This is a genomic window from Pseudonocardia sp. TRM90224, from assembly GCF_021245725.1.
Lineage (GTDB): Bacteria > Actinomycetota > Actinomycetes > Mycobacteriales > Pseudonocardiaceae > Pseudonocardia.
The window spans coordinates 1-41,328 of record NZ_JAJGSX010000057.1; the positions used below are offsets into that span (position 1 = coordinate 1).

At 72.0% G+C, this 41,328-nt stretch carries 43 protein-coding genes and 1 pseudogene; 20 read left to right on the plus strand and 24 right to left on the minus strand.

Annotation, left to right across the window (positions count from 1 at the left end; all coding sequences use genetic code 11):
• Positions 1–211: 211 nt before the first annotated feature.
• Positions 212–634 carry a VOC family protein gene (locus LL648_RS39625; protein ID WP_232668114.1) on the minus strand — a complete coding sequence of 141 codons (423 nt, stop codon included), beginning with the start codon at positions 632–634 and terminating at the stop codon, positions 212–214.
• A gap of 67 nt (positions 635–701) precedes the next feature.
• Between LL648_RS39625 and LL648_RS39630 the strand changes: the two genes are divergently transcribed.
• Positions 702–1,097: a PPOX class F420-dependent oxidoreductase gene (locus LL648_RS39630; RefSeq protein ID WP_232668115.1), complete on the plus strand. Its 396-nt coding sequence runs from the start codon at positions 702–704 to the stop codon at positions 1,095–1,097.
• Positions 1,098–1,106: 9 nt separating this feature from the next.
• Here the strand turns inward: LL648_RS39630 and LL648_RS39635 are convergent, their stop codons facing one another.
• Positions 1,107–2,219 carry an NAD(P)-dependent alcohol dehydrogenase gene (locus LL648_RS39635; protein ID WP_232668116.1) on the minus strand — a complete coding sequence of 371 codons (1,113 nt, stop codon included), beginning with the start codon at positions 2,217–2,219 and terminating at the stop codon, positions 1,107–1,109.
• A gap of 95 nt (positions 2,220–2,314) precedes the next feature.
• On the opposite strand from LL648_RS39635, the gene LL648_RS39640 reads away from it, so the two are divergent.
• From LL648_RS39640 to LL648_RS39660, 6 genes are read left to right on the plus strand one after another with little or no spacing between them, the layout of a single operon-like run.
• A complete protein-coding gene (locus tag LL648_RS39640) occupies positions 2,315–3,622 on the plus strand; it encodes an MFS transporter (protein ID WP_232668117.1) in 1,308 nt (435 codons plus the stop codon).
• Positions 3,623–3,648: 26 nt separating this feature from the next.
• Positions 3,649–4,596 (plus strand): MBL fold metallo-hydrolase, encoded by a 948-nt coding sequence (locus tag LL648_RS39645; RefSeq protein WP_232668118.1) that lies wholly within the window; start codon positions 3,649–3,651, stop codon positions 4,594–4,596.
• Positions 4,593–5,564 carry an amidohydrolase family protein gene (locus LL648_RS39650; RefSeq protein ID WP_232668119.1) on the plus strand — a complete coding sequence of 324 codons (972 nt, stop codon included), beginning with the start codon at positions 4,593–4,595 and terminating at the stop codon, positions 5,562–5,564. The genes LL648_RS39645 and LL648_RS39650 overlap by 4 nt, the downstream gene beginning before the upstream one ends.
• Positions 5,561–6,664: an iron-containing alcohol dehydrogenase family protein gene (locus LL648_RS39655; RefSeq protein WP_232668120.1), complete on the plus strand. Its 1,104-nt coding sequence runs from the start codon at positions 5,561–5,563 to the stop codon at positions 6,662–6,664. The genes LL648_RS39650 and LL648_RS39655 overlap by 4 nt, the downstream gene beginning before the upstream one ends.
• Complete coding sequence (locus LL648_RS44670; RefSeq protein WP_255687428.1) at positions 6,661–6,783, plus strand: hypothetical protein; 123 nt, start codon at positions 6,661–6,663, stop codon at positions 6,781–6,783. The genes LL648_RS39655 and LL648_RS44670 overlap by 4 nt, the downstream gene beginning before the upstream one ends.
• 14 nt (positions 6,784–6,797) lie before the next feature.
• A complete protein-coding gene (locus tag LL648_RS39660) occupies positions 6,798–7,607 on the plus strand; it encodes an IclR family transcriptional regulator (protein WP_232668121.1) in 810 nt (269 codons plus the stop codon).
• Between the two features lie 14 nt (positions 7,608–7,621).
• Here the strand turns inward: LL648_RS39660 and LL648_RS39665 are convergent, their stop codons facing one another.
• The 3 genes from LL648_RS39665 to LL648_RS39675 are packed head-to-tail and all read right to left on the minus strand — an operon-like array spanning position 7,622 to position 11,099.
• Complete coding sequence (locus LL648_RS39665) at positions 7,622–8,458, minus strand: fumarylacetoacetate hydrolase family protein (RefSeq protein ID WP_232668122.1); 837 nt, start codon at positions 8,456–8,458, stop codon at positions 7,622–7,624.
• A gap of 1 nt (position 8,459) precedes the next feature.
• Complete coding sequence (locus LL648_RS39670) at positions 8,460–9,425, minus strand: VOC family protein (protein ID WP_232668123.1); 966 nt, start codon at positions 9,423–9,425, stop codon at positions 8,460–8,462.
• Positions 9,426–9,440: 15 nt separating this feature from the next.
• A complete protein-coding gene (locus tag LL648_RS39675; protein ID WP_232668124.1) occupies positions 9,441–11,099 on the minus strand; it encodes an FAD-dependent monooxygenase in 1,659 nt (552 codons plus the stop codon).
• 127 nt (positions 11,100–11,226) lie between these two features.
• Between LL648_RS39675 and LL648_RS39680 the strand changes: the two genes are divergently transcribed.
• From LL648_RS39680 to LL648_RS39690, 3 genes are read left to right on the plus strand one after another with little or no spacing between them, the layout of a single operon-like run.
• Positions 11,227–12,465, plus strand: a complete 1,239-nt coding sequence (locus tag LL648_RS39680) for an MFS transporter (protein ID WP_232668125.1) — start codon at positions 11,227–11,229, stop codon at positions 12,463–12,465.
• Complete coding sequence (locus LL648_RS39685; protein ID WP_232668126.1) at positions 12,462–13,160, plus strand: class II aldolase/adducin family protein; 699 nt, start codon at positions 12,462–12,464, stop codon at positions 13,158–13,160. Before LL648_RS39680 ends, LL648_RS39685 begins: the two co-directional genes overlap by 4 nt.
• Positions 13,157–14,632, plus strand: coding sequence for an aldehyde dehydrogenase family protein (locus tag LL648_RS39690; RefSeq protein ID WP_232668127.1), 1,476 nt, complete (start codon positions 13,157–13,159; stop codon positions 14,630–14,632). Before LL648_RS39685 ends, LL648_RS39690 begins: the two co-directional genes overlap by 4 nt.
• Positions 14,633–14,636: 4 nt before the next feature.
• On the opposite strand, the gene LL648_RS39695 is transcribed toward LL648_RS39690, so the two are convergent.
• Positions 14,637–15,068: a hypothetical protein gene (locus LL648_RS39695; protein WP_232668128.1), complete on the minus strand. Its 432-nt coding sequence runs from the start codon at positions 15,066–15,068 to the stop codon at positions 14,637–14,639.
• Positions 15,069–15,445: 377 nt separating this feature from the next.
• Complete coding sequence (locus LL648_RS39700; protein ID WP_232668129.1) at positions 15,446–16,369, minus strand: AraC family transcriptional regulator; 924 nt, start codon at positions 16,367–16,369, stop codon at positions 15,446–15,448.
• Positions 16,370–16,474: 105 nt separating this feature from the next.
• Between LL648_RS39700 and LL648_RS39705 the strand changes: the two genes are divergently transcribed.
• Both LL648_RS39705 and LL648_RS39710 read left to right on the plus strand, forming a co-directional pair.
• A complete protein-coding gene (locus LL648_RS39705; protein WP_232668130.1) occupies positions 16,475–17,395 on the plus strand; it encodes an NADP-dependent oxidoreductase in 921 nt (306 codons plus the stop codon).
• Between the two features lie 79 nt (positions 17,396–17,474).
• Positions 17,475–17,906 carry a hypothetical protein gene (locus LL648_RS39710; protein ID WP_232668131.1) on the plus strand — a complete coding sequence of 144 codons (432 nt, stop codon included), beginning with the start codon at positions 17,475–17,477 and terminating at the stop codon, positions 17,904–17,906.
• Positions 17,907–17,914: 8 nt separating this feature from the next.
• Here LL648_RS39710 and LL648_RS39715 read toward each other — a convergent pair whose 3' ends face one another.
• Positions 17,915–18,493, minus strand: coding sequence for a TetR/AcrR family transcriptional regulator (locus tag LL648_RS39715; RefSeq protein ID WP_232668132.1), 579 nt, complete (start codon positions 18,491–18,493; stop codon positions 17,915–17,917).
• A 114-nt stretch (positions 18,494–18,607) separates the two neighbouring features.
• On the opposite strand from LL648_RS39715, the gene LL648_RS39720 reads away from it, so the two are divergent.
• Both LL648_RS39720 and LL648_RS39725 read left to right on the plus strand, forming a co-directional pair.
• Positions 18,608–19,162, plus strand: coding sequence for a hypothetical protein (locus LL648_RS39720; RefSeq protein ID WP_232668133.1), 555 nt, complete (start codon positions 18,608–18,610; stop codon positions 19,160–19,162).
• A gap of 82 nt (positions 19,163–19,244) precedes the next feature.
• Positions 19,245–19,466 (plus strand): hypothetical protein, encoded by a 222-nt coding sequence (locus LL648_RS39725; RefSeq protein WP_232668134.1) that lies wholly within the window; start codon positions 19,245–19,247, stop codon positions 19,464–19,466.
• Between the two features lie 20 nt (positions 19,467–19,486).
• Here LL648_RS39725 and LL648_RS39730 read toward each other — a convergent pair whose 3' ends face one another.
• From LL648_RS39730 to LL648_RS39765, 8 genes are read right to left on the minus strand one after another with little or no spacing between them, the layout of a single operon-like run.
• Complete coding sequence (locus LL648_RS39730; RefSeq protein ID WP_232668135.1) at positions 19,487–20,494, minus strand: aldose epimerase family protein; 1,008 nt, start codon at positions 20,492–20,494, stop codon at positions 19,487–19,489.
• 10 nt (positions 20,495–20,504) lie between these two features.
• Entirely contained in the window at positions 20,505–21,992 is a 1,488-nt protein-coding gene (gene araA / locus LL648_RS39735; RefSeq protein WP_232668136.1) for an L-arabinose isomerase, read from the minus strand.
• Positions 21,989–22,657, minus strand: coding sequence for an L-ribulose-5-phosphate 4-epimerase (locus LL648_RS39740; protein WP_232668137.1), 669 nt, complete (start codon positions 22,655–22,657; stop codon positions 21,989–21,991). Before LL648_RS39740 ends, araA begins: the two co-directional genes overlap by 4 nt.
• The gene (gene araB / locus LL648_RS39745) at positions 22,654–24,357 is read right to left on the minus strand and encodes a ribulokinase (protein WP_232668138.1); all 1,704 of its coding nucleotides are present in this window, start codon (positions 24,355–24,357) and stop codon (positions 22,654–22,656) included. Before araB ends, LL648_RS39740 begins: the two co-directional genes overlap by 4 nt.
• Complete coding sequence (gene yjfF, locus LL648_RS39750; RefSeq protein ID WP_232668139.1) at positions 24,354–25,376, minus strand: galactofuranose ABC transporter, permease protein YjfF; 1,023 nt, start codon at positions 25,374–25,376, stop codon at positions 24,354–24,356. Before yjfF ends, araB begins: the two co-directional genes overlap by 4 nt.
• Positions 25,373–26,407 (minus strand): ABC transporter permease, encoded by a 1,035-nt coding sequence (locus LL648_RS39755; RefSeq protein WP_232668140.1) that lies wholly within the window; start codon positions 26,405–26,407, stop codon positions 25,373–25,375. Before LL648_RS39755 ends, yjfF begins: the two co-directional genes overlap by 4 nt.
• Entirely contained in the window at positions 26,400–27,935 is a 1,536-nt protein-coding gene (locus LL648_RS39760) for a sugar ABC transporter ATP-binding protein (RefSeq protein ID WP_232668141.1), read from the minus strand. The genes LL648_RS39755 and LL648_RS39760 overlap by 8 nt, the downstream gene beginning before the upstream one ends.
• Positions 27,936–27,957: 22 nt before the next feature.
• The gene (locus LL648_RS39765; RefSeq protein ID WP_232668153.1) at positions 27,958–28,944 is read right to left on the minus strand and encodes an ABC transporter substrate-binding protein; all 987 of its coding nucleotides are present in this window, start codon (positions 28,942–28,944) and stop codon (positions 27,958–27,960) included.
• A gap of 235 nt (positions 28,945–29,179) precedes the next feature.
• Between LL648_RS39765 and LL648_RS39770 the strand changes: the two genes are divergently transcribed.
• Positions 29,180–30,208 carry a LacI family DNA-binding transcriptional regulator gene (locus tag LL648_RS39770; RefSeq protein ID WP_232668142.1) on the plus strand — a complete coding sequence of 343 codons (1,029 nt, stop codon included), beginning with the start codon at positions 29,180–29,182 and terminating at the stop codon, positions 30,206–30,208.
• A gap of 22 nt (positions 30,209–30,230) precedes the next feature.
• Here LL648_RS39770 and mmsB read toward each other — a convergent pair whose 3' ends face one another.
• The 6 genes from mmsB to LL648_RS39800 form a co-directional block, all read right to left on the minus strand.
• Complete coding sequence (mmsB, locus tag LL648_RS39775) at positions 30,231–31,472, minus strand: multiple monosaccharide ABC transporter permease (protein WP_232668143.1); 1,242 nt, start codon at positions 31,470–31,472, stop codon at positions 30,231–30,233.
• Positions 31,469–32,986 (minus strand): multiple monosaccharide ABC transporter ATP-binding protein, encoded by a 1,518-nt coding sequence (gene mmsA, locus LL648_RS39780; RefSeq protein WP_232668154.1) that lies wholly within the window; start codon positions 32,984–32,986, stop codon positions 31,469–31,471. The genes mmsB and mmsA overlap by 4 nt, the downstream gene beginning before the upstream one ends.
• Before the next feature lie 42 nt (positions 32,987–33,028).
• A complete protein-coding gene (gene chvE, locus LL648_RS39785; protein ID WP_232668144.1) occupies positions 33,029–34,171 on the minus strand; it encodes a multiple monosaccharide ABC transporter substrate-binding protein in 1,143 nt (380 codons plus the stop codon).
• Between the two features lie 417 nt (positions 34,172–34,588).
• Positions 34,589–35,218, minus strand: coding sequence for a zinc ribbon domain-containing protein (locus tag LL648_RS39790; RefSeq protein WP_232668145.1), 630 nt, complete (start codon positions 35,216–35,218; stop codon positions 34,589–34,591).
• A gap of 105 nt (positions 35,219–35,323) precedes the next feature.
• A complete protein-coding gene (locus tag LL648_RS39795; protein ID WP_232668146.1) occupies positions 35,324–35,704 on the minus strand; it encodes a hypothetical protein in 381 nt (126 codons plus the stop codon).
• Positions 35,705–35,736: 32 nt separating this feature from the next.
• Positions 35,737–36,192 carry a MarR family winged helix-turn-helix transcriptional regulator gene (locus tag LL648_RS39800; RefSeq protein WP_232668147.1) on the minus strand — a complete coding sequence of 152 codons (456 nt, stop codon included), beginning with the start codon at positions 36,190–36,192 and terminating at the stop codon, positions 35,737–35,739.
• A gap of 139 nt (positions 36,193–36,331) precedes the next feature.
• Here LL648_RS39800 and LL648_RS39805 point away from each other — a divergent pair, with 139 nt between their 5' ends.
• Positions 36,332–37,030, plus strand: a complete 699-nt coding sequence (locus LL648_RS39805) for a DJ-1/PfpI family protein (RefSeq protein WP_232668148.1) — start codon at positions 36,332–36,334, stop codon at positions 37,028–37,030.
• A gap of 47 nt (positions 37,031–37,077) precedes the next feature.
• Here the strand turns inward: LL648_RS39805 and LL648_RS39810 are convergent.
• Positions 37,078–37,346: pseudogene (locus tag LL648_RS39810) on the minus strand (response regulator transcription factor); the annotation flags it as partial.
• Between the two features lie 23 nt (positions 37,347–37,369).
• Here LL648_RS39810 and LL648_RS39815 point away from each other — a divergent pair.
• Entirely contained in the window at positions 37,370–37,822 is a 453-nt protein-coding gene (locus tag LL648_RS39815) for a helix-turn-helix domain-containing protein (protein ID WP_308190451.1), read from the plus strand.
• 9 nt (positions 37,823–37,831) lie between these two features.
• Here LL648_RS39815 and LL648_RS39820 read toward each other — a convergent pair whose 3' ends face one another.
• Positions 37,832–38,812 (minus strand): BtrH N-terminal domain-containing protein, encoded by a 981-nt coding sequence (locus tag LL648_RS39820; protein ID WP_232668149.1) that lies wholly within the window; start codon positions 38,810–38,812, stop codon positions 37,832–37,834.
• A gap of 68 nt (positions 38,813–38,880) precedes the next feature.
• On the opposite strand from LL648_RS39820, the gene LL648_RS45600 reads away from it, so the two are divergent.
• The 3 genes from LL648_RS45600 to LL648_RS39835 all read left to right on the plus strand — a co-directional run bounded on the left by LL648_RS45600 (position 38,881) and on the right by LL648_RS39835 (position 40,963).
• On the plus strand, positions 38,881–39,000 hold the full coding sequence (locus tag LL648_RS45600; protein ID WP_232668150.1) for a DUF2695 domain-containing protein: 120 nt from the start codon (positions 38,881–38,883) through the stop codon (positions 38,998–39,000).
• Positions 39,001–39,110: 110 nt separating this feature from the next.
• Positions 39,111–40,244, plus strand: a complete 1,134-nt coding sequence (locus LL648_RS39830; RefSeq protein ID WP_232668151.1) for an epoxide hydrolase family protein — start codon at positions 39,111–39,113, stop codon at positions 40,242–40,244.
• 56 nt (positions 40,245–40,300) lie between these two features.
• On the plus strand, positions 40,301–40,963 hold the full coding sequence (locus LL648_RS39835; protein WP_232668152.1) for a hypothetical protein: 663 nt from the start codon (positions 40,301–40,303) through the stop codon (positions 40,961–40,963).
• The last annotated feature ends 365 nt before the right edge of the window (positions 40,964–41,328 follow it).

Here is a 41,328-nt window from a genome sequence, read left to right on the forward strand (position 1 = left end):
GGAGGGCAGGAAAGCCACTTTCCTGCCCTCACAGGGCCTGAAAGTGGCTTTCCTGCCCTTGTGTGCGGAACGCACACCCCCAGCCCCCAGCACGGATTCTCATCCCTCACTGGCGGCCCGGAGGGCCATGGCGGACTTTCCTGGCAACGAGTGGGTCCCGTACCCATCCCGCGTTCGACCTCCGCGGAAGGTCGCACACATCCAGGAGATGTCAGCCCCAGTCCTGCGGCTCCCCCGGCCGGTGCGTGCCGAACGCCCACTCGTAGCCTTCGAGGTCGAGCACGCGGCAGCGGTAGTTGCCCCACTCGGTGTCGTGCGGTTCCAGGATCACGGTGGCGCCCTCCTCCCGCGCAGAGGCGAACACGGCGTCGATGTCGGCCTTGTCGGGCAACGCGATCCAGAACCCGTGGCCGACCGTCTCGCCGTGCCTGGCGAGTCGCTCGTAGTCGCCGCTGAACAGGGAGAACGCCGCGTCGCCTCGACGCATCTCGGCGTGCAGGATGCCGCCGTTCTCGTCGGGCCACCGCATGGTGGTCTCGAACCCGAACGCCCGCTCCAGCCACCCGAGGGCGGCCGGGGCGTCGCGGTAGCCGATGTAGACGTGAAGGGATGCGGGGCGCTGTGCGTCGGTCATGGGAGAAGCGTCTCGAAAGGAGAGGACAGCCACGGTCCTAACCGATCCGGTTCGTAGGCTGCGGGTCATGAGCATCGGGTTGAACGAGAAGGTGCGCGCGCTCGTGGACGGCAAGAACTACCCGGTCCTGACGACGATCGGGGCCGATGGCAGCCCGCAGTCGTCGGTGATGTGGATCGGCCGCGACGGCGACGAGCTGCTGTTCTGCACGGTCGCCGGCCGCCTGAAGGAGCGCAACCTGCGCCGCGATCCGCGGGTCAGCATCACGATCTTCGATCTCGCCGATCCGGAGAGCTACGCGGAGATCCGCGGCACGGCGACGATCACGACGGAGAACGCGCTGGCCCTCGACGACGAGCTGTCGTGGAAGTACGACGGCAAGCCGAAGGACCCCGACCCGGAGGGGTTCGTGCGGGTGGTGGTGCGGGTGACCCCGACGAAGGTGACGGGCTACGCCGCATGACACACCTGGTCAGAAGACCAGGACCGGCTTGATCGTCACCCCCGACGCCGCGTCCCGAGCCGCGTCGTTGATCTCCTCGAAGCGGTAGCGGCGCTGGATCCGGTCGATCGGCAGCACGCCGCGGCGGTAGGCGTCGACGAGGAACGGGAGGAAGGTCTCGGGCTCGCCGTCGCCGAGGGTCACGCCGCGGATCGTGCGGCCCGGCAGCAGCTTCGGCACGTCGAAGCTGCTGCGGCTGCCCGTGCGCGGGGCGCCGACCACGGCGCAGCAGCCGCCCACGGCGAGCGCGTCGATCACCTCGTCCAGCACCGGGACCGCGCCGGTCGTCTCGACGACGTGGTCGGCGCCCCGGCCGCGGGTGGCCGCCAGCACCCCGGCGGTGATCGACTGCGAGGTCGTGTCGACGACGTGCGTCGCGCCCAGCTCGAGCGCCACCGCCAGCCGGCTCGGCACCCGGTCGACGACCACGATCCGCGCGACGGCGGTCAGCCGCGCAGCCATCACCGCGGCGAGCCCGACCGCGCCGGCACCGGTGACGACCAGCGTCGACCCGGGTCGCGGCCGCAGGACGTTCAGCACCGCGCCGACACCGGTCTGGATGCCGCAGCCGAGCGGGGCGAGCACCGGCAGCTCGTCGTCGGGCAGGTCCGCGGGCAGCACGACGACGCCGCGCTCGTCGGCCAGCACCTCACGGGCGAAGGACGACTGCCCGAAGAAGTGCGCGTTGAGCTCGGTGTCGCCATGGCGGACGGTGGCAGTGCCGTCCGCCCGGCGCCCGCCGAGCAGGTTCAGCGAAAGATGATCGTCGCAGTAGGCAGGATGGCCGTCCCTGCATGACGGACACCGCCCGCACGACGTGAAGGTCAGCAGCACCCGGTCGCCCGGCCGGGTCCGGCCGACGCGCTCGCCGACCTCCAGCACCACGCCGACCCCCTCGTGCCCCAGCACCCCCGGCAGCGGGAACGGCGTGACGCCGTGCACGACGCTGAGGTCGGTGTGACACATACCCGCAGCTAACAGTCGCACCCGCACCTCGTCCGGCCACAGCGGCGCGAGCTCGACCTCGTCGAGGGTGAACGGGCCGCCCTGCTCCCAGACGACCGCGGCTGTCGTGGCGCTCATGAAGACCCCTTCGTCGACGGCAGGACCCGACATCGAGGAGCCTAACAACTGGATGTCTCGATAAACAGGCATTGACACCTGAAAAACAGGATGCCATGGTTCCCGGCACGTTCACCCCCATCCGCGTCACCCCGGAGGCCGACATGGCCGTACCCGCCCCCGCCACATCCCCTCGCCCGGCTGCACTCCACCGGCCCCGGCCCGTCGCCCGCGGCGGCCTCGCGATCCTGATCTGCACCGTCATCACGGTCATGGAGGGCTACAGCCTGATCGTGTACGGCTCCGTCGTGCCGCTGCTGCTCGCCGACGGCTCGCTCGGGCTGGCCGCGGCGTCCGCCGGGGTCGTCGGCGGCCTCGTCTACGTCGGGATGTTCTTCGGCGCGCTCGGCGGCGGGGTGCTCGGCGACCGGATCGGCCGCCAGCCCGTGCTGCTGGCCGCGATCACCGTGTTCGGGTTTGGCCTGTTGGGGGCAGGTCTGGCCGGTTCGGGTACGGCGCTCGGGGTCGCGCGGCTGGTGTCGGGATTGGGCGTCGGCGCCGCCGTCGTCACCGCGCTCGCGATCTCCCGCGGGCACGCAGCGGCCCACCGCGTCGGGCTCGTGGTGAACGTGACGATGGCCGGCATCCCGATCGGCGGCACGGTCGCGGCGTTGCTCGGCATCGTGATCATGCCGGCCTTCGGGTGGCGCCCGATGTTCTTCCTCGGCGCGGGCCTCACGCTGCTGATCCTGCTGTGCAGCGCGGCCTTCCGCCTAGAAGAAGAGGCGGCGGAGGAGGAGCGCGCGACACCGGCCGTGGAGCGGCCGTCGACCCTGCGCGCGGTGTTCTCCGGGCGCGGCACGCTGCTCGCCCTGCTGGCCGCCGCCGTCGCCGTCCCGAACATGTTCACCTGGTTCGGCCTCAACGTCTGGCTCGTCGCCACCATGAGCGCGCTGCAGTACCCGCTGACCTCGGCGCTGACGTTCTCGCTCACCCTGACGGCCGGCGCCATCATCGGGTCGATGGCCACCGCCACCTGGGCCGACCGGTGGGGTGTGCTGCACGTCGGCGCGGTGACCGCCGCCCCGACCGTCGTCGGGCTCGCGGGTGTGCTCGTCGCGGGCCGATCGCTCCCGGTGCTGCTCGTATGCATCTTCCTGATGGGCATGGGCGGCCACTCGACGGCGAACCTGCTCAACGCCGCCGTCAGCACCCTCTTCCCGGCTGCCGCGCGCGGCACGGCCATGGGCTGGACGAACGGCATGTCCTACTTCGGCGCGCTCGGGCCCGTGCTCGGCGGGATCGTGCTGGCCGGTCCCGGCCCGTACGGCGTCTTCGCCCTCTACGGGGTGTCCGCGCTGCTCGCGCTCGTCGTCATCACCGTCTTCGCCCGGGTCGCGGGGTCCGCGGCCCGCGCCCACTGAGCCAGTTCGAGCCAGGAGGAGCCGCCATGAGCGCGCACCCGCCCACCGACCGTCCCGCGCCCTACGCCCGCTTCCGCCACGGGAGCTTCGAGTGCACCGTCGTCAGCGACGGCCTGCTCGAAATGGGCCCGGCCAGGGACAACTTCCCCACCGCCGATCCAGCCGAGGTCGACGCGCTGCTCGTGCAGCACCACCTCTCGCCGGAGGCGGTCCGGCTCAACGAGAACATCCTGGTCGTCGACACCGGCGCGGAGCTGGTGCAGTTCGACACCGGCGTCGGTACCGACCCGGCGCTCGGCCGCGGCTTCTTCGGGCCGGGCACGGGGCAGGCCTTGCCGGCGCTGCGGATGGCGGGCATCGACCCCGGCGACATCGACGTCATCGCGCTGACGCACGCGCACCCCGACCACGCCTGGGGCCTCGTCGACCCGGACGGCCGCCCGCTCTACCCGAACGCGGTGGTGGCGCTGCACCGCGCCGAGTTCGACCACTGGACGGACCTGGGCCGGGTCGCCGACGCCCCCGACGAGCACCGGAAGGACCACTTCCGCGGCGCCCACAAGAACCTGGTGCCCTACGCCGAGGCCGGCCGCATCCGGTTCCTCGACGACGGGGCGGAGGTCGCGTCCGGCATCACCGCGGTCGCCACGCCGGGCCACAGCCCCGGCCACCTCGTCTACCGGATCACCAGCGGCGGCGCGACGATCGTCTGCTGGGGCGACCTGTGCCACCACCAGGTGCTGCTGCTGCAGCGCCCGGACTGGGCGTTCCAGTTCGACTTCCACGGCCCCGACGCCACCGCGCAACGCAGGCGCGTCTACGAGATGGTCGACGGGGGTCGGCACGCCGTGCTCGGCTACCACTTCCCGTTCCCGGGGCTGGGCCACCTGCGCCGCGACGGCGACGGTTACGCCTGGCTGCCGAGCGAGCTGGAGCGCGCGGTCCCGGCCGAGCCGGCGGCGGTGCGGCCATGACCCGCATCGACGTCCATGTCCACTTCGTCCCCGACTTCTACCGCGCGGCGCTGGTCGAGGCCGGCCTGTCGCGTCCGGACGGGATCAAGGCGATCCCGCCGTGGAGCGCCGAGGAGGCGCTCGCCACGATGGACCGGCTGCACGTCAGCCGCTCCTACCTGTCCATCTCCTCCCCCGGTGTGCACTTCGGGGACGACGCCGCAGCGGCAGCCCTGGCCCGCCGGTGCAACGAGGAGGCGGCCGAGCTCACCGCCCACCACCCGGAGCGGTTCGCGTGGTTCGCGAGCGTGCCGCTGCCGGACGTCGACGCAGCCGCCGCCGAGGCCGAGCACGCGCTGGACCGCCTCGGTGCGAACGGGCTGGTCGTGGAGACGAACGCCCGCGGGCAGTACCTCGGCGATCCGGCGCTGGAGCCGCTCTACGCGCTGGCCGCGGCCCGTCGGGTGCCGGTGTTCGTGCACCCGACCACGCCGTTCGAGGCCGAACACCTCGCGCTCGGCTACCCGCGCCCGATGCTGGAGTTCCTGTTCGAGACCACCCGCTCGATCACCGACCTGGTGCTCTCCGGGGTGCTGCAGCGACACCCCGACCTGCGGGTGATCGTGCCGCACGCCGGCGCGGCACTGCCGGTGCTGGCGAACCGGATCGAGCTGCTGCTACCCATCCTCGCCGAGGGTGGCCCTGGGGACGGCACGGCGCCGCCAAGCATGCGGGAGGCGCTGCGCGCACTGCACTTCGATCTCGCGGGCGCGCCGGTGCACGAGCTGCTCCGGTCGCTGCTCTCGGTCGCCGACCCCGACCGGATCCACTACGGCAGCGACTACCCGTTCACCCCGCCGGACGCGTGCGTGCGGCTGGCGGAGCGGCTCGACTCCAGCGACCTGCTCGACGCCGACCTGCGGGCCCGGATCGACTCGGCGAACGCCGAAGCGCTCTTCGCCCGCGCGACGGTCGGGGCGCGCTCGTGATCACCACCTTCTCGGTGGCCACGAAGGTCGTCAGCGGGCTGGGCAGCCTGGCCCTGCTGCCGGCCGAGCTGGCCGCGCTCGGCGCGCGCCGGATCGCGGTCGTCGTCGATCGCGGGGTGCTGGACGCCGGGTTGCTCGCGACGGTGCTGGCGCCCGTCGATCCCGCGCTCGTCGCGGTGACCGTGCCCGTCGACCCCGATCCGGACGTCGCGGCGGCCGAGCGGGCAGCGGCGATCGCCCGTGAGCACGGGTGCGACGCCGTGCTCGCCGTCGGCGGCGGCAGCGCGCAGGGTGCGGCGAAGGCGGTCGCGATCCGGCTCACCAACCCCGAGCGGATCGACCGCTACGCCGGGGTCGGGAACGTGCCGATCCCACCGGCGCCCACGATCGCGGTCCCGACGACGGCGGGCAGCGGCAGCGAGGTCTCGCAGGTGCTGGTCCTGCACGAGGCCGGCCGGCCGGAGGAGCTGGTCGTCAGGTCGCCGGGCTGCGAGCCCGACACCGCCCTGCTCGACGGCACGGTCCTTCGCGGTCTGCCCAGGGCCCCGATGCTGCACGCCGGGCTCGACGCGCTCGCCCACGGCCTGGAGACCCAGTGGGCCCGGCGGGCGTCGGCGTTCACCCGGGCGCTCGGCCTCGCCGCGGCCCGCACGGTCCTGGACCGGCTCGCCGTCGCCGTCGACGGGGTCGCGTCCGGCCGCAACGCCGAGGGCGGCAACGACGAGGTGCTGCAGGAGCTGCTCGACGCGGCCTGCGCCGCCAACATGGCCTGCGGCAACACCGGGCTGACGCTGGTGCACGCGCTGTCCACCGCCCCCTCGGTGCACCTGCCGCACGGCCTGCAGAACGGCGTGCTGCTGCCGCACGTCGCCCGCTTCAACGCCGACCTCTCCGAACCGGACGTGGCCGAGCTGGTCGCCGAGCTGCCCGCACTGTACGACGCGCTCGGCTTCGCGGCGGTGTTCCCGTCCGGCTCCGTCGGCCCGGCCGAGGTCGACGCCATGGTCACCGCCAGCACCGGGCACCCGTTCCGGCTGAACAACGGCCGCGCATCCACCGACGACGAGCTGCGGGAGCTGCTCGCCGGGGCCGTCGTATGACCGGCCTGCTCGACGACGAGCGCTGGGCCAACCGGCTCTGCGCGGGCGCGTTCGGCTCGTTCCACCAAGGGCAGCAATGGGTCACCGTCAGGGGCAAGATCCCCACCTATCCCTTCTGAGCTATCCTTCCCGCATGTCAGGACAGCCGTCGCGCACGACCGGGTACCGCGAGCGCAACTCCACCGCCGATCGCGCCCTGGACATCCTGGGCATGTTCAGCGACGACATCCCGGTCGTCTCCGCGACGCAGGTGGCCGCGCACCTCGGCGTCGCCCGCTCGACCGGCTACCGCTACATCCAGACGCTGATCGCGAACCGCTACCTGGAGGAGGCGCCGGGCGGCGGCTTCCGGCTCGGGCTGCGCCTGCTCGAGCTGGCCCGGCTGGCCCGGCGCACCTACGGGCTCTCGGAGATCGCCATGCCGGTGCTGACCGAGCTGGCCGCGACCGTCCACGAGACGGTGCTGCTCACCCGGCGCGTCGGCGACCTCGTGATCTGCCTCGATCGCGCCGAATCGGAGACGCATCGCGTCCGGATCTCCTACGAGCGCGGCGCCACCCTGCCGGTGAACGCCGGCGCCTCGGCGCTGGTGCTGCTGGCCTGGACCGACCCGGCCGACGCCCGCGCCCTGCTGGAGGGCGTGCGGCTGCAGCGGTTCACCGCGTCCACGCTCACCGACGTCGACTCGCTCATGGCGCGGCTGGAGCAGATCCGCGCCGACGGCTACTCGATCACCCGCTCCGAGCTCGACCACGACGTGCTCGGCATCGCCGCCCCGATCCGCGCCGCCCCGATCCGCGAGGCCGCCGGCGCCGTTGTCGCGGCGGTCAGCGTCGCGGCCGTGGCCTCGCGGGTCTCCCGCCAGGACGAGGACGAGATCCGCATGCAGGTGTGCCGCGCGGCGACGACGATCAGCGAGCGGCTCGCCCAGATCGACGGCTGACCCCCGACGCAGGTTCAGGCAACGGGGACCGGCGCCTCGGCGCGCACGCGGTTGACCAGGCGGCCGACCCCGCCCACCTCGACCACGACCTCGTCGCCGTCCTGGAGGAAGACCTGCGGGTCGCGGCGGTAGCCGACGCCGCCGGGTGTGCCGGTGAGGATCAGGTCGCCGGGGAGCAGCTCGGTGAACTCGGAGACGGTCGCGACGAGCGTCGCGATGTCGAAGATCAGCTTCGAGGTGTCCGAATCCTGCAGGGTCCGCCCGTTGAGCACGGTCCGCACCGGCGCCGCGGAGACGTCCGCCTCGTCGGGCGTGACCAGCTCGGGGCCGAGCGGCGTCGAGTGGTCCCACGCCTTGCCCTGCATCCACTGATGGGTCTTGTACTGGTAGTCGCGCATGGTCACGTCGTTGGCGACGGTGTAGCCGAGCACGTGGTCGAGCGCCGTCGCGTACGGGATCCGGCGCCCGGCCCGGCCGACGACCACCACCAGCTCGGCCTCGTAGTCCACCTGGTGCGACTCCGGCGGCAGCACGATCTCGTCGGCCGGTCCGACCAGGCTGGAGGCGTACTTCGGGAACAGCACGGGGTAGGTCGGCAGCTCGCGGCCGGTCTCGCCGATGTGGGAGTGGTAGTTCAGCCCAACGCAGAAGACCTTGCTCGGGTCGGGGACCACCGGCAGCAGCCGCACCGCCTCCCGCGGCACCGGCGCGCCGTCCGCGGCCAGCGCGGCGAGCACGTCCACGGGGGTGTCGCGGCCCAGCTCGGCGGGCCCGGCCAATGGCTGCACGACGTCGTCCTCGACCCGTCCGATCCGCCGCCGAGCGTCGTGCTCGAACGTCACGTACCGCATTTCAGCTCTCCTCCGAGGTCTTGCCCGAGGTCTTGCGCCACGACGCCAGCTGGCCGCCCCAGAGGTTCACGCTGGCCGGGACGGGCTCCCAGCGGCGAGGCGTGTAGGCGACCCGGTCGTCGTGAAACCTCTCCATCTCCGCCGACAGCTCGATGTGGTGACCGGCCGGGTCGTCGAAGAAGACGAAGAGGTTGTTGCCGGGGCCGTGGCGGCCGGGGCCCCAGGTGACGTCGACGCCCTCCTCGGTGAGCCGGTCGCACCAGGTCTTGAAGTCCTCCCACTCCGCGAGGTCGTAGGAGTAGTGGTCGAGCCCGGTGTCCGAGCCGGAGTTCACCACCGCGAGCGTGTGATGGTCGCGGTCGCTGCGCAGCCACGCGAACCGCCCGTCGGCCAGCTGGTCGGAGATCCGGAAGCCGCAGACGTCGGTGTAGAAGGCGACCTTGCGCGCCACGTCGCCGGTCGCCAGCGTGACGTGCTGGTACTTGACCGGACGCCGGCCGGTGTCGGCGGCGTGCTCGCCGGCCCGGCGGACCGGGCCGTGGAACTGCACGGTCAGGCCGTCCGGGTCGACGGTCGCGATGCCGGTGGTGCCGGGCACCGCCTCGTCGAGCAGCGCGGCGTCCAGCGCGGCGACGGGCAGGCCCGCGCGGCGCAGGCGCTCGGCCAGCGCGGCGAGGCCGCCCTCGTCCCGCACCTCGAACGCGATGTGGTCGACACCCGGCGCGCCGGGGCGCAGGTCGAGCACGTGGTGCCCGCTCCCCCAGCCCAGCCGGGCGCCGCCGTCGGACAGCTCCTCGTGCAGGCGCAGGCCAAGGATGCGGCCGTAGAACTCGGTAGCGGCGGCGACGTCGGGCACCCGCAGCCCGAGGTGTGAGGTGGCGGTCCGGCGCAGCGTGCCGGCCGCGGGCCCCTCGGCGAGGACGGACGTGGCCCCCGTGCTCAGATCTACGGTCAGTTCGGCGGTCATCGGATTCCTTTCCGCTCATCCAGCGCAGGGCAGCACGGCCCTGGCGGGTTCGGCGACGTGCAGTGCGGTGGTGACGTGCAGGGCGGTGGTCAGGTCGGCGCGCAGGGCGCCTGAGGTCACGGCCTCGACCGGCCAGGCGGCGGCGACGAAGCGGTCGGGCCGCAGCAGCACGATCCGGCCGCGGTAGGGCTCGGCCTCGCGGGACAGCGCGCCGTCGAGATCCACCAGCGCGCGCAGGCCGGCGGTCGAGCGCGGCAGCCGGTCGTCGGCGGGGACGTGCGCGACCACGGGGTCGAGCGCCGCTGTCAGCGCGGCGGCCTCGACCAGCGCCCCGGCCGGGACGTCCACGCCGAGCAGCGCCCAGTCGGTGCCGAGCACGTCGTCGAGCATGCGGGTGCGGGCGGCGCGGGTGTCGTGCACGCGGGGCTGACCGAACGGCACGCCGCCGACCGGCCCGGGCACGACCATGCCGGCGCGGTAGTGCTGTGCGGGCCGGTAGCGCATCTCCTCCAGGTGGGCTCGCCCCTCCGGCGCGGCCAGGATCCGCTCGACGACCCGGTCGCGGCGCTCGGCCAGCCGGGGGTCGGTGGTCATCACGACCCGGCCCAGCCGGACAGACAGCCGCACGGTCGCCGCCGAGTGCGGGCGCCGCTCGGTGTCGTACGTCGCGAGCGCCGCCGGGTCGAGCCGACCGGCCAGCACATCGGCGAGCTTCCAGGCCAGGTTGGCGGCGTCGCGGATCCCCGAGTTCAGGCCCTGGCCCGCGAAGGGCGGCATCATGTGCGCCGCGTCGCCGAGCAGGAACGTGCGGCCGAGGGCGAACCGCTCGGCGACGAGCGCGTGGAAGCGGTAGGCCACGCAGCGCTCGACCTGCTCCGGGGTGATCCGGCGGTACGGCCGCAACAGGCGCGCGAGCAGCGCGAACGCCGGCGGCGCGCCCGCCTCGCCCTCGCCCGGCCGCAGCAGGAACTCGTAGCGGCAGCGCCCGTCGCGCCCGGGGACGATCACAGTCGGCCGCGCGGGATCGCCGTGGTGCATGCCGTAGCGCTCGTCGTGCGGGTCGCCCAGCACGTCGGCGACCAGCCAGACGTCGTCGAAGCTGCGCCCGACCATCCGGACGCCGAGCTGCTCGCGGACCGTCGACCGGCCGCCGTCGCAGCCCAGCAGGTAGGCCGCACGCACGGTCGCGCCGGTTGCGGTGGTAACGGTGACGCCGTCCGGGTCCTGGTGGATCGCGGCGACCTCGGTGCCCATCCGCAACGTGACCGACGGGCAGCCGCGCAGGTGCTCGGCCAGCTCGCGTTCGAGGTCCGGCTGCGCGAACGGGTTCTTGAACGGGTGCCCGAGCCGGTAGGGCCAGCCCGCTCGGGCCTGGAAGACCGGCCGGCCCGCGGCGTCGTAGTAGCGCGTGCCGGTGCCCGGCACGATGATCCGCTCCAGCCGCCCGGCGAGCCCCGCCGCCTGGAACGTCCGCAGCGCCTCGTCGTCGATGCTGATCGCCTTGGGCTCGTCGCTGGTGGTCGCGTTGCGCTCCAGCACGACAACCGACACGCCTCGCGCGGCCAGCAGCGCGGCAGCCGCCATCCCGACCGGCCCCGCCCCGACGATCACGACTGGGCCGATCACGACCTGCCCGACCACATCGGTCGCGCCATCCCCCGTCCGTGTCCCCACGGGCCACCTCCGTCCGGTCTCGCTGTCGTGGGACGACGGTAGCGAGCGGGTGTCCTATTAACAAGGACTTGTGTCTTGAATTTAGAGACAGTACCGTCCCGAGCAGCTCACCGGAGTGGGGTACGACATGTCCGCACCACCCGCCACCACGAGGACCGAGCAACCCGCAATGCGCACGTGGCAGGTCGTGGCGCTGGGCACACTCGTCGTCATCGCCGAGGGCTACGACCTGATCGTCTACGGGGCCCTGCTCCCGCAGCTGCTCACCGAGCCCGGCTGGGGCCTCACGAGCGCGAGCGCCGGCTCCATCGGCAGCCTCGTCTACCTGGGCATGCTGGTCGGCGCGCTGGCGGGCGGGCCGGTCTGCGACCGGGTCGGTCGTCGGCCCTTCGTCACCGTTGCCGTCGCGTGGTTCACGGCCTGGACGGTGGTGTGCGGGCTCGCACAGGAACCCTGGCAGCTCGGCCTGGCCCGGCTGCTCGCCGGCGTCGGAATGGGCGCGGTGATCCCCGCGGCGATCGCGCTGGCGAAGGAGCACACGCCGCCGCGACGGACCGGGCTGGTCGTCACCATCCTCATGGCCGGCATCCCGATCGGCGGGACAGCTGCCTCACTCCTCGGGATCGTGCTGCTGCCCACGCACGGCTGGCGGATCATGTTCCTGGCCGGCGGCGCGATCTCGCTGGTCGTGCTGGTGCTGGCGGTGCTGGGCCTGCCGGAGTCGGCGAGCCACCGGATGACCGCCGTCGAGGAGCGGCCGTCGCCGGTCGCCGCCTTCGCGGCGCTCTTCCGCGAGCGCCGGGCCCTGCTGACTGCGCTGTTCGCCGTGGCGACGTTCGCCAACCTGCTCACGTGGTACGGCCTCAACACCTGGCTGACCACGTTGATGCGCGAGATGGACTACCCGCTCGGCTCCGCGCTGGGCTTCTCGCTGTGCCTCAACGCGGGCGCGGTCGTCGGCTCGCTCGTGCTGGTGATCGCGGCCGAGCGATGGGGGCTGCGCCAGGTCGCGGCCGTCTGCGGGGTGTTCACCGCGGCGGGCATCCTGGTCTGCGCGGCGGGCCCGCAGAACACCGGCGTGCTGCTCGGCACCGTCGCCGTCATCGGGACGGCCGCGCAGACCGCGTTGACGCTGATACTGGCGTCCGTGGCCGACTCCTACCCCACCCGCATGCGCGCCTCGGCCGTCGGCTGGGCCAACGGCACCGGCCGTGCGGGCGCCGTCGTCGCACCGGCGCTCGGCGGTGCCATCCTCGCCGCGGACCTCGGGCCCCGCGCGGTGTTCCTCGCCTTCGCCGCGAGCGCGCTGGTGGCGGCCGCCGTCATGGTCGTGCTCGCCGTGCGGGGGAGGCAGGCGCAATCATGACGCCCGTCTCGCAGGTCGTGGCTGCCCATCGCGCGCTGGCCGTGGCGGGCCACGGCGATCTCGTGTGGGGCCACGCCGCCGTGCGCGACCCCGACGGCGCCGGCATCTGGACCAAGGCCGCCGGCTGGGGGTTCGAGGAGGTCACCGAGTACCGCGTGGTGCTCGTCTCCCCCGACGGCGACGTGCTCGCGGGCACCGGCCGGCGCCACATCGAGTACCCGATCCACACCGGGATCCTCCGGGCCCGACCGGACGTCGGGGCCGTCGTCCACACCCACTCCCACGCCGCCACCGCCTTCGCCGCACTGGACGTACCGCTGCGCGCGCTCGACCACGACGGCGTCCTGTTCAGCGAGCCGGACGTCCCGCGCTTCCGCGGCACCGGCGGCCTGATCCGCACCGCGGCGCTGGGCGCGGACGTCGCCGCAGCGCTCGGCGACGCGCCCGCCGTACTGCTCCCGCGCCACGGCCTCGTCACCGTCGGCGCGTCGGTCGGGCAGGCAGTGATGCACGCGATCCTGCTCGACCGCGCCTGCCGCACGCAGCTCACCGCCATGGCGGCGGGCGAGCTGCGCAGCTGGTCCGACGCCGCCGAGTGCGCGGCGAAGCGGGCCGCCTGCTGGAACCCCACCCAGATCGACGCCGGCTGGCGCTACCTGCTTCGCGCCGCCGGCCTTCCCGAGGAGACGACATGACCGCCGAGATGATCGCCGGGGAACTGGCCGCGACCACCCGCAAGCACGACTGGCGCCTGCTCGTGGGCGGCGAGCTGGTGCCGGCCCGGTCGGGTGCCACGTTCAGCGACCCGTCGCCCGTCACCGGCGCGGTGATCGCCACCGTGCCCGACGCGGACGCCACGGACGTCGACGCGGCCGTGCAAGCCGCCCGCGCCGCCTTCCCAGCCTGGGCCGCGACGCCGCTGCCCGAGCGGGTGGCGGCCGTGCGCGAGATCGCGAACCGGGTGCGTACGCACGCCGCCGAGCTGGGCGCGCTGGACACGTTGGACGGCGGCAACATCGCCCGGCTCGCCCGCGCCGACGCCGTCTCGGGCGCCGCCATGCTCGACTTCTTCGCCGACTCCGCGCACGCCTTGACCGGGCAGACCATCCCGGCCTCCGAGGGCGCGGTGCACTACACGACACTGCAGCCGATCGGCGTCGTCGCGCGGATCGTGCCCTACAACCACCCGATCATGTTCGCGGCCGGCAAGATCGCCGCCCCGCTGATCGCGGGCAACTGCGTGCTGCTCAAGCCGCCGCACCAGGCCCCACTCTCGGCGCTGCGGCTGGGCGAGCTGATCGCCCACCTGGTGCCGCCGGGCGTCGTCTCCATCCTGACGGGCGCCGGCCCCGCGACCGGCGAGGCGATCGTGCGGCACCCGCAGATCCGCCGGATCGCCTTCATCGGCTCCGCCCCCACCGGGCAGAAGATCCAGGAGGCGGCTGCGCAGACCGGCATCAAGGACGTCAGCCTGGAGCTGGGCGGCAAGAACGCCCTGCTCGCCTTCCCCGACGCCGACCCGGTCGAGGTCGCCGAGGCGGCCGTGCGCGGCATGAACTTCACCTGGTCCGGCCAGTCGTGCGGCTCCACGTCGCGGCTGGTGGTGCACCGCAGCCTGCACGACCGGGTGGTGGCCGAGGTCGTCGCGCGGATCAGCGCGATGCGCATCGGCGACCCGTTCGACGAGACCACCGACGTCGGCGCGCTCGTCTCCCAGGACCAGTACGCCAAGGTGCTGCGCTACCTCGACATCGCGCGGGGCGAGGGGGCGAGGGTCGCCGTCGGCGGCACGCCCGTCGAGGGCGACGCGCTGATCGTGCCGCCGACGGTCTTCACCGGTGTCACCCCTGGGATGCGGATCGCCCAGGAGGAGGTGTTCGGCCCGCTGCTCTCGGTGATCCCGTTCGACACCGAGGAGGAGGCTATCGCGATCGCCAACGGGGTCGAGTACGGCCTCACCGCCGCCGTCTGGACGAACGACGTCCGCCGCGCCCACCGCGTCGCCGCCGCCGTCGAGGCCGGCTACGTCTGGATCAACGGTTCGTCGCGGCACTACGTCGGCACGCCGTTCGGCGGGGTCAAGTCCTCGGGGCTGGGCCGCGAGGAGTGCGTGGAGGAGCTGCTCAGCTTCACCGAGACCAAGGCCGTGCACCTCGCCTATCGCTGAGCACTCAGGTGGTGAAGCGGATCGTCGCGGCCGGGAGCTCGTCGCCGATCAGGTTCGAGGTCGTGCTGACCCGGAACTCCTGGCGCCCGGCGGGGTTGCCGATCCGGTAGGAGAGCACGCACGGCTCGTGGGCGGCGAGCACCTCGCAGACCTTGCCCCTCAGGTCCGAGTTCGGGCCGAAGACCGCACCGTTCAAGGCGATGCCCACCTTGTGATCGCACGTGACGGCATGCGTGATCAGCAACTGGCCACCGTCGGGCACGGCCTCGACGTAGGTCCGGCACTTGATCTTGAACGCCTCGGTCTCCTTCCAGTCGCCGAAGTCCTGCCAACCCGTGGCGGCGGCCGCCCCGCTCGACCCGAACGGGACGGTGGCCAGGGCTGCGGCTGCCGTCGTCGCGATGACGAGGAACCGGCGGATCGATCGAGTCCACATGAGATGAGTGCAGCAGCCGGGGATCACGGCCCCCAGCCCGCTGCGCAGCAGGGTTGACCCGCCGGGCATGCCGGCCGACCCAGGAATGCGTGCGGGCCGCACACCGTTGCCAGGAAAGTCAGCCATGGCCCTCCGGACCACCACGAGATGTGTGCATTCCGCACGCAAGGGCAGGAAAGCCACTTTCAGGCCCTGTGAGGGCAGGAAAGTGGCTTTCCTGCCCTCCACACGCACCCGGGGCAGGTGGCCGACCGTGCGCCGTACGCCACATGGAACCGTGTGGTCGTCACGGAGCCCTGTGGATCAACCACAAGGTTCCATGAGGCGACCACGCCAATCCGTGCGGCCGGTTCGGGGTCGACGTTGCACACGGACGCTCAGCCCGTCGGCACGGCCGCTCGCCACCGCCCCGGCGCCACGCCGTGGTGCCGTTTGAAGGCGGCGGCGAACGAGAACTCCGACGCGTACCCGAGCGAGTGGGCGACGGCCGCCAGCCCGGCGTCGCCGTCGCGCAGCTGTTCGCGGGCCAGCGCCATCCGCCAGTCCAGCACGTAGGTGAGCGGGGCGACGCCGAGCAGGCCGGTGAAGCGCCGGGCGAAGGTCGCCCGCGACAGCGAGGCCTCCGCGGCGAGGCCGGCGACGGTCCACGTCCGCCGCGGGTCAGCGTGGATCGCGCGCAGCGCCGGCCCGACCGCCGGATCGCCCATGGCGCGGTACCAGGCCGGTGCCGCTTCTAGGTCGACCGCGAGCTGCTCGCGCAGCGCCTGGATGAACACGACGTCCAGCAGGCTGTCCAGCAGCGCCTGCTGCCCGGGCGCCGACTGCAGCAGCTCGTTCGTGAAGACGTCCAGCGTCGAGCGCAGGCTCGAGCCGGCGCGGGGCCGCACGACGGTCAGGTCGGGCAGGCCGGCGAGCAGCCCGCTGCAGAGCTCGCCGTCGAACGTGTAGGCACCGCAGAAGAACGTCGTCGGCTGGCCGGGGCCCGACCCGAAGTGCCTGCGCACCGCGCCGCCGGCCGGGCCGGTCGCCGGGGCGCTCTCGAACTCGACCAGCCTGGCGCCGGGCGCGTGCGCCATGTGCTGCGACGACGGCCCGCGGACCAGCACCAGGTCGCCGGTCAGCACCCGGCGCGGATCGTCCGGGCTGTCGGCCCACGTGTACGCCTCGCCGCCGAGGATCCCGTGGATCGCGAGCTTCGCCCCGCTCGGGAACCGGATCCCCCAATCACCCTGCGCCGTCGAGTGCGAGAACACGGCGCCACGAGCGCGGGAACGCTGCAACATGTCCGTGAGAACGTCCATGACTTGAGACGATCGCATACGTCATCGAGCCGATCCAGCATGGAAGAGTGCAGCGAACCGAGGTGAAGTGGTCGTACAGCAAATCACGAACCGAGGAGGGCGACCATGGCGCTCGCAGTGCAGTTCGACGAGTACGGGGACATCGACGTGCTCCACGTCCGGGATGTTCCGCGGCCGCGGCCGGGTCGGAACGAGGTACTGGTCCGGGTCAGAGCGGCCGGGATCAACCCTGGTGAGAACGCGATCCGCAGCGGCGTGATGCACGACATTTGGCCCGCGACGTTCCCCTCGGGCGAGGGCAGCGACCTCGCGGGGGTCGTCGAGGAGGTCGGGGAAGGCGGGTCGACGTGGTCGGTCGGCGACGAGGTGATCGGCTGGGTGGACACCCGGGGCAGCCACGCCGAGCTGGTCGTCGTGCCCGAGGGGCACCTGGTGCGCCGCGACCCTGACGTGCCGTGGGAGGTCGGCGGCGCGTTGCTCGTCGCGGGCGGGACCGCCTTCGCGGCGGTGCGCGCGGTCGGTGCCGGCGCGGGCGAGACGGTGGTCGTCTCGGGCGCCGCAGGCGGCGTCGGGTCGATCGCGGTGCAGCTCGCGCGGCACTCCGGGGCGACCGTGATCGGACTCGCCGGAGAGGCCAACCACGCGTGGCTCGCCGAGCACGGGGTGGTCCCGATCGCCTACGGCGACGGTGTTGTCGACCGCATCCGGGCCGCGGCGCCCGGTGGGGTGGACGCGTTCGTCGACACCTTCGGCAGCGGCTACGTCGACATCGCGGTCGAGCTCGGCGTCGCGACGGACCGGATCAACACGATCATCGACTGGGAGGCCGCCGGGCGGACCGGCGTCAAGACCGAGGGCTCGGCTACGGGGTCGACCGTCGAGGTGCTCGGCGAGCTCACGAAGCTCGTCGCGGCCGGCGAGCTCGACGTCCCGATCGCGGCGACCTACCCGCTCACCGAGGTCCGCAGCGCGTTCCGGCAGCTGATGGAGCGCCACACCCGGGGCAAGATCGTCCTGCTCCCCTGACCGTCGACAACGACGTTCTGGCTGTTTGTGAGCGCTAACAACAGCCAGAACGTCGTTGTCAACGGCTACCGTGCGCGCCATGCCTCCGGCGTTGATCGCCCTAGATCCCGACGACCACCACGCCGAGCACGTCGGCCACACCGCGGACGGTCTGCAGTTCTTCCTCACCACACCGTTCGTTGCGGAGAACGAGCCCGATCCGGGACGCGAGTTCGTCGCCCTCTTCCTCTTCGACGCCGAAGGTGCGCTCGTCGAGGCGAGGATCGACGACTTCGGGCCGCGTGCGTCGCTCGACGAGGCCCGACTACGGGAGCGCTATGACAGCCACCTGGCCGCGCTCGGCGAAGTGACGATCGATCGGATCGTCATAGCGCCCTTCTCGGTCGAACGGTTCGGCACGGCCTTCGGGCTCATCGTCGACGATGACGACGACGAGTGCTGGGTGACGCTGGAGCCGGGCGACTACATGGCGTTCTGCGCACCGTGGGACAGCGGCGAGTACTGCACCTGACCGACGCGTCACCTCAGCCGCAGGAGCGCCTCGACGCCGGCGAGGAAGGTTTCGCGCACCGGGTCCGGATCCGACAGGCAGCCGGCGACCATCGCGCCGTCCCGCAGCATCACGAAGTGTCGGCCCGCCGGCCCGGCCGGGGCGTCCCCGACCTGGGCGAGCAGTTCGGTGACCGCCTCGAGGAACCACTGGCGATGCTCCAGCACCTGGCGGTGCACCGGATGCGCCGGGTCGGGGTACTCGGCCGCGGCGTTGAGGAACGCGCAACCGCGGAAGCCCGGACGCCGGACGTCGTCGGCGATGTCGGCAGCGACCGCCCGAACGGCATCCACAGCCGAACCGCCGCCCGACTCACCACCAGCCCGGGAACTCTCGAAGCGGTCGCGCAGCGCCCGATCGGCCTCCGCGAGATACGAGACGACGAGGTCTTCCTTGCCGGGGAAATGGCGGTAGAACGTCGCCCGGGTCGTGCTCGCCTCCGTGATGATCCGGTCGACCCCGACCGAATGCAGCCCCTCGGCGTAGAAGATGCGGCTCGCCGTGCCCAGCAGCCGGGTTCGAGCCTCGGACGGCGGTCGATCACTCACCCTCGGCAAACTACCAGACAGAACGTTCGTTCTTGACAACCGCGGTGTCGCTCTGCCAGCGTGATGAAGGACAGCAAGACCGAACGTTCTATCTCGACTTCGAGGAGCCCCTCCATGAGCACCATCGCCACCCCCACCGCCATCGGCTTCGCACCGGTGTTGCGGCGGCTCTACTTCGTCCGGTTCGCGTTCGCGATCGTCTGGGCGGCCCTGCTGGTGGTGGCCGGGCGCCAGCTCGGGCCGGTCGGCGCCGTCCTCGTCGTGCTGTACCCGCTGTTCGACGTGGCCAGCGCCGTCGTCGATGCCCGTGCGTCGAGGTCTTCGTCGCGGTGGGGCCTGTACGTGAACATCGCCATCAGCTCGCTCGCCGCGATCGGACTGGGCGTCGCCGCCACCTCGGGGATTCCCGCGGTCCTGCGTGTCTGGGGAGCGTGGGCCGTGGTGGCCGGCATCGTCCAGCTCGTCGTCGCGATCAACAGGCGGACGCTGGGCGGCCAATGGCCGATGATGCTCAGCGGCGGCCTCTCCGTGCTCGCCGGCACCAGCTTCGTCCTGATGGCGGCCGCGCCGGAGCCCTCGCTCGCGAGCGTCGCCGGCTACGCAACGCTCGGGGGGATCTTCTTCCTCGTCTCGGCGCTGCGCCTGGGCGGCGCAGCCACCCGGAACTGAGCGATCCCCGATTGCCGCTCGTCTTTCCTGTTCGTGCGCGGTGCCCGTGGTTAGGAATACCGAGTACCCGACGAGAGGAAGCATGATGATCACAGGTATCGGACGGCTCGCGGACCGGCTGCTGCAGGTCGTCGTGCCGGCGACATCGGCGATGGCGGCCGCGGACGCGTGCATGAACCGGTGCGGCTCGTCGTGCACCGACTACGCGTGCTGCAGCCTCGGCAGCGTGGGCTCGCTGTTCTGGATCCGCTCCTGCCCGCGCTCGACGGGCGGGTGCTACCAGCAGTTCTCGGGGAAGTGCTGACGAGCCCCGAACACCACTGATCAGGCGCCGCGGTCCGTGCCGAACCGCAACAGTGTCCGCGACCGCCAGACCTCACCCCGGCGCAGCACCGGCGACGGGAAGTCGGGCCGGTTCGGCGCATCGGGGAACTGCTGCGGCTCCAGGCACAAGGCGTCGCCCTGCCGCACCGGCCGCCCGTCGTGGCGGAGCACGCTGCCGTCGAGCATGTTGCCCGAGTAGACCTGCAGCCCCGGCTGGTCGGTGAACAGCGTGAGGGTGCGCCCGGACGCCGGCTCCCGCACGTGCGCGGCGATCGGCAGGTCATCCTCGCGCGGCCCTCGCCCGCCGAGCACGAACGTGTGGTCGTACCCGCGGGCCCGCTGCAGCTGCGGGTGCGGATCACGTAGCCGCTCCCCCAGCCGCACGGGCCGGCGCAGGTCGAACGGCGTGCCCTCGACCGGAGCCGGGCCGCCCTCGGGCACCAGGTCGGCGTCGATCGGCAGGTACGAGTCGGCGTGCACGGTGATCTCGTGGTCCTCCACCGACCCCGCCCCGCCGTGCAGCGCGAAGTACGCGTGCTGCGTGAGGTTGACGACGGTCGGCGCGTCCGTCGTCGCCTCCAGCTCGACGAGCAGGTCGGGCCCGCGCACGGTGTACGTGACGGCGGCCTGCAGCGTGCCGGGGAAGCCGTTCTCCCCGTCCGGGCTGACGTGCCGCAGCGTCACCGCGCCACCGTCCACTCCCGGTTGCACATCCTCTGCCTGCCAGATCGCGCAGTCGAACGCGCCCGGCCCGCCGTGCAGCGTCGCGCCCGGTTCGTTGCGCGGCAGCACGTGCTCCCGCCCGTCGAGGGTGAACCGGCCGCCGCCGATCCGGTTGGCGTAGCGGCCCACGATCGCGCCGACGAAGTTGCGGTCGTCCGCGTAGTCGGCCAGTCCGATGGCGACCTCGTCCCACCAGCCCGCCCGGTCCGGCGCCCGCAACCGGGCGATCCGCGCGCCGCGCGGCTCCACGCCCAGTTCGAGCCCGGACGACCGGATGCCGATCACCTGGACGCCATCACAGGGCTCCGGCCAGCCGGTGGTAGGCCTGGTTCCAGCGCAGCTCCCGGACGAACCGGCGGGTGGTCGTGTGCTCGTCGATCACCAGCAGCTCCGTGCGGGCCAGCTCGGCCAGGTCGTTCACGATCTCCGTCGAGAGCGCGGTGGAGAGCACCGTGTGGTGCGGTCCGCCGGCGGTGATCCACGCCTCGGCGGACGTGCGCAGGTCCGGTCGCGGGGTCCAGACCGCCCGCGCGACGGGCAGGTTCGGCAGCGGCTCGTCCGGTTCGACGACGTCGATCTCGTTCAGCACCAGCCGGAACCGGTCGCCCATGTCCGACATCCCCAGCACCACGGCCGGCCCGGGGGCCGCGTCGAACACCATGCGCACCGGGTCCTCCCGGCCGCCGATGCCGAGCGGGTGGATCTCCACCCGTGGCCGGTCCGCCGCGATCGACGGGCACACTTCCAGCATGTGCGCGCCCAGGATCCGCTGCGGCCCCGGGCCGAGGTGGTAGGTGTAGTCCTCCATGAACGACGTGCCGCCGGGCAGGCCCTCGGCCGCGACCTTGAGGGCGCGCAGCAGCATCGCGGTCTTCCAGTCGCCCTCGCCGGCGAAGCCGTAGCCGTCGGCCATCAGCCGCTGCACCGCCAGGCCAGGCAGCTGCCGCAGTGCGCCGAGGTCCTCGAAGTTCGTCGTGAACGCCCTGGAGCCGGACTCGTCGAGCAGCGCCCGCAGCCCCAGCTCGATCCGGGCCGAGTAACGCAGCGACTCGTGCCGCTCCCCACCGGCCCGCAGCTCGGGCACCACGTCGTAGCGCTCGGCGTACTCGGCGACCAGGTCGTCCACTTCGGAGTCGAGGCTGCCGTGCACGGCCGCGGCGAGGTCGGTGACGGCGTAGCCGTTCACCGTCACGCCCCAGCGCCACTGCGCCTCCGTGCGGTCCCCCTCGGTCACGGCGACGTCGCGCATGGTGTCGCCGAACCGCGCCAGCCGCAGCGAGCGCACCTCCGCCCAGGCCCGGGTGGCCCGCGTCCACGCCTCGATCCGCTCCCCCACCGCCGGGTCGTCGACGTGCCCGGCCACGACCGTGCGCACGACACCCAGCCGCGCGCCGATGTAGCCGAACTCCCGGTCGCCGTGCGCGGCCTGGTTGAGGTTCATGAAGTCCATGTCGATGCTCGCCCACGGCAGCGCCCGGTTGGCCTGCGTGTGCAGGTGCAGCAGCGGCCGGCGCAGCGCGTCGAGCCCGTGGATCCACATCCGCGCCGGGGAGAACGTGTGCATCCACGCGATCACGCCGACGCACTGCGGGTCGGCGTTCGCCGCCAGCATCGTGCGCAGGATGCCGTCGGCGTCGGTCAGCACCGGCTTCCACACCACCGGCACGGGCAGCCGGTCGTCGAGCCGCTCGGCGATCTCCCGCGACTGGTCGGCGACCTGCTTGAGCGTCTCCTCCCCGTACAGGCCCTGGCTGCCGGTCAGGAACCAGATCTCACCGGTCACGCGGACACCGTCCGCTGGCCGTAGACCTGCTGGTAGCGGTCGTGCAACGCGGTGACCTCCGCCTCGGGGATGGGGACGAGCGGGCCGAGCTGGCGCGCCAGGTGGGTGGTGCGGGCGACGTCCTCGCACATCACGGCGGCCTTCACCGCAGCCCGCGGATCGGCCCCGACGCTGAACACGCCGTGGTTGGCCATGATCACGGCCGGCGAGCGGTGCCCGGAGAGCGTCTCGACGATCCCGCGGCCGATCGAGTCGTCGCCGATCAGCGCGAACGGGCCCAGCGGGATCTCCCCGCCGAACTCGTCGGCCATCGCGGTGAGCGCGCACGGCACCGCCTCGTGCCGCGCCGCCCACGCGCTGGCGTAGGGCGAGTGCGTGTGCACCACCCCGCCGACGTCCATGTGCCGGTAGACGTAGGCGTGCGCCGCGGTGTCCGACGACGGCGCCAGCTCGCCCTCGACGAGCTCCCCGTCCAGGTCGCACACAACGATGTGCTCCGGGGTCAGCTCGTCGTAGGAGACGCCCGACGGCTTGATCACGAAGAGGTCGGCGCCCGGCACCCGGCCCGACACATTGCCGGAGGTCCAGGCGACCAGCCCGTAGCGCACCAGCTCGGCGTGCAGGGCGCAGACCTGCTCGCGCAGCCGCTCCACGGTCGAGTTCACACGTTCTCCTTCTTCTCGTTCCGCTTCGCCGTCGCCTCGACTCGCAGTGCGTGCAGGCGATGCATGACGTCGTTCGCGCCGCGTCCGAAGTGGTCGTGCAGCAGTTCGTACTCGGCGTAGAGCCGGTCGTAGGCGGCGGCGCGGTCCGGGTCGGGCCGGTAGCGATCGCGCTCCACCCGCCCCATGACGGCCGCCGCGGCCGGCACGTCCGGGTAGCAGCCGGCTGCGACCGCGGCGTGGATGGCCGAGCCGAGAGCCGGACCCTGCGCGGAGCCGATCACCGACAGCGGGCGGTCGCACACGTCGGCGGTGATCTGCATGAGCAGCTCGTTGCGCAGCAGCCCGCCGGCCACCACCAGCTCGGTGACGGGCACCCCGGCGTCCTCGAACGCCGCGATGATCGTGCGGGTGCCGAACGCGGTCGCCTCCAGCAGCGCCCGGTAGGTGTCCTCCGGGCGGGTCGCCAGGGTCTGCCCGACGACCAGCCCGGAGAGCTCGTGGTCGACGAGCACGCTGCGGTTGCCGGCGTGCCAGTCGAGCGCGACCAGCCCGTGCTGGCCGACCTGCTGCTCCGCGGCGAGCGCCGTGAGCAGCTCGTGCACGTCGACGCCGCGGCGGGCGGCCTCCTCGTGGTACGCGGGCGGCACGGCGGTGTCGACGAACCAGCCGAAGATGTCGCCGACGCCCGACTGGCCGGCCTCGTAGCCCCACTTCCCCGCGACGATCCCGCCATCGACCACCCCGCACATGCCCGGCACCTGGGCGAGCCGGTCGGCGACCATCACGTGGCACGTCGAGGTGCCCATGATCGCCACCAGCTGCCCGGATTCGAGCGCGTTCGCGGCCGGCACGGTGACGTGCGCGTCGACGTTGCCCACCGCGACCGCGATGCCTTCGGGCAGGCCCGTCCAGGCTGCGGCCTCGGCGCTGAGCGCGCCCGCGCGGTCGCCGAGCGCGCCGATCGGCTGCGCCAGCTTGTCCTCGACGAACCCCGCGAAGGCCGGGTTCAGTGCGGCGAGGAACGCCCGGTCCGGGTACCGGCCGTCCTGCAGGATGCCCTTGTACCCGGCGCTGCAGGCGTTGCGGACGTAGCTCCCGCACAGCCGCCAGACGATCCAGTCGGCCGCCTCCACCCAGCGCCGGGTGCGGGCGTAGACCTCGGGATCCTCCTCCAGCAGCTGCAGCGCCTTGGCGAACTCCCACTCGCTGGAGATCCGCCCGCCGTAGCGGGCCAGCCACGGCTCGCCGCGCTCCGCGGCGAGCGCGTTGATGCGCTCGGCGTGCGGCTGGGCGGCGTGGTGCTTCCACAGCTTCGGGTAGGCGTGCGGGCGGCCGGCCAGCTCGGGCAGTTCGCACAGCGGCGTGCCGTCGGAGAGCGTCGGCAGGATCGTGCAGGCGGTGAAGTCGGTCGCGATGCCGACGACGTCGCTCGCCGCCACCCCGGACGCCGCCAGCGCCTTGGGCACCGCCACCCGCAGCACGTCGACCCAGTCCGACGGCACCTGCAGCGCCCACGCGGGCGGCAGCGGCTCGCCGGTCGCGGGCAGCTCCCGCTCCATCGACCCGTGCGCGTAGGGGTGCACGGCGTCGGCGAGCACCTCGCCGTCGGACACGCGGACGACGACCGCCCGCCCCGAGAGCGTGCCGAAATCGACACCGATCGTCACAGCGTTGGACGGGGCGTTCACGGGGGCGGTCACCGGGGTCCTCCTCGGACGATCACGCGCTGGAGCACGACGAAGGCCAGCAACAACACCCCGATGACGATCTTGGTCCACCAGGAGCTGAGCGTGCCCTCGAACGAGATGACGGTCTGGATCAGGCCGAGCACGAGCACACCGAGCAGCGAGCCTGCGACCAGCCCGACCCCGCCGGAGAGCAGCGTGCCGCCGATGACGGTGGCGGCGATCGCGTCCAGCTCGGTGCCGACCGCGGCCAGGCTGTAGCCCGAGAGGGCGTAGAACGCGAACAGCAGCCCGCCCAGTGCCGAGCAGAACCCGCTGATCGCGTAGACGCCGACCCGGATCCGCGCGACCGGCAGGCCCATCAGCATCGCCGAGTGGCTGCTGCCGCCCACCGCGTAGACGCCGCGGCCGAATCGGGTGCAGGCCAGCACGTAAGCGGCGATCGCTACGACCGCCAGCGCAACCAGCACCGACGGGCTGACGTAGAGCTCGGTGCCGGGCAGGTACACCGCCCCGGTGGCGAACGCGGTGAACAGCGGGTCGCGGATCGGGATCGACTCGACGCTCACCACGTAGCAGAGGCCGCGGGCCAGGAACATGCCCGCGAGCGTCACGACGAACGGCTGGACGTCCAGGTAGTGGATCACCGCGCCCATCGCCAGCCCGAGGGCCGTGCCCAGCACGAGCACCAGCAGCATGACGGGCACCGGCGCCCAGCCCGCAGCGAGCAGCTTCGCCGAGAGCACGCCGGACAGCGCCACCACGGAGCCGACCGAGAGGTCGATCCCGCCGGTGAGGATCACGAACGTCATGCCCACCGCGAGCACGATGAGGAAGGCGTTGTCGACGAACAGGTTGAGCAGCACCTGCCCGGAGAAGAACCCGTCGTAGCGCAGCGAGCCGCCGGCGAACAGCGCCACGAACAGCACGAACGTCGCCAGCGTCGGCACCAGTCGCCGGCTCGGCCGCCACGAGCGGCTGCGCGCGGCGCTCGCCGCGGGCGTCGTCGTGCCGGTCGGCATCGTCGCGGTCATGGGGTCGCCACCCGCTCCCCGACCGGACGTCGCCGGTGCAACAGCGCGCGCACCTTCTCCGCCTGCAGCAGGAACACCACGATGATCACGGCGGCCTTGAAGACCAGCGACACCTCCGGCGGGATGCCGGCCGTGTAGACGGTCGTCGTCAGCGTCTGCAGGATCAGCGCGCCGAGCAGCGTGCCGCCGATCGAGTAGCGCCCGCCCGTGAGCAGCGTGCCGCCGATCACGACGGCCAGGATCGCGTCCAGCTCGATCCACAGCCCGGCGTTGTTGGCGTCGGCCGCCGTCACGTTCGAGCTGATCATCAGCCCCGCGACGCCGGCGCAGAGCGCCGCGAACACGTACCCGCCCCAGACGATCCCACGGGCCCGCACTCCGGACAGGCGGCTCGCGGTCGGGTTCACCCCGACCGACTCGATCAGCAGGCCCAGCGCCGTGCGGCGGGTCAGCAGCGCGACGGCCGCGAACATCACCGCGGCCACCACGACCGCGACCGGCAGCCCCAGCAGGAACCCGCCGCCCAGCTCCGCGAACAGCGGGTTGGCGACGGTGATGATCTGCCCGTCGGTGATCAGCATCGCCAGCCCGCGTCCCGCCGTCATCAGCACGAGCGTCGCGATGATCGGCTGGATGCCGAACGCGGCGACCAGCAGCCCGTTCCACGCCCCGAGCACGAGCGCGAGGCCCAGCGCGAGCACGATCCCGACGAGCGCGGTGCCGGGGTCGGTCGGGTCGGACGCGCCCGCGATCCACGTGCAGGCCACCGACCCGGCGATGGCGACGGTCGCGCCGACCGAGAGGTCGATGCCGCGGGTGGCGACGACCAGCGTCATGCCCAGCGCGATCAGCGCGGTCGGCGCCCCGTTCTTGAGGATGTCGACCACGCTGCCGAACAGGTGCCCGTCGACGACCCGCAGCGCCAGGAAGCCCGGCGTGACCACGACGTTGACCAGCAACAACACCAGCAGCGCGGCCGCCGGCAGCACCAGCGGCGAGCGTCGCAGCCTTTCACCCAGCGACTCACGCAAGGTGCCCACCCCCGCTCGCGATCAGCTCCATCACGCGCCCGACCGACGCATCGGCCCGCGGCAGCTCGCCGACCTTTCGCCGGTCGCGCAGCACAGCCACCCGGTCGGAGAGGCGCACGACCTCCTCCAGCTCTGCCGAGACGAACACGACGCCGAGCCCGTCGCCGGCGAGCTCGGCCACCAGCTGCTGGATCTGGGCCTTCGCGCCGACGTCGATCCCGCGGGTCGGCTCGTCGAGGATCAGCAGCCGCGGCTCGGTGATCAGCCAGCGCGCCAGCAGGCACTTCTGCTGGTTGCCGCCCGAGAGGTTGCGCAGCAGCGCGTCCGGGTCGGCCGGGCGGATGTCGAGCGCGGAGATCCAGCGCGCGACCAGCTCGTCGGCCGTCCGGCGCGGGATGCGCCGCGCCCAGCCGCGGCGGGCCTGCAGCGCCAGCACGATGTTGTCGCGCACCGTCAGGTCACCGACAACGCCCTCTCCCTTGCGGTCCTCCGAGCAGAACGCGATGCCCTCGGCGACCGCGGCGTGCGGCCCGCGCAGCCGCACCGGACGCCCGCGGACCTGCAACGACCCGGCGTCGGGGCGGTCGGCCCCGAACAGCAGCCGCACCAGCTCCGTGCGACCGGACCCGAGCAGCCCGGCCAGCCCGACCACCTCACCCGGCCGCACGTCGAGGTCGGCCGGCTCGATCGCGCCGCCGCGCCCGATCCCACGTGCGGCGAGCACCGGGGTGACGGTCGGGTCGCCCGCCACCTCGGCGGCCGGTTCCCGGTCGAGGTCGGCGAGCACCGCGAGCTCGTGGCCGACCATCTTCGCCACCATGTCCAGCCGCGGCAGCTCCGCGACCAGGTGCTCCCCCACCAGCCGGCCGTTGCGCAGGATCGTCACGCGGTCGGCGATCTCGTACACCTGGTCGATGAAGTGGGAGACGAACAGGACCGCCACCCCGTCCGCGCGCAGGCCGCGCACGATCCGGAACAGCTCCGCCACCTCGGTCGCGTCGAGGCTGGACGTCGGCTCGTCGAGGATCAGCACGTCGGCCTCGAGGTCGACGGCCCGGGCGATCGCGACGAGCTGCTGCACCGCGAGCGGGTGCTCGCCGAGCGCGGAGTCCGGGTCGACGTCCAGGCGCAGGCGGGCCAGCAGCTCGCCGGCCCGCCGGCGGACACCGCGGCGGTCGATGCGGCCGCCCTGCCAGACCGGTCGGCGGGGTTCGCGCCCCAGGAGGATGTTCTCCGCCACCGACAGGTTGGGACAGAGGTTCACCTCCTGGTAGACGGTCGCGATCCCGGCGGCCTGCGCGGCGGCCGGACCGGAGAACACCGCCGGCTCGCCGCGGACGGTCACCGTGCCGCCGTCCAGGCCGTACACCCCGGTCAGCGCCTTGATCAGCGTCGACTTGCCGGCGCCGTTCTCGCCCATCAGGGCGTGCACCTCGCCCGGCAGCAGCCGGAAGTCGACCCCGTCGAGCGCCTTGACCCCGGGGAAGCCGATCTCGATGCCGCGCATGGCGACGACCGGTTCTGGCATGACGTGCGCCTGCCGTTCCAGCTCAGTACTTGCGCTCGGGCAGCGCGGCCGTTGCCTGGGACTGGTCGAAGGTCGTCTCCTCGGTGAGGACGCGGGCCGGCACCTGCTCACCGGCGTGCACCTTCTTCGCCAGGTCCATCAGCTGCGGGCCGAGCAGCGGGTTGCACTCGACGATGAAGTTGATCTTCCCCTGGGAGAGCGCGGTCATCCCGTCCTTCACCGCGTCCACCGAGATGATCTTGATGTCCTTGCCTGGCACCTTGCCGGCGGCCTCGATCGCCTCGATCGCGCCGAGCGCCATGTCGTCGTTGTGCGCGTAGACGACGTCGATCTTCGGCTGGGACTTGAGGAACGCCTCCATCACCTGCTTGCCGCCGGAGCGGGTGAAGTCGCCGGTCTGCGAGGCGACGACCGAGATGCTCGGGTTGGCCGCGATCGCCTTGGCGAAGCCCTCCTTGCGGTCGATCGCCGGCGCCGCGCCCGTCGTGCCCTGCAGCTCGACGACCGCGACCGGGGCCGCCGCGGCGCCCTGGTACTGCGCGACCAGCCATTCGCCGGCCTTCGTGCCCTCCACCACGAAGTCCGAGCCGAGGAACGTCTTGTAGAGCGACGTGTCGGGCGAGTCGACGGCGCGGTCGGTGAGGATCACCGGGATGTTGGCGCGCTTGGCCTCCTGCAGCACCGCGTCCCAGCCGGTCTCCACGACCGGGGAGAAGGCGATGATGTCGACCTTCTGCTGGATGTAGGAGCGGATCGCCTTGATCTGGTTCTCCTGCTTCTGCTGGGCATCGGAGAACTTCAGCTCCACGCCCGCGGCCGCGGCCGACTCCTGGACGGACTTCGTGTTCGCCGTCCGCCAGCCGCTCTCCGCGCCGACCTGGGAGAAGCCCATCACCAGCTTCCCGTCGCCGCCGGCGGCGCCACCGGGCGCCGCGGGCGTGGGAGCGGAGCCGCAGGCGGCGAGCGCGGTGGCGAGCACCGCTGCCGCGGCGATGCGACCGAGCAGCATTCGCCTGGATGTCAGCGTCGACATGGGTTCACCCTTCGGGCCATGACCGGATCGTGTGTAGCGCGGGCCACATTGTTAGCGCTCACATTTCGTGGCGTCAAGGGCATCCGAGGCAACGATTGCGTCGCAGAGTCCGTGCAGGCAGGTTGACTGATCGCAACCGCTTGCAACTCGATGGAGAGCGCTCACATGAAGGCCTGGACAGCGCGCAGGTGGGAGGCGCTACCGTCTACCCATGGACGTGACCACGGGACGCGAGCCGTCGATGTTCGACGTCGCGAAGCTAGCCGGCGTTTCCCACCAGACGGTGTCGCGTGTGCTCAACGGCCATACGAACGTCAAGGAGGCCACCCGCCTGCGCGTGCGCACGGCGATCGCCGAGCTGGGCTACCGGCCCAACCGCGCCGCGAGGGCGCTGGCCACCGGCCAGTCCCGCACCCTCGGCGTGGTCGCCCCGCGCTCGACCCTCTACGGCCCGGCGTCGCTGCTCGCCGCGTTCGAGGAGACGGCGGGCGCCGCCGGGTTCGCGGTGAGCGTCTCGCGCGTCCGCACGTTCGAGACCGCGGCCGTGCAGCTCGCCGTCACCGCCCTGCTCGACCAGCGCGTCTCCGCGATCGCCGCGATCGTGCCGGTGCGCGGCGCCGCCGAGGCGCTCGCCGACCTGCCCTCCGGCACCCCGCTCGTCACGATCGACGGGCCGCTCTCCACCGCCGCCACCACTGCCACAGCGGCCGCCAGCACCGTGGCCGTCGACCAGCGGCAGGGCGGCCGGCTCGCGACCCGTCACCTCCTGGATGCCGGGCACAGCACCGTGTGGCACGTCTCCGGGCCGCAGGACTGGTTCGACGCCGCCGGCCGCACCGAGGGCTGGGCCGCCGTGCTGCGGGAGGAGGGCCGGACGGTGCCGCCGCCCGTGCCCGGCGACTGGACCGCGGCGTCGGGCTACCGCGCCGGCCAGCTGCTGGGCCGGATGCCCGAGGTCGACGCGATCTTCGTGGCCAACGACGCCATGGCCCTGGGTGTGCTGCACGCCCTGCACGAGCTCGGTCGCCGCGTACCCGAGGACGTGAGCGTGGTCGGGTTCGACGACGTCCCCGAGTCGGCCCACTACATCCCGCCGCTCACAACCGTGCGCCAGGACTTCGAGGCCGTCGCGACGGGTGCGGTCGGCGTGCTGCTGGAGCAGCTCGAAGGCTCGGACCGCCCCGCCGACCAGGTCGTGACGCCCACCCTCGTCGAGCGCAGCAGCGTCGCCCGTCGCTGACCCCAGAGGACACAACCGCACCTCAGCGGGCGGCGCCCGCGCGTCGCTTGTTGTAGAGGTCGAACGTCACGGCCAGGAGCAGCACGAAGCCCTTCACCATCGACTGCACCGACTGGTCGACGCCCATCAGCTGCATGCCGTTGCTCATCACGGCCATGATCAGGCCGCCGGCCATCGCCCCGACGACGGTACCCACGCCGCCGGTCACGGCCGCGCCGCCGATGAACGCCGCGGCGATGGCGTCCAGCTCGAACATGTTGCCGGCCGCGGGCTGCGCACCGTTCGAGCGCGACGAGTAGATGACGCCGGCGATCCCGGACAGCAGGCCCATGTTCACGAAGATCCAGAAGTTGACCGCGCGGACCTTCACCCCTGACAGCGTCGCCGCCGCGAGGTTCCCGCCGATCGCGTAGACCTGCCGGCCGAACACCGAGCGCCGCGTGACCACGCCGTACACCAGCACCAGCACGCCGAGCACGATCAGGACGACCGGCAGCCCACGTGCGTTCGCGAGCTGCCAGGCGAAGTACATGACCACCGCCCCGACCAGCACCACCCGCGCGACGAACAGCGGGAACGACTCCACCGGCTGGTGGTAGGTGATGCGCGCGACGCGCGTGCGGAACCCGTTCACCGCGTAGCCCGCCACCCCGACCGCGCCGATCACGAGCGTGAACACGTCGTAGCCGTCGCCGCCGAACAGGCCGTTGAGGAACCCGCTCGCGATCTGCTGGTACTCCGCGGGGAACGGCGAGAGCGAGATGTTGTCCAGCACCCGCAGCGTCAGGCCGCGGAAGAGCAGCATGCCGGCGAGCGTGACGATGAACGCCGGGATCCCGACGTAGGCCACCCAGAACCCGTGCCACGCGCCCACCGCGAGCCCGACGGCGAGCGCCGCGAGCACCCCCAGCCACCACGGCAACCCCTGGCCGATCACCAGCACCGCGGAGATCGCTCCGGTCAGCGCCACCACCGAGCCGACCGACAGGTCGATGTGCCCGGCGATGATCACGATGACCATGCCGATGGCCAGCACGAGGATGTAGGAGTACTGCAGCACGATGTTGGTGACGTTGACCGGGCTGAGCGAGACCCCGCCGGTCAGGATCGCGAACAGCGCGACGATCACCACGAACGCGACGTAGATGCCGCTCTGGCGGAGGTTGCGGGTGATCAACGCCCGGATGTCGCTGGTGCCTACGTGCAGCGCGGCGGCCGTCGTGCTCTCCTCGGCCCGGCCGGACGGCGGCGCGGTCCTGGTCATCGGACGGGCTCCTTCTCCTGGGTCATGAGCGCCATCAGGCGCTCCTGCGTCGCCTCGGCGACCGGCAGCTCACCGGTGATGCGACCGGCGGACAGCGTGTAGATGCGGTCGCAGATCCCCAGCAGCTCGGGCAGCTCGGACGAGATGACCAGCACCGCCTTCCCCGCGGCGACCAGCCGGTTGACGATCAGGTAGATCTCGTACTTGGCGCCGACGTCGATCCCGCGGGTCGGCTCGTCGAGCAGCAGCACGTCCGGGTCGGTGAACAGCCACTTCGACAGCACGACCTTCTGCTGGTTGCCGCCGGAGAGCGTGCCGACGACGCTCATCACGCTCGGCGCCTTGATCGCGAGGGTGCGCCGGCTCTCCTCGGCCACCTTGATCTCCTCGTTGCCGTTCACCCAGCCCCGGCGCGCGAGCTTGCGCAGCCCGGCGGCGGAGACGTTGCGACGGATGTCGTCGATGAGGTTGAGGCCGTAGCGCTTGCGGTCCTCGGTCGCGTAGGCGATGCCGTTCTCGATCGCCTCCGCGACCGTGCGGGCCCGCACCGGCCGCCCCCGCACGAACAGCCGGCCGCTGATGCCGCGGCCGTACGAGCGCCCGAAGACGCTCATGGCCAGCTCGGTGCGCCCGGCGCCCATCAACCCGGCGATGCCCACCACCTCACCGGCTCGCACGTTGAGGCTCACCCCGTCGACGACCGTGCGGTCCTGCGTGGCGTGCCGGACCGTCCAGTCCTCGATGCGCAGCACCTCCTCGCCCGGCGCGGACACCCGCCACGGGTAGAAGCTGTCCAGGTCGCGGCCGACCATCCCGCGGATGATCCGCTCCTGGGTGGCGTCAGGCTCGCCCATGTCCATGGTCTCGACGGTGTGCCCGTCGCGGATCACGGTCGTGCGGTCGGCGACGCTGACGATCTCGCCCAGCTTGTGCGAGATCATGATCGAGGTGATCCCGCGGTCCTTCAGCCGGCGCAGCAGGTCCAGCAGGTGCTCGGAGTCGGTGTCGTTGAGCGCCGCGGTCGGCTCGTCGAGGATCAGCAGCCGCACGTCCTTCGACAGCGCCTTCGCGATCTCCACCAGCTGCTGCTTGCCCACGCCGAGCTGACCGACCGGCGTCACCGGGTTCTCGTCCAGCCCGACCTCGGCGAGCAGCCGGCCGGCCTCGGCGTTGGTGCGGTTCCAGTCGATGAGCCGGCCCCGACCGCGCCGCTCGTTGCCCAGGAAGATGTTCTCCGCGATCGACAGGTGTGGCACCAGCGCGAGCTCCTGGTGGATGATCACGATCCCGACGTGCTCGCTGTCGCGGATGCCGGCGAACCGCACCGGTGTCCCGTCGAAGACGATCTCCCCGTCGTACGTGCCGGCCGGGTGCACCCCGGAGAGCACCTGCATCAGCGTCGACTTCCCGGCGCCGTTCTCCCCGCAGACCGCGTGGATCTCACCGCGCCGGACCTCGAGGTTCACGTCGTCCAGCGCGGTTACACCCGGGAACGTCTTGGTGATGCCGTGCATCTCCAGGATGCGGTCGACCGACACGTCCGGCACGTCCCGACCTCAGCCCGCCTGGCCCTTGGCGACCTCGTCGGCCGTCCAGTAGCCGGAGTCGACGAGCACGGGCTTGATGGTGTCGGCGTACACCGTCTCGACCGGGAGCAGGAACGACGGCACGACCTTCACCCCGTTGTCGTAGGTCGTGGTGTCGTTCGCCTTCGGCTGGGTGCCACCGAGGAAGGCCTGGCCAGCGACGACGGCCTGCTCGGCGAGCAGCCGGGTGTCCTTGAAGATCGTCGAGTTCTGCACGCCGTCGGCGATCAGCTTGACCGACGCGATCTCGGCGTCCTGGCCGGTGACGACCGGCATCGGGTTCTGCGCCGTGCCGTAGCCGGCGTTCTGCAGCGCCGTGATGATGCCGCGCGAGATCCCGTCGTAGGGCGAGAGCACGCCCTGCAGCTTCGTGCCGTCGTTGTAGCTGGAGGTCAGCAGGTCCTCCATGCGCCGCTGCGCGGTCTCCTGCTGCCACCGCAGGATCGCGCCCTGCTCGATCGACTTCTGGTTGCTCTTGACGACCAGCGTGCCGTTGTCGAGCAGCGGCTGCAGCACCGACATGGCACCCTTGAAGAAGAACGTGGCGTTGTTGTCGTCCAGCGAGCCCGCGAACAGCTCGATGGTGAACGGGCCCGTCGCGGTGCCCTTCGAGCCGTCCTCCTTCAGCAGGCCGAGGCCGGTGAGCAGCGCGTTCGCCTGCGCGACCCCCACCTGGAAGTTGTCGAACGTGACGTAGAAGTCGACGTGCTCGCTGTCGCGGATGAGCCGGTCGTAGGCGATCACCGGGATCTTCGCGCCGGCGGCCGCCTGCAGCTGGCTGCTGAGCGCCGTGCCGTCGATGGCCGCGATGACCAGCAGGTCGGCGCCCTGGGTGATCATCTGGTCGACCTGCTGCGACTGGGTCGGGATGTCGTCGCCCGCGTACTGCAGGTCGACCTTGTACCCGGCCTTCTCCAGCTGCTGCTTCACGGAGTTGCCGTCGGCGATCCACCGCTCCGAGGTCTGCGTCGGCATCGAGACACCGACGAGGAGGTCCTGCGGTTGGGCACTCGTGCCGGCACCCCCACCCCCGCCGGCACCGCTGCCGCCGCAGGCCGCGAGGCCGACCACCAGTGCGGCAGCGGCCCCGATCACGCCCAGCTTTGCGCGCACGTCCATCTCCTCCTCGAGACGCCCGACCAAAATGTGAGCGCTAACATATAGCGGGTGGAGGGGGTCCGCAGCCCCCGCGGGCGTCACGGTCCGGTAACACCGTCACGGGTCGACGAGGTGCGGGCGGGCCCGACGGGAGGGCAGGAAAGCCACTTTCCTGCCCTGTGCGGGCCGGAAAGTGGCTTTCCTGCCCTCGCGTGCGCAACGCACACATTGAACCCGGCCGGCCACCGCGGCCCCGACCCTGGCCGCGGTCGCTCGTGCACTCACCCCGTCCGCGGTCGCGCACCCGAGCCGCACCCCGACACGGGATTCTCATCCCTCGTGGCGGCCCGGAGGGTCATGACGGACTTTCCTGGCAACGGGTGCGTCGCGCACGCATCCCGCCCGTGCGTGTGAGCGCTAACAGGCAACGCCTCAGCGAACGTCCGGATTCGGGTGCCGCACCCCGGAACCGGCCATCCGCAGCACCCCGACCACGTGCATCGGCGACATGCGCAGCACGGCACCCATGTAGTCGATCAAGCGTCGCCGCTGCTCGGAGAAGTGGCCGTCACGGGTCACGATGGTCGCCGCCGTCGTCAGCAGGTACTCGCGGCCTTCGAGGCCGAGGTACTCGACCCACTCGCCGAACATCGACGCGACGTCGCCGGGCAGGGTCGCCAGGTCGACGTCGAGGTGTCGGCGGTTGTAGCCGGGCAGGCCGGCGTCGGCGATGGCCGTCGCGGCCTCCTCGCGCGCGGCGGGGTCCGCAACCGCAGCGTCCCGCACCACGGTCACGAGCATGACCCGCACGGCTTGGGGCAACCACTGGTGCAGCTGCTCCCGGGTGGGCACGGTCAGCACGATCTCGTCGAAGTACGACCCACACGTATCGCATTGCACGTAATCCCCGAGCGTCTGCAACAGGATCACCGGAATGAAGAAGAAGGTGAACCATCGGCGCGCCCGCACGCTCCGGTAGGAGCGGTCGCATCCGCATTGCGGGCAGTGGAACGAACCGGTCGCCAACACCTTGTACAGGACGGTCCAACCCCAGATGAGCACGTCCGCCTCCACTCCGCGCGATCGGGACCCGCAAATCGTCGTCCCGTGGTGCGAGCGCCAGCAACGCCTCGCGACCGAAGTAGCGACCGAAGACTTGGGCCGTGCCTAAGCCGGCGGCAACGGGCACGAGCCCGTGCGCTCGCCCTCCGAGTTGATCTCGGCGTTGCTGCGCGGGTCACCCGCGTAGTCGATCCAGTTGGTGCACGACTCGTCCGCGCGGTACGGCCAGGGCGGCGGGCAGGTGCCCGCCTGCTCGCCGAGGGAGTTGATCTCGGCGTTGCTGCGGGTGTCGCCCGCGTAGTTGATGCGGTTGATGCAGGACACGTCGGACGCCGGCGCCGACGTCGCACTGGGGACGCTCGGACCTGGCGCCGGAGCGGCCGCGGGCGGCGGGCTCGCACTCCCGCAACCGGCGAGCACCGAAGCCGCCATGCACCCGGCCGCCAGAACTGCACCGCGCACCGCGGTCCCCACTCCGCTGATCACCGACGGATGCTCCCAGCTCCGGAGATCAACCCTCAAGCAGGACCACTCCGACGTGCACCCGGGGTCGGCGCGAGCGCGTGCAGTCCCGCTCGGAGCCCAGTCCGCTCCTCCTCGCTCAGCCGACCGAACAGCTCCTGGTCGAGACGCTCCGCCGCCGCCCCGACCTCCGCGATGAGGTGTCGCCCGTGGTCGGTGACCTCCAGGCGCGCGGCGTGACCATGACCGGGCAGGCTCCGCACGACCGCCCCGCTCTGCTCCAACGCCCGCACGGTGGCGTGCATGCTCTGCGCGGTGACGCCGACCCGGCGCGCCAGATCGGAGTACGACAGTTCCGGACGGCGCGACAGGTGCGCCAGCGCGCCGTAGTGGCGCAGGGTGAGCCCCAGTGTCGCCAGCTCGTCCTCGACCCGCCGGCTCAGCATCCGGCCGGCCGCCACCATCAAGATCGACACGGAGCCGCTCTCCGGTGGCTCGTCCGCACCTGCCATGCCCAACCCTCTTCCCCGGCCCGGGTGTCGACCCCGGACGTCCGGCTCAGTATGGGGGCCACCTCCGGCCTTCTTCTGAACACCAGTATCAGTCTGACTTACAGTCTCACTGAAAGCTGATCCTGAACCGGAGGACCCCATGCCCCAGCCGCTCACCGTCGGCATCCTCGTCGCACCCGAGTACGCCGTCTGCGACATCGTCGGACCCCAGACCGTGCTGGGCATCCAGCCGGGGACCGAGCTCCACCTGCTGTGGAAGGACCGCACGACCGTCAACGGGTACCCGACGTTCCCGACCACCCCCACCACGACGTTCGCCGACTGCCCCGACGAACTGGACGTGCTGGCCGTCGGCGCGATCCCGCCGCACGTCGTCGCGGACCCCGAGGTCGTCGCGTTCTTCAGGGCCGCCGCCGACCGGGCGAAGCACGTGATCGCCGTGTGCGGCGGGGTGGTCCTGGCCGGCGCCGCAGGCCTGCTGGTGGGCCGCCGGGCCACGACGAACTTCCACATCCTCGACCTGCTGCCGGAGTTCGGCGCGATCCCCGTCGAAGGCGGTGAAGTCGTGCGGGACGGGAAGATCTGGACGGCCGGCCCCGCCACCGGTTCCTACGAGGCCGCCCTGATGGTGCTCGCCGAGCTGCGCGGCGAGCAAGCCGCCCGGCAGGCCGAACTCGACATCGAGTACGCACCGCACCCGCCGTTCGGCACCGGCAGCCCGGCCCTTGCCGGCCCCGAGATGACCAAGGCCTCGACGGAGCGGATGTTCGCCATCCTGAACCTCGACCCGACGGCACCCCTGCTCGACCAGCTCCACACCGCGAAGGCAACCGCCTGAGCCCTGCAGCCGAGCCCACCACCTGGATCCGGGCACGGGTCGCGGCCCTACAGCGCAGCGCCCCCGGGTCGGACCAGCCCCGACTCGTACGCCATGACGATCAGCTGTGCCCGGTCTCGGGCCCCGAGCTTCGCCAGGATCCGGCTGGTGTGGGTCTTCGCGGTGGCGATGCTGACGACCAGCTCACCGGCGATCTCGTCGTTCGTCATCCCGGCGACGACGAGCATCAGGACCTCGCGTTCCCGCGCGGTCAGCACATCGAGGGCCAGCGGCGGGCCCGCACCGCGAACTCCGCGATCAGGCGCTTCGTGACCGTCGACAACGACGTTCTGGTTGTTTGTGAGCGCTAACAACAGCCAAAACGTCGTTGTCGACGCCCACGCCTCGACGGCCGTCGCGGCGGCCGCGCGATTGGCCATCGCACCCACACCACGCCCCCGCGACCAGCCGCAACTCGCCGCGGATGCCACCCTGGCAGCCACGCGCGCCTGGGCGTCGAGCCGGCTCGACGCCCCGCTCACGCTGTCCGATCTGGCCTCGCATGCGCGGATGAGCACCCGCACGCTGACGCGCCGGTTCCGGTCCGAGACCGGCACGAGCCCGCTGCAGTGGCTCCTGCACCAGCGTGTGGAGCTCGCGCGTGAGCTGCTGGAGCGGACGGATCTGCCGATGGACCATGTCGCCCACCGCAGCGGCCTGGGCACCGCCGACTCGTTGCGCCAGCACGTGGTGCGCAGGCTCGGCGCAACGCCCTCCGCATATCGGGCGACGCACCGGCCTGAGCGGCGCTGAGCGGCGCCGTCAGATTCCGGCCAGCACGCTCATGGCGTCGTGCTCCAGCCGCGAAAGGTCACGGAGGCGGGCGCCGGCCCGTTCGAGGTGTATCGCCTCGCCGGTCTCGCCTGCGGCGGCGATCAGCGCGGCCACCTCGGTCCACGAAACGGCGGCCTCGCGGTACATCTTGTGCGCGGTGCGCAGCCCGCCGTCGTCGATCAGCTCGGTGCATTCGCCGAGGAAATCGCGGTAGAGGTTGCGGAACAGGGCACCGCCCGTCCCTGCCCGTTCCATGAGGGCGGCGGCCAGAGGGAGATCACGTCGGGGGTCGGCGGCCCGGTCGAGCCACTTCCCCACCTGCTTGGCGGCCTTCTCGATCCCCCGGTGTCCCAGGTTCGAGATGGGCGGGTCGATGAAGTCGAGAGCGCAGGCCTTGATCGCGGGGACGATCAGGTCCCGCACCGGGGCCGGATCGCCCGGGGCGGTGATCGTGAACGAGCGGTTCCGCGCCGTCATCGGGCCACGCTCGGCCCTGGCGGCGGCGAGGCTGGTCAGGCTGGTCGTCACCGCTCCGCCTTGCTGGTCGGTGTCCACCAGGTACGCCCTGCTGTCGTCGTACCCGTACATGGCCACGACGTGCCCGCCGAAGTGGACCTTCGACCCGAAGTAGTCCAGGTGGTGGCTGTCGAGCTGCAGCCCCACCGGCCTCCCGGCGTCGATCTGGGCCTCGACGTCCTGCCACGCCTTGCGCGCGGAAGTGGTCTCCCGCACCACCAAACCCAGGCCCAACCGGACGGCGAGGTTCCGGGTGAGCTCGAACGGCTTGACCCGGCCCCCGAGGAACGGGAAGTCCATCCCCTTCCCGTCCCAGTACACGAAGGCCAGGCCGGCCCCCAGCCCGAACAGCATTGGCTCGGACAGATCCAGCCCGTCGTGCCGCAGCAGCACACCCAGCGCCGTGGTCTCGCAGTGCTGCATCCCACGCGTCGAAACGTTCTCGATGATCAATTCGGACCCCTCGTCGTCCCAGGCTTGGGAGCCTGGACCCTCCCCCGGGGGCGGGGTCAACCCGCGCCGTGCCGAGCGGGTTCGCAGCGGTCGGTTGGGAAGCACTGAGCGAAGGGCTGGAGGAGTTCGGCGGGTACTGCGACTGCGAGGTCGTCATGAACTGCGATCCTGACGAGGTCTTCGGTTAGGCCGATCATCGGCGAGGTTCGGCGGATCGCTCCAGCGATCCTCCAGCCGGGAGCCGTACCCATGCGGTGGCGAGGGAGTCTCGTCGAGCGGTTTCGAGGGGGTCGGTGTCATGAGTCGATCGGGACAGGTCGTTCCGGAGAAGTCGGCGGAAGTTCGCCCGTTCCGCGTCGACGTTCCCCAGAGCGAGCTCGACGACCTGCGTGATCGGCTCGCGCGCACCCGCTGGCCGAGGCAGCTGCCAGGTGCCGCGTGGAGCCGAGGCGTCCCGCTCGCGCACCTGCGGGAGCTCGTCGAGTACTGGCACGACGGCTACGACTGGCGGGCGGCCGAGGCGGCGCTGAACGCGGTGCCGCAGTTCACCACCGTGATCGACGACCAGCAGATCCACTTTTCGCACCTGCGATCGGCGAACCCCGACGCGATCGGGCTGATCGTCACGCACAGCTGGCCCAACTCCGCCGCCGAGCACATGCGGACCGTCCAGCGGCTCGGCGAGCACTTCCACGTGGTGGCGCCGACGCTGCCGGGCTTCGGGTTCTCACCGTTCCCCGAGCCGGCGGACGAGCGGCCGTGGAGCGCCGAGCGCGTGGCCCGCACCTGGGCCGAGCTGATGCGGAGGCTCGGCTACGACCGCTACGGCGCGCACGGAAACGACGCGGGCGCGCTGGTGTCCCCGCAGCTGGCCGTCGCCGCCCCGGAGCACGTCATCGGCGTGCACATCACGGGTGGGCTCGGCGTGCCGACCGGCGACCCGGCCGAGTTCGAGGGACTCACCGAGGCCGACCAGGCCGAGCTGGCCCAGATGGCCCAGTGGTGGAGCGAAGGCAGCGGCTACGGGCCGTACCTGGCGAAACGGCCGCAGACGCTCGCGTACGGCTGGCACGACTCGCCCGTCGCGCAGCTCGCGTGGCTGGTGGAGCGGTTCGCGGAGTTCGACGGCGGGCCCAGCGAGCGCATCGACCGCGACCAGATCCTCACCAACGCCAGCCTGTACTGGCTCACCGGCACCGGCGCCAGCTCGTCGTGGACCTACTACGAGGGTGCCGCCGGCATGCCGATCAACCAGGACCTGGTCCCGACCGGGGTGTCGCACGGCGGGCCCGCCGCGCTCGGCAAGATCGCCGCGCGCACGAACAAGATCGTGCGGTGGTCGAGCCTCGAAGCGGGCAGCCACATGGTCGCGATGGCCGACCCCGACCGCCTGGTCGACGACATCGTCGCCTTCTTCACCGACCTGCGCTGACACGGCGGCCCGGCCGGCGTTGCCGCGCTGTCAGGGGGATCGGCTTGGATGCGGGCATGTCCGTCCTCGACGTCATCAGCCGGCTGCCCGAGATCCCGGTCGTTCGAGATCGCGCCCGAGCCATCGCCGTCCTGGACGCCATCGTGAGTCCGACCCGGGACTTCCGGTACTTCTGGTTCAACTCCCGGTGGTCGCCGACGGAGGAGCTCGCCTCGATGAGCAACGGGAGCGGCGACGACTACTCGATCGTCTTCTCGCCGGCGGGTGCTTGCGCTCTCGGCTTCGACCACGAATCGTCGATGAGCCCGTACCGGGTCAGGCCTGCGGCGCCGTGGCCGGGATTGTTCGACGGTCTGCCAGAGGCGTTCCGCCGATACGTCACGGACCCCGCCTTCATCGACGAGACCGGAACGCCGGTGACAACCGTGTGCTTCTGGCGCGAACCGGGAGCCTCAGGGTGGGAGACGGGGCGCGCCGAGGACCCGGCGGACGACGGCGGTGCGGAGGAGCTGTTCGCCGTCCTGACGGCCGGCCACCCTGAGGCCTACCAGCGGTTCGCCGAGGACATCTACGAGATCGCGGCGGACATCGAGGCCATTCGCCACGTCTATGCAATGCAGCCTCTTACCCAAAGCGTCGTCTCGGCTCTGCACCCGGACGCCACCCTCGCCGACCTCCACGAGGACCTGACGCGGATCGGGTATCCCGGGACCTCCTGATCACAGCCTGGGGCCGGACGGGTGAGTCGACACTTCCAGCACGGTGAGTCGACACCTCCAGCACGGTGAGTCGACACCTCCAGCACGGTGAGTCGACACCTCCGACACGGCGAGTCCCACGTTTCAGCGAGCGAATCCCACGTCTCAGCGGGCGAGTCCCACGTCTCGACGGGCGAGTCCCACGTTCCAGCGAGCGAGTGCGACCTTTCATCCGGTGGGTCGTGAGTGCGCGACGCACGCGTTGCCAGGACAGTCATCCGTTGCCCTCCGGGCCGCCACGAGGGATGAGAATCGGTCACGTCCCGCTGAGTGGTGGAGTTCGTGCTCGACACCGTGCGGGTCAGTGTGTGGTCATGATGCCGTGA

Coding starts and splice junctions, on each gene's coding strand:
- LL648_RS39625 (WP_232668114.1), bottom strand. CDS start 634: ATGACCGACGCACAGCGCCCCGCATCCCTTCACGTCTACATCGGCTAC.
- LL648_RS39630 (WP_232668115.1), top strand. CDS start 702: ATGAGCATCGGGTTGAACGAGAAGGTGCGCGCGCTCGTGGACGGCAAG.
- LL648_RS39635 (WP_232668116.1), bottom strand. CDS start 2,219: ATGAGCGCCACGACAGCCGCGGTCGTCTGGGAGCAGGGCGGCCCGTTC.
- LL648_RS39640 (WP_232668117.1), top strand. CDS start 2,315: ATGGTTCCCGGCACGTTCACCCCCATCCGCGTCACCCCGGAGGCCGAC.
- LL648_RS39645 (WP_232668118.1), top strand. CDS start 3,649: ATGAGCGCGCACCCGCCCACCGACCGTCCCGCGCCCTACGCCCGCTTC.
- LL648_RS39650 (WP_232668119.1), top strand. CDS start 4,593: ATGACCCGCATCGACGTCCATGTCCACTTCGTCCCCGACTTCTACCGC.
- LL648_RS44670 (WP_255687428.1), top strand. CDS start 6,661: ATGACCGGCCTGCTCGACGACGAGCGCTGGGCCAACCGGCTCTGCGCG.
- LL648_RS39660 (WP_232668121.1), top strand. CDS start 6,798: ATGTCAGGACAGCCGTCGCGCACGACCGGGTACCGCGAGCGCAACTCC.
- LL648_RS39665 (WP_232668122.1), bottom strand. CDS start 8,458: ATGCGGTACGTGACGTTCGAGCACGACGCTCGGCGGCGGATCGGACGG.
- LL648_RS39670 (WP_232668123.1), bottom strand. CDS start 9,425: ATGACCGCCGAACTGACCGTAGATCTGAGCACGGGGGCCACGTCCGTC.
- LL648_RS39680 (WP_232668125.1), top strand. CDS start 11,227: ATGTCCGCACCACCCGCCACCACGAGGACCGAGCAACCCGCAATGCGC.
- LL648_RS39685 (WP_232668126.1), top strand. CDS start 12,462: ATGACGCCCGTCTCGCAGGTCGTGGCTGCCCATCGCGCGCTGGCCGTG.
- LL648_RS39690 (WP_232668127.1), top strand. CDS start 13,157: ATGACCGCCGAGATGATCGCCGGGGAACTGGCCGCGACCACCCGCAAG.
- LL648_RS39695 (WP_232668128.1), bottom strand. CDS start 15,068: ATGTGGACTCGATCGATCCGCCGGTTCCTCGTCATCGCGACGACGGCA.
- LL648_RS39700 (WP_232668129.1), bottom strand. CDS start 16,369: ATGGACGTTCTCACGGACATGTTGCAGCGTTCCCGCGCTCGTGGCGCC.
- LL648_RS39705 (WP_232668130.1), top strand. CDS start 16,475: ATGGCGCTCGCAGTGCAGTTCGACGAGTACGGGGACATCGACGTGCTC.
- LL648_RS39710 (WP_232668131.1), top strand. CDS start 17,475: ATGCCTCCGGCGTTGATCGCCCTAGATCCCGACGACCACCACGCCGAG.
- LL648_RS39720 (WP_232668133.1), top strand. CDS start 18,608: ATGAGCACCATCGCCACCCCCACCGCCATCGGCTTCGCACCGGTGTTG.
- LL648_RS39725 (WP_232668134.1), top strand. CDS start 19,245: ATGATGATCACAGGTATCGGACGGCTCGCGGACCGGCTGCTGCAGGTC.
- yjfF (WP_232668139.1), bottom strand. CDS start 25,376: ATGACCGCGACGATGCCGACCGGCACGACGACGCCCGCGGCGAGCGCC.
- LL648_RS39760 (WP_232668141.1), bottom strand. CDS start 27,935: ATGCCAGAACCGGTCGTCGCCATGCGCGGCATCGAGATCGGCTTCCCC.
- LL648_RS39765 (WP_232668153.1), bottom strand. CDS start 28,944: ATGCTGCTCGGTCGCATCGCCGCGGCAGCGGTGCTCGCCACCGCGCTC.
- LL648_RS39770 (WP_232668142.1), top strand. CDS start 29,180: ATGGACGTGACCACGGGACGCGAGCCGTCGATGTTCGACGTCGCGAAG.
- mmsB (WP_232668143.1), bottom strand. CDS start 31,472: ATGACCAGGACCGCGCCGCCGTCCGGCCGGGCCGAGGAGAGCACGACG.
- mmsA (WP_232668154.1), bottom strand. CDS start 32,986: ATGCACGGCATCACCAAGACGTTCCCGGGTGTAACCGCGCTGGACGAC.
- LL648_RS39800 (WP_232668147.1), bottom strand. CDS start 36,192: ATGGCAGGTGCGGACGAGCCACCGGAGAGCGGCTCCGTGTCGATCTTG.
- LL648_RS39805 (WP_232668148.1), top strand. CDS start 36,332: ATGCCCCAGCCGCTCACCGTCGGCATCCTCGTCGCACCCGAGTACGCC.
- LL648_RS39830 (WP_232668151.1), top strand. CDS start 39,111: ATGAGTCGATCGGGACAGGTCGTTCCGGAGAAGTCGGCGGAAGTTCGC.
- LL648_RS39835 (WP_232668152.1), top strand. CDS start 40,301: ATGTCCGTCCTCGACGTCATCAGCCGGCTGCCCGAGATCCCGGTCGTT.